Consider the following 56,093-nt stretch of genomic DNA (forward strand, 5'->3'; position numbering starts at 1 on the left):
CTTGTTCCAGCTTTCAGAAAAAAACCCCCGCAAATCCCCATGCCGCTGCGGGCGAATAACCAACACACCCGACAACCCCGTCCGCTCAATCTCCATAACACCTAACCTCAAACGTCTGTTGCCTACGTTTTGGATTTGCCGCACGTATCTGTAATGTGACTTCGATTCGAAATTTTCAGAGCGTAGTTAACTGACCGCGCGAACAAGTTGAATGGGCAAGCTATTTTGTCGAGTTTTACGTCTGATGGCTTTGGCGACCTTCTTGACGGGGCTCTTTGCTGAACTTCTGGTTGTCCATTCCTTGCCGGTGGCCACAAATGCAATCACGTGAAGAGTAAAACGCTTTGTTTGGAACGAAAGAGCGGAGGAAAGAAACGGGAAAAGCGGCGGTATCGGATTCGAGCTGCTACAAAACGTAACGGCTCAAATCCGCCGACTTGGTCAATTCGCCCAGATTGTCGTTCACGAATTGCGCATCGACCGTTATTTCCGTTCCGGCCCTGTCTGGTGCGGTGAATGACAGCTCTTCAAAGACCCGTTCCATGACGGTGTAAAGCCTCCGCGCACCAATGTTTTCAACGCTTTGATTCACGTCGGCTGCGATCCGCGCCAGGGCGGCAATACCATCCTCGGTAAACCCAACCGTAACCTCTTCGGTGGCCATGAGGGCCGTGTACTGACGGGTCAATGCGTTGTCGGTTTCGGTCAGGATACGAACGAAGTCTTCCTCGGTCAGCGCGCGCAGCTCTACCCGGATGGGCAGACGGCCCTGCAATTCGGGCAGAAGGTCTGATGGTTTGGCGATATGGAACGCACCGGATGCGATGAACAGGATGTGGTCGGTTTTCACCGGACCGTGCTTTGTAGAAACGGTTGTGCCTTCGATCAGGGGCAGCAGGTCGCGCTGTACACCTTCGCGACTTACATCACTACCACGCGCTTCTGTGCGGGCGCAGACCTTGTCAATCTCGTCCAGAAAAACGATGCCATTCTGTTCCACCGATTCCAATGCGGTGCGGGTGACCGTCTCATCGTCCAGCAGCTTGTCGGCCTCTTCCCCGATCAGCACCTCATAGCTTTCGGCGACAGTCAGACGTTTTCTAACCGTGCGCCCGGCAAACGCCTTACCGAAGATATCGCCCAGATTCATCATCCCCATCTGACTGCCAGGCTGTCCCGGAATATCGAACATCGGCATTGGGCTTGAACTGTCCGCGACGTCAAGTTCAATGACCGTCTCATCCAGCTCACCCGACTTGAGCTTTTTGCGGAACATCTCTCGTGTGCCTTCACGGGCATCCGTACCAGCGATGGCGTCAATCACGCGGTCTTCGGCGGCCTGATAGGCTTTGGCCTTGACGTCTTCGCGCATGAATTCCCGGGTTTGCAGAATGGCGGCATCGGCCAGATCGCGGATGATCTGTTCCACGTCGCGACCGACATAGCCAACCTCGGTGAACTTCGTGGCTTCGACCTTGATAAAGGGTGCGCGCGCCAGCTTGGCCAGACGGCGGCTGATCTCGGTTTTGCCGACACCGGTGGGGCCGATCATCAGGATGTTCTTTGGATACACCTCTTCGCGAATATCGTCCGGCAACTGCTTGCGGCGCCAGCGGTTGCGCAGGGCAACGGCCACGGCGCGCTTGGCATCCTTTTGGCCGATAATGAAACGATCCAGTTCCGAGACAATCTCGCGCGGGGTCAGGTCGGTCATATGTGTTCTATCCGTTTGTTTCGCACCGGAACCTAATCATAAGCTGCGAAAACACAAGCTGATCACAAAAAACTCACGCCAACACACGAACCGAACACGGAAATTCGAGGTGATGTGAATCGCCACACAGATATTTGCTGCGCATAGTCTCCGTCAACGGGCAAAGTCGCCCGCACGTATCTAATGGAGAACATAAAATGATGACTCGTCGTTCACTTTTTCTGAACGCGGCTGCCACTGGCGCGGCTCTGACTCTGGTCGGCACCAATGCGGCTTTGGCCGGGGGTGACAAGAAAAAGGGTCATTTCGAGGGGCGCTCGAAGCACGAAACAAGCGGCTCGGTCAAAGTAAAAAAGGATGGCGATCGTTATATCGTTGAATTAGGCAACGACTTTTCGTTGGACGGTGGCCCCGACCCGCGTGTGGCATTCGGTAAGGATGGCGAATACGACCCGTCATCTAAGCTGGGTGCACTGCTGAATTTGAAAGGCAAGCAATCTTATGCGGTGCCTCCAACTATGGACATCTCGGGCTACAACGAAGTTTACATCTGGTGTGAGGTCGCTGGCGTCCCGCTGGGTGTTGCGTCGCTTAAATAATCTGAACGACAGAGGCCGGATCATCCGGCCTCTAATCCGCCGTTAGCTGACACGGCGCATATCTGCTACACTCGCCCCAAAGCATTTGAGCACGGGGCGAATTGTATGACGAAAATTGCCAAGATCACCCTGCTGTTCGTGGTGTTCGTGGACCTGATCGGACAAGGTCTGGTCTTTCCCATCATCAATTCGCTGATCATGGAAACGAGCTCCGGTTTCCTGCCGGAAAGCACGCCTGTCGGCCGCAGGCATTTTTATTATGGTCTGGTGATCGGATGCTTTTTCCTGTCGTGGTTTCTGGGCGTTGTTTATGTCTCGAAAGTGTCTGACTCGATTGGGCGAAAGAATGCATTGCTGGTCTGCCTTGGGGGGGCGCTGGCCGGATATGCGTTGACCATTGTGGCGCTTTATCTCAATAACCTGCTTCTGCTGATCGTTGGCCGTTCGATTACCGGGTTCACTGCGGGTAATCAGCCCATCGCGCAGGCGGCGATGATCGATGGCAGCACCGACGCGTCTGACCGGGACCGAAACATGGGCTACATCGTGACAGGTGTTAGCTTTGGCCTTGTCGGCGGGCCGATCATAGGCGCGGTTTTGTCGGATTCGGCGTTATTCGGCGGCTTTGCCACGTTGAAAACCCCGTTCTATGGCGCGTTCGTGTTGGTTCTTGTGGCGATATTTCTGGTGCTGCTCTTTTTCAAGGACACCCGAACCAAGCGCGAGCCTTTTGTGTTTCGCCCCCGTGATATTACCGACAGCCTGATCGCAGTTGGCGAACACCCGCTGGTTCTGAAAATCCTGCCGGTTTATTCGTTTTTCATGATCGCCAATGTCACATTCTACGTGTTTGTCGACAATTTCCTAACCAGCGCATTCGGGTATGGGATCATCGGGGGCAGCGTGGCGATGGTGGTCATCGGTGTGGCGTTGGCCTTTTCCAGCACGTTCCTGGTGAAGCCTGCCCAGGAAAGGTTCAGCAAACACGCGATCATTTACACGTCGCTTGTGGTGATGGTCATTTGCGGGTTTGCCTTTGCCTTCAGCCCAAGCGGTGTATTCAGCTATGTCCCGGTGTTTTTCTTCTATTTCCTGTTCGGCATCGCTTATCCAACACTGTTGGGCCTGTTCTCCTCAAGCGTCAGCGAGGCGGATCAGGGCTGGGCCATGGGCGTGGCCACCGCCGTGTTCTGCCTTGCGGGGGGGATCATGTCACTGATCGGTGGCGGATTGATGAGCATCGATATCCGCGTGCCCTATTACATCGTGATCGTAGCGGCGGTTCTGGGGTTGATCGGCATGCACCGTCGATGGAAAGGCAAAGAGATCAAGGCGCTTTTAGCCTGAGATAGTCTCAACCGTCAGGTTGCCATTGGTGTAGACGCAAATATCTGCTGCGATGGCCATGGATTGCCGGGCGATGTCCTCTGCGGATCTGTCGCTGTCCATCATGGCACGCGCGGCGGCCAGAGCGAAGTTGCCTCCCGACCCGATGGCAGCCACATTGTGTTCGGGTTCCAGAACATCCCCTGCCCCGGTGATGACAAGCAGATCCTTGCCGTCTGTCACGATCAGCATCGCCTCAAGTTTTTGCAGATACTTGTCTGTGCGCCAGTCCTTGGCGAGTTCAACCGAGGCGCGGGCCAGTTGGCCGGGCGTAGCTTCAAGCTTGGCTTCCAGCCGTTCCAGCAACGTGAAGGCATCCGCTGTCGATCCGGCAAAACCTGCCACGATCTCGAACCCTCCGGGAGACAGGCGGCGCACCTTGCGCGCGGTGCCCTTGATCACGGTCTGACCCAGACTCACCTGACCGTCGCCGGCAATGACGACATGACCGTCCTTCTTGACGCCGATAATCGTTGTGCCGTGCCAACCGGGAAAGTCGTTATCTGCCATGATCGTCTCCGCTTTTGCTGGCGGTATATATGGGCCGGACCGGTTGTTGGCGCAACCCATTGCCAAACTGCCCAAAAGATATGCAAAAAATGCAATTCGGGGTTACCGGACCAGCAATTGTGAGTCCGGCCAAGCGGTACTAGATGAGGCTCACAACCGACGACGGGTCGGCTGTTTCTTCAATAAGGACTGCGCACATGGCAACCACAGCTAATATTCATGCGCCGCTCGGAGCAGCTACCATCCTGCACGTGGCGGACGTTTTCATCAATGCATTCGACAGTGTTGTCGCATGGAATGAAGCACGTAAAACACGTAACCTTCTGTCGGAACTCAGCGACACGCAGCTGGACGATATCGGTCTGAGCCGCGCGGATATCGCAAAAATCTAATCCAACCGACGGATCATCAAACCGAACCAGCCGCCCGGATTTCCGAGCGGCTTTTTCGTTGCTCAACTCTGGATGTATTTCCCGGCAAGATCGGGTAAAAAAGCTTCGACCGCGGCAGTTGCAATGACGTGCAGAGTGCCAGCTTCTTCATCAGCTACATCCAGACCACCTTTGACCGCGCGAACCTCGGCTCGGCCGCGCGGCATGTCGGCAGCAACCAATTCACAATTCACCTGTTCCGGATTCTGAACGCCGATTGTCACAAGCACGCGCATTTCGTTGTGATCGATCCCCAGCTTTGAAAACAGCGTGATGGATGAATGATGCAGCGCGTCCTGTACCGCGCGGCGGGCTGCTTTGGTATAATCCTGACCATAAAGGTCATTACCAGTGCCCATTTCCAGGATGATCCGCTTTTCACTCATTGCGCCGGGTCCATGTTGAAAGAAACGATCAGTGCAGCGTTGGCTATCACCGTGTGGCCGTCACCATTCGGTTTTTCGATGTCCAACCCACCTTTTGCGACGGTAATGTTGGGCTGACCATAAGGGAAAACGGCTTTGAGGGCGTCGGTATCCACTTGATCCGGCTGCTGCACGCCGATCTCGGCATCAATGATCATCGCCTCTTTCGGGAAACCAAAAAGTTCGGCCATATTGACCGAGTTGTGCCACAGCGCGTCCCTGATCGCCCGCAGCGACGACTCGGTATAGTCCATCCGGCGCAGGGATGTGCCCATCCCGAATTCTACAAGAACGCGCGTTTTTGCCATTGGTTTCCCCGCCGTTTCAACAAAAAAGGCGCCCCAATCTGAGACGCCTTTCGAACAATCCGTTATCGCCAGATCAGATGGATTCGTCGATCCAGCTTTGCAGCGCGGCTTTGGGGGCAGCGCCTGCGCGGTTCGATACAACCTGACCGTCCTTAAAGATGAACAGCGCCGGGATGCCGCGCACGCCCATGGCGGCGGCAGAGTTCGGGTTGTTGTCCACGTCCACCTTGGCGATCTTGACCTTGCCGCCATATTCGGCGGCCAGCTCTTCCAGTGCCGGACCAATCTGCTTACAGGGTCCGCACCATTCGGCCCAGAAATCCACTACAACTGGAACGTCCGAGTTCTTGACTTCGGCGTCAAAGGTTTCGTCGGTGACGGCTACGGTCGACATATTATGTCTCCTGAATGAAATGCGCTTGGGCTGTGAAGGTAGGGGTGGCAGTAGGCAAGGTCAAGATATCTGGGTGCAGGCCACGGCATCCGTCACAAGATCGTGTGGCAACCACATAAGATTTGCCGTTCTTGTCCAAAGGATTGCGGTGCGTATCTTATGGTCCGGATAGATCTGCGACAGGGCCTGCGCATACGCGCCCATTTGGCGAAGCAACCCTTCGGGGCAATCTTCGACCCGGTTCGGAACGGTGGCATTTGATTTGAAATCAATTACATGGACTTCGGTGTCCGTCACGATCAGGCGGTCGACAATCCCATACATTCGCTGCCCGCGCAGGTCGGCAGTTACAGGTACTTCGGCCAATGTGTCCGGCGTGAAAATGTGTCGCAGGCTTTCGGATGTCAGCACGCCTGTGACTTCGGTCAGCAATGCGTTCTGATCCTCTTGCCCCATGCCGGGCAGCAGGCGGGCGCAAAGCTCTGGCCAGTGGTCCTGCGTGACTTTGGGCAGATGCTCAAGCAGCAGGTGCACGCGGGTTCCGCGCAGTTTGGCAGCGTCTTCATCCAGACCAGCGTCACCTGGCAACGCCTTGGCCCCACCCAGATCCGAAGGGCTGATGGTGGCCGCAGGTACAACCGGTTCAGGTGCAGGGTGCAGGAACATATCAGGTAGATCTGAATGTTTAGCCGATGCGCGTGACAGCTCAACCAGTGGAAACCCATCCCAGTCGCCATGGGACAGCCGACGTGTATCTGAACCAGGCAGTTGCGTTGCCCCGGCCCTTTCCATCGCTGCTTCTACCATCTGGTACCAGCTGTTGCCATCTTTACCCAAATCACCTGCCGCTGCCACGATCAGCCACTTTTCAGCCCTTGTTAGAGCCACATAAAGCAAGCGAAGCCGTTCATTTTCCTCGCGGGTGCGCGCCTCTGTCCGGGCGCGAGTGATCAGGTTCGGCGATTGGTCTGCCGAAACCTTCCACAGGGGAGTCCCGTCTGCCACCATGATTTCGGCGTCGCGTGGCGGCTGGCGTTTGCCGGTATCAGGCAGAATGACGATCGGAGCCTCCAACCCCTTCGAGCCGTGCACCGTCATCACCCGGATCATATTTCCGACCCCGCTCATCTGTCGTTTGATCTCCAGATCGTCGGTCTGCATCCAGACCAGAAATCCAGTCAGGCTGGGGATATCCGTCCGCTCGTAGGCCAACGCCTGCGATAGCAGGGCATTGATACCGTCCTCAGCCTCGGGTCCCAGTCGGCCCAACAGGTTTCGTCGCCCGTCGTGTCGGGTCAGAATGCGTTCAATCAGGTCATAGGGGCGCAGAAAGTCGATCTGACTGCGCAGATCGTTCAGAACGGCCAGAGTTTTGGGGAAATCGTCGGCGCGTCTGCGCAAAGCAGCCCACAGGAATTGCTCCTCCCGCCGATGGGCAAGATCGAAAAGCTGCTGCTCGGACCATCCGAACAGTGGGGATTTCAGAACTGTCGCCAGCGACAGGCTGTCTTCGGGCGTCGCCAGAAAGCTAAGCAGCGCAGCCAGATCCTTGACCGCAAGTTCGGCACCCACTTTCAGCCGGTCCGCCCCGGCGATGGGAAGCCCGGCAACCTTGCAGGCGCGGATGATCTCGGCGAACAGGTCAGACCGGCGTTGCACAAGGATCAGAAAATCACCGGGCTGAACTTTGCGTCGAACAAACTGGCCCTGTGTGTCCCCGTCTTCAGGTATAGTTTCGCCGTCATCGATCATTTTTTTGATCGACGCAGCCACCCGTTCGGCCAGAATAACGGTATGGTGCCGTGATCCGGGCCGGTCCACCGGATCGGTCCAATCCCCCTCCTCCGCGTCCTCGACTTTCTCGACGACGGGCCAAAGATCAACCCGACCGGGCAAATCGGATTTGAAGGCGCGGTGCTGACTTTCCTTCTGAAATCCTGCATCGGCGCGGTTTTCAAAAAGCGTGTCGACCAGAGACAAGATCGCGCTGGAGGATCGGAATGAATATTCCAGCGTCGAATCCCACAGTTTAGAGCCTGAATCAGAGAGTTTCCGGTCAAACTCTTCCTGCATACGGTCAAAGGCTTGCGGGTCGGCGCCCTGAAAGGAATAGATCGATTGTTTTTTATCGCCGACAACAAAGATAGTGCGCTCGACCCCTGATCGGGCCCCTTCCCCGCTAGTGAATTCCTGAGCCAGTTTTTCCACCACATCCCATTGATCGGGGCTGGTGTCCTGCGCTTCGTCGACAAGAATGTGGTCGATACCCCCGTCCAGACGGTACAGCACCCATTCAGCCACCGTCGGGTCATTCAGAACCTGACGTGCGCGCAGGATTAGATCGTCGAATTCCAGCCACCCCCGCAACTGCTTGCAGCGCTCATATTCCGGTAGGAATGCAGCGGCAAAGCGGTGCAAAACGGCGGTTTTCTGGGCAGCAATCAGCGCCAGTCGGCGTTCACGCGCAGCTTCGACCCGCAGCATGAGAGCTTCGAGTTGAGGCATCCGGTCCGCCAGCGCACCTTCGCGAAGGGGCTTGGTGGGAAAGCCGTTGATCTTGGCGGTGAACGGTTCTTTTGCGCCTTTTCCGGTCAGCAGCACGTCTTCCAGCATGGGCAAGTGAGCCAATCGTGCTTCGGTAAACCCTGCCAGCCTTGCCGCTGCCTTGGCATTATTGCCGCCACTTTCGAGCAATAGGGGCAACATTGACTGGATCAGCTCAACCTCACCACCCAAAAAAACGCTTTGGAACAACGCATTATCGCTAAAATGCGAGGGCAGCTCGAAGCGTTGCAACAGATCAGACCAATCCAGTTGTTGCGCGAACAGGTTGCGCTTTTGGGCGATCGCCGCAGTCAGCTTGTCAAAGCCTGAATCGGTGACAAACCGGGCCACGTCTTCGATCAGCCGTGCCTGCGGGCCTTCCGCGAAATCTTCAACAATTTCTTCCCTCAGCAAAGCTGCCGCACGGTCTTCCATTTCCGAAAACTGCGGGCTGACTCCGGCCTCGAGCGGGAAACGACGCAGCAACGAGGCGCAGAAAGAGTGAATTGTCTGGATTTTCAAGCCGCCCGGCGTCTCAATGGCGCGGGCAAACAGGGTGCGCGCTTGTGCCAACCGGTCTGAATCGATGGCGCCGGTCACGCCCAGTTCGGCCAGGTCCTTTTGCAGCCTGGCATCTTCAAGCATTGCCCATTTGCCAAGACGGTCAAACAATCGGTTCTGCATCTCGCTGGCAGCAGCTTTGGTATAGGTCAGGCAAAGAATGTGTTGTGGCTGGACGCCACCCAGCAGCAGGCGCGCCACCCGATCGGTCAAAACCCGTGTCTTCCCTGACCCTGCATTGGCGGCCAGCCAGGTCGAGGCATCGGGTCGCGAGGCCTGCACCTGCCGTTCGGTTGCTTCGTTGCGCGCGCTCATGTCAGATCCTCGGGGCGCGTTTCGGCTGTCCGGTCCCACTCGCCGAACCGGGCAAGATGATCATAGTCACCGATATCCGTATCTTTGTGCAGCATTCGGCGGGACGAATACCCCTGATCAGACTCTAAATAGGCTGATATCAACTCTTTCAGCTCGGTCAAAACCTTGTCGGCGGGTTCTTTCAGCAGCGGCGCGGGCACCTCATTATAGGCACCACCCATACCGATGAAGATGGCCTCTGCCACCGCCATCGGGTCAAGCCCCTCGATACCGCCCTGCTCGGCCATTGCGGCCTCGATCAGCAATTGCTTGTCGAATTTGGATTGCTGGCTTTCTGTTGGAGGCGCGCCGGTTTTATAGTCGATGATCCGCAAGGCCCCCCGGCTGTTGTGATCGATCCGGTCAGCGCGCCCTGTGATGGTGAAGTCCAACGGGTTCAGCACCAGCTTCATCGCCGCTTCAAAGGCCACTGGCCCACCGTCACCCCGGCGCGAAAGTTCAGCGCTGATAAAGTCGTCTGCGATCCGTTCCAGCCGCGCCAGCCACAGATGTCGCGCCGTGGGCCAGGCGACATGCTGCTCCAGTAATGTGTGCGCGCGTTTCAGAAAATTCTCACGCGTCAGCAAGGCGTTGTCGAGCACGCTATCCTTGACGAAATGTTCGAGGATTTCGTGGATCACGATCCCCCGCAGCAACGCGTCGGGTGCCTGGACAAGCGGATCGAGAGGTTTCAACCGCAGCACATGCTTGGCGTAAATGGCATAGGGATCGCGGATCAGTCGCTTGATTTCCGTTACTGACAGGTGACGCGGACGCGCGACAACTGGCGGGCGCGGGGATGGGCGTGGCGCGGGGTCAATGCGCGGCGTGTCTTCCAGAGCCTCGGACCAGTTCAGCCAGTTTTGGCCACGGGCGCGCATTTCGGCCAGCGCTTGGGGGCCACCCTGCTCAGGCAGACCCTGCAACAGGTTTGTCAGCCGGTTCACCCAACGAGACGGCACCATTTCCGCATCATCCGAGCGGGTTGCGCGGGTTAGCCAGACCTCGGGCGCGCCGATGGCCTGTTGAAAGTCATGCGCCGACAGGCCGATCCGGCGTTCAGGCAATAACAGGCCCGCCCTGTCGCGCATCTGTCGGTTCAGCCAGGGGTCGGGCGCCGGCGCCCCTGGCCAACTGCCTTCATTCAATCCGCCAAGGATCAACAGGTCTGCACCTTGTACCCTCGCTTCGAGTGTGCCCCAGATCATGATATGCGGATGCGGCGCATCGCGGTCGCGGACCTCTTCCCCGGCAAGCAGCGCGCCCAGAAGATTGGCAAAATCATGGGCTGTCATCGGCCCGCCATGTTGCGCCTCATCCCTGAGAGAATTCAGCACTGCCAGCGCCTTTTGACCCGCGTTCTTGTCCCACAGCGTGCCGGTTTCACCTGCGCTGCCAGCCGAGATCGCCTCGGCCAGTGTTGTGAGCCGATCTACCCAGTCGGAAAGCGCCAACTCGCCACTGATCTGCTGATCGCAGAAGTGGTGAACAACCCAATGGACCCAGCTTTCGGGGGCTTCTTTGCGTACTGCAAATGCGGTGAGGCTGGTGCCATCCGGAAATGGTGGGCCATTGCGGCGCAGATCCAGTTCCAGATCACGCGTGTGCAGCAAATGTTTACCGCGTTCACTGCCGTCATGGCACAAAGGGTGCTTTAGCAAGGTAAGCAGCGCCTCGCCCTCCAGACGGCGCGTGAACAGACCAGCCACATGTCGCAGAAACCGGCCCGGGGGCGAGAGTTGCAGCGGCAGACCGGCGCTGTCATCTGCCAGAATGTTCCACCGATCCAGCGCGGCGCTTACCTGACGGGTCAACATGCGATCCGGCGTAATCAGGGCGGCGGTCTGACCGGTTTCGGCAGCTTGTCGCAGGCGCAGGGCAATGGCCAAAGCCTCGTCCCGCGGTGATTGCGCCTCGATCAGTGTCAGGTCTTTGGTTGCGCCGAGTAGATCAGCCAGTTTCGGGCCTTCGCTCATCCAGGCATCGGTGATCGGGGCTGGGCGCAAAGCCAGGGAAACCAGACGGTTACGGGCAGGCGAGGGGGCGTTCAGGTCTGTCCATGGAGTAATCTGACCGGGTGACAGGCCCAGCCCGCGCATCAGCTTGCGAAACCGGTATTGCGGATGATCTTCCGAAGTCAACGCATCATCCAACCCTTCCCAAACGTGATCCGGCTGGTCGAAATCGTAACCGGGCAGTACCAGCGCCCCTTGCGGCAAGCGCGCGACGGCATCCATCAGCATCAGCGTGGTGCCGCGCGAACCGGTCGACCCGGCCAGAATAACCGGATGCAGGGGGGGATCGGTTTGCCAGCGGGTGATCAGGTTTTCGACCACGCGACGTTGGCGGGCCTGCGCGTCCATCACCTGCGAGCCCGTGTCAATGAAATGATCTGCGATACCGATAAAGGTCTGAGCCCGCGCCCAATGGCCGGACATGTCGCTGACATCCAGCCCCCGGATCGTGTCCGGTGACACACCTTCGCCCTGCATTTCGTCGATCAGCGCCGCCAGACTGTCGGACAGGTCAAAAACCGATGACCGCGCGGCCAAATCCGGTTGTTGTTCCAACAATTTGGCCACCAGCTGAGACAATTCCAAACGCCGCCGAAGGGGCGGGATGGCAGGTGGAATATGCGCCAGATCAGCGCTGTCCCCCAGATCGGTTAACAGCGTGATGCGGGGCAGCAGGCATGGTGGCCCCTGATTGAACAGATCACGTACGCGCCGTTCCATACGCCGCGTGTTCAACACCAGCCCCACCCGCGCCAAAGCCTCGGGCGGGCCTGAACAACGCCGCCTCAGGCCGTCGACCAACGCCTTGGGGAAATCCGTACCGGGCGGGACGGCGAAGACTCGGGGCAGGGGTCCGGGGTCAAACATCTGCCAGCAAATCCTCGGCCAGAGCGATCCCATCGGGGTGGCCCACATCACACCAGCGACCGGGATACTCGATGCCGAACAAACGCCCCTGATCGTGCATCTGGTTCCAAAGCAGGTTCAACGAAAACGCCGGTTGCGAAATGGCGTGCAACCCTTGTGTCTTGAGGATCTGCGCGCCCCCGTAAACCAAGCCGGGCCCACGCGTGATCCGCCCCACCTGATCGGCGGTAAAATCACCCGGCCTGTCGTGACCAATGGCCTGCGCAGTCGGAACACACATCAAAAGCGCATCCATGCGGGACGGGTCCCATGCGTTTTGCAGCAGCATCAATGGATTTGGGCCGGACCAGATTGCGTCGGTATTCAGTGTGAACACAGGGTCGGTGCCCAGCAATGGCAGGGCTGCGCGCAACCCGCCGCCGGTTTCCAAAATCTCCGGCTCTTCCAGCGATATCAGAATGCCTTTGGGCCTGAGATGCGCGTCGAGCTGATCGGCGTGGTAATGCACGTTTGCCACTGTGCGAACAGGGCCAAGGTTGTCGACAAGATCCAGCGCGTGGTCGATCAGGGCGCGCCCGGACACTTCGATCAGCGGTTTGGGTCGGTCCTTGGTCAACGCGCCCATACGGGTGCCAAACCCGGCGGCAAACAACATTACGGCAAAGGGTGATCCGGTCATTGGGGCCTCAGCCTGGCCAAATTCTGAGGTGTTGGTCGGGGCAGAGCGTCGTGCAGCAGCGAGGCCACCGAAACAAGGGCAGGGTGTTCCAGATCCCTCATGAGGTGCGACCAGACCGCCGGGATCATGTCCAGATATTGCGGCTTGCCGTAGTCGGTTGCCAGCCGCGAAAAACCGCCAAGGATGCGAAGATTTCGCTGCGCGCCCAATACGCTGTACGCGGTACGAAATTCGTGATCGTCCATACCTGACCCTGCAATATAGCGGTTGATCATCTGCATTTCTGTTCCGACCGAAACATCGCGGCGAATGTCCTGAAGCAAGGACACCAGATCATAGGCGGGGTGCCCCAGCATGGCCAATTGGAAATCCAGCAATCCGACGCGCCTTATGCCGTCGCGCTTGGGCAGCCACAGAAGGTTTTCTGCGTGATAGTCCCTTTGAATGACAACTTTGTCCCCAGAGGTTTCGCGGTGCAAAATATCTGCAAACCGAAGTTCGAACCGGTCCAGAACGCCCTGATCAACATTGCCCTGAATGCCAGCGGCGTATTTCGTAAGCGCCAGTGCCGCCAGGTCCGTCATCAGGGCTGGATCGTAAGACGGTAGTGATAATATTGGCGCCTGATGCAGGTGCAGCAGCACGTCTGTCGCGGCCTCGTACAAAAGGCGTTCTTTGGACGGGTCTTTTTTAAGGACGCGTGCAAACAGATCATCACCCAGATCTTCCAGCAGCAGAAATCCATATTCAGCGTCTTCTGCGTAAATCTCGGGCGCACTCAGGCCAATCGAACGCAGATACTCGGCAACACGCACAAACGATTCGACGCTTTCGCCCTTGTCAGGTGGTGCATCCATCAGGACAGCCGTTCGCCCACTGACCGGATCGGTCACGCGTTCGTACCGGCGGTTCGATGCGTCGCCGGCCAGTGGTGCACGCGTTGCCCCGACCCAAGGAGTTTGTGCAATAAGGGCCTCTGCCAGGACTGTCCTGTTTGTCATCCGGCATTCTCCAACTTGTCTACCCATTTCGGATCGGTCCATGACAAGGACATGTGGCGGGTTTCTTCTGTGTCATGGTCTGTTTCGAAGGCCAGTTTTAACGCAGCGACAGGGGCTAGTGCGCCCAGTTTTTCCGGCCATTCCACAAGGCAGATTGCTGTGTCAAAGGCTTCAACCAAACCCAGTTCATCCACTTCCTCTAACGCGTTCAGCCGATAAAGATCGCAGTGCCAGATCTCACCGGCAGGGGTGTCATAGGTCTGAACCAAAGTGAATGTGGGTGATGGCACGTCTTCCGGTTCAGGCATAAGTGATTGAATGAGGTTGCGCGCGAAATGCGTCTTGCCGCTGCCGATTGCGCCGCTAAGCAACAGGACATCCCCGGAACCAAGCGAAGACCCGACACGGGCCGCGAAATCTGCGGTTTCATCGGGCGATTTAAACGTCAGGGTTTGGGAGGTCGTCGTCATGGCGTCACAATGACGTTCTGCCCAATCGGCTGCAACCCCGGTTCAGGCGCTGATCTGTTCCAACGGGGCGGTTTTTGTCAGAAGATCCACGGGTGCAAACCGCACGATCGTCGCACCGTTATGAACTGGTGAAACCGTGCAGTCCAAAGTGATGCCTGACCGCATCCGGATTTCAGCCGTCCATTCCGCCCGGTTATCCCGCATTTCGACAAAATCCCGGATCTCTCCGAGGATCGGCGTAGCAACACAATGGTCCTGCCACCGCCGCGTAACATCGGTGACCGTGTCGGTCTGAAAGCCGATTTCCTGTGCGTCGCCCCAAAGCTTTTCGTAGGCGTAGTTGGTAAGGGCCAGGGTGCCATCATCGGCAAATACAGCGATTGCATCGGCCAGCTTGTCCAATATGGATTGCATCAGATCCATCTCGGACCGGAAGCGTCGCGTCAACGTGATTTCGGCAGTAATATCTTCGAACAGAAACGCAACGGCCCCATCGGGATGCGGCCTGCCGCTTACAGAATAAACTGAGCCAGAGGGCAGCGACCATGTTTCGTGATAATTACCGCCCTCGGCTGCTTCGAGCAGGTCGTTCATCTGACGCCGCCATGTACGGTAGTTCTTGGGCTCTGGCATCATGTGCTGATCCCTAAGCCGGTCGAAAAAACTGCTGATGTTCGGGCGGCAGCTGAGGAAATCCGGCGGCAGCGTGGTCAGATCGATCAGGGCCGGGTTGAACAGCGCCAGTTGCCGCTTGCGATCGAAAATGGCCAGGCCGATCGAAAGTTGAGCAAAGGTCTTGGTCATGGTCTGCACGAACTTGCGTTGCGCGGTTTCCGCTTCGACAATAGCGTTGATGTCTGTGGCGTAACATAACCGCCCGTCGTCCTGCACGATCTGCGTCAGGTCGAACCACAACTTGCTGTTGGTTCCTGTCACTTCCACCGCCACTCTTGATTTTCCGAGCGACGGAGCATCAGAGGTGTCCGGGAGCAGAGGGGCAGTCAGATCGGCATCCTGACCACGTGCCCGGCGAACAAGCGTGACATAAGCTGCATTGCACCACTGCACCTGGCTGTTGTGATCCAGCAACCATACCGGATAGGGGGCCTGTTCCATGGCCAGACGGCTCGGTTCACTCAGCGCGCTTGACCTGGTCGGAGAGATTCGGGCCGGTTCGTGCAGACGCACGCGGACAATCCCGTCGATCCATTCACACACCACTTCGCGTTCGACTGTGCAATCAATGGCCGAGATTACCAGTACGTTTTGGTCGCGAACTTTTTCGGGTGTTTCGGGGAAGGTGGGGAAATCTCTTTTCAGCAGGCGGTGCAAATCCTGCCAGCTTCCAACATGCTCGAACCCGGCAAGCGCGATATCGGAGTGGCTGATCAGGTGATCACCATCAAACAGGAATACCGCATCAAACAGGGATGTTGTTGAAAACAAGCCAAAGACATCGTCGCGTCGCGTCTGGCGTGGCAATAACCACTGTACGGCAAAGCATCCCGATACCAGGCTGATCGCGGCCAGAATGATCCAATCGGCCATTAATTTCCCCAAGGTATAACCAAACCCCGGCTGACTATGGGCAGGATAGGTTAACGGCTCCTTAACTCATACTTGAATGCGTTTGTTGGAACCGGATGGAACCGGAGTGTCACCTTTTTGCGCGTCAATCAGGTTGCGCGGCCACGAGACCTTGACGATTGCACCTGTCCTGTCTTTTTGATCGGTCAGACGCTGATACGGATCCGTGCCATTAGCGAATTTCAGCTCGGCGCCGCTGCGTTCCAGCAACGTTTTTGCGATGAACAGCCCCAGTCCCATGCCTTCGTATTCCGGACGGGTTCGCAGGTCGGCTTCGGCCCGTCTGCGGCGCATGAAGGGATCACCGATGCGGCCAATCATGTGCGACGGGTAGCCGCGCCCGTCATCCATGATGCTGACGGTGATTTTGCTGTCCGTCCATTCGGCTTCGACCCAGACATTGGCGCGGGCGAAATCTACGGCATTCTGTATCAGGTTGCGGAGTCCGTGAATGATCTCGGGCTTTCGCAGAATCGAGGGTTGCAGCACATCTCCGTCCTGCGCCGGGCCTTCCGAAAAATGAACGACCTTGCCCCGGTCAACATGCGGTTCGGCGGCTTCGTTCACCACTGTTGAAAGTGGAGCCTGCCGCAAATGCAGGTCATCTTTTCCGGCACGACCCATATCGCGCAAAATGTCGCGGCATCGATCGGCCTGTTCGCGGATCAAGGCCGCGTCTTCCTTGAGGTCGGGACGGTCGTCCAGCTCTTCGATCAGTTCCGCACTCGTCAGTTTGATTGTTGCCAGAGGGGTGCCCAGCTCGTGCGCGGCGGCGGCGACCACGCCGCCCAGATCGGTCAGTTTTTGCTCGCGCGCCAGCGCCATATGGGTGGCAGCCAGCGCTTCGGACATGGACTGAACCTCGGAACTGACGCGGTGAGAATAGGCACCGATAAAGACGATGGCGATAATAATAGCCGCCCAGTTGCCAAACAGCAGGATTTCCGGAATGTCCAAAACCACCCCGATGTTGGTCCGCAGCGGCAGGTGGAATTCCGCCAGCAGAGTGGTCAGAACAATTGCAACAGCCCCGACAATCAAGGTCGACCGTGTGCTCATCACATTGGCGGAAATCGTGACCGGCCCCAGAAGCAGAAGGGCAAAGGGGTTGTTCAGCCCGCCTGTCAGATACAGCAAGATCGACAGTTGCAACAGATCGAACAGAACCATCAGGAAGTTTTCGAACTCGGACATCCGCTTATTCTGTGGAAACAACAGAATGGCGGTCAGGTTACCCATGACCGAGATCCCGATGGCCAGATAGCAAAGGCCCAGTTCCAGCTGCACATGATAGTATTGCTGGGCCACGGTGATGGCGGTGATCTGACCAAAGATGGCAACCCATCGCAACAGGATCAGAGTGCGCAGGCGGATCCAGCTGCTGCGTTCCTGGCCGCGCCAAAAAGTCTGATTGGAATCTGCCATCGGTCGCTTATGTCCTGTTGCAAAGGCTGGTCATCTTGTTAGGTGTCCCGGCCGAAACGATCAACAACTCCTTGCGACCGGAAAACCGAAATGACCCGCCTATACGCAATTCTTGCAACTCTCGTTCTGGCTATTGGCCTAGGTGCGATGTGGCTTTTGACGCGTGGGGGCGGATCCGACGACCAGTTTGCACAGTGCCGGTCCGGGCAGATCGCCGGGGGGACCGCTGCTATCGGCGGGCCGTTTGAACTGGTGAATGGCAAAGGTGAGACGGTGACCGACAAAGACGTTATCACCGAACCCACACTTGTCTATTTCGGCTATACATTCTGCCCCGATGTCTGCCCGTTTGACATGTCCCGCAATGTTGAGGCCGTGGATATCCTGAACCAGCGCGGGCAGTCGGCAACGGCGCTGTTCATCTCGATCGATCCCGAACGGGACACGCCCGAGGTTGTGGATGATTATGCCTTCAATCTTGGCGGTAAGACGATTGCGCTGACCGGTTCACCCGAACAGGTCAGGGCGGCGAGCAAGGCTTACAAGACCTTTTACAAGGCACAGGATAAAAGCGACGAATTCTATCTTGTTGACCATTCCACCTTCACCTATCTGGTGACGCCCGAACATGGTTTCCTTGAATTCTTCAAGCGCGATGACACGGCCGAACAGATGGCGGACAAGGTCGGGTGCTTTCTGGACCAGGCTGCGCATTAACAAGGTTGTTTGACCTTTGTTTCTGCGCTGCTATTACTCATGTTTAAGCCAAAGGCATGAAATAGCGGAAAGACCTAACATATGGCAGACAGTTCTCAGCTTGATATCGGCCCTGACAAATCCCTGCTTTTGGTGGATGATGACGAGCCGTTCCTGAGACGTTTGGCCAAGGCCATGGAAAAGCGTGGGTTCGAGGTTGAAACCGCAGGATCCGTCGCCGCAGGTCGTGCAATTTCCACCGCCCGCCCACCGGCTTACGCAGTTGTTGACCTGCGACTGGAGGATGGCAATGGTCTGGATGTGGTTGAGGTTCTGCGCGAAAAGCGCCCCGACAGCCGGGTCGTGGTTCTGACCGGGTACGGGGCGATTGCGACCGCAGTCGCCGCGGTAAAAATCGGCGCAACCGATTATCTGTCGAAACCCGCCGACGCCACCGACATCACGAATGCGCTGCTGGCTAAAGGTGACGAACTGCCCCCGCCGCCGGAAAACCCCATGAGCGCGGACCGTGTGCGCTGGGAACATATCCAACGTGTTTATGAGCTGTGCGACCGCAATGTCAGCGAAACGGCGCGGCGGCTGAACATGCACCGCCGGACCTTGCAGCGGATTTTGGCGAAGCGTAGCCCTCGGTAGAAGTCTGCCATCCTACTGGTTTGCTGAAAAGGTTCGTAGATGGGATTTAGCTTCCAATGCAGAACTTGTGGTGAGCGTCACGAGGGCCTTCCCAGTTTCGGACCTGATGCTCCTTTAAACTATGCAGTTCTTTGTGAAGAAGATCAAAATGCCCGTGCTGAATTGGGGACGGATGACTGCATAATTGACAACGAGTACTTTTTCGTAAGAGGCAGGCTTGAAGTGCCCATCATAGATCAGTCCGAACCGTTTGTATGGTTGGTATGGTGTTCACTGAGCAGAGATAGCTATGAGCAATGGCGGGATGTGTTTAATCTGGAGCAACGGTCAAACATTGGTCCATTCTTTGGGTGGCTAAATGTGCGACTCCCATTCTACGAAGATACGGTAAACCTCGCGACGTCAGTTCATCTGAGAGACAATGGTCTCAGGCCGCTAGTTGAGGTCCACGAGGCGACGAATAAGCTTTACCTTGATCAACACAACGGAATTTCAGCGGCAGAGGTGGAAGCAATGGTTCACGACCTCTTGCATCCACCAAACTAGTAAGCTGCTTTACTGATCTCGTTGAGCAATGCTTCATGCTGCTCCAAATACGCCCGCCGTACTTCAACCGGCGGGCGTAACGTGATCTCCAATCCCTCCATAACCGCTTTATCCGGGCGACCAAAGAATTTCGTCGCCTCGGCCTCGGAAAAGCCTGCGATCTGGGTTGCCTCCATCCAGGCACTGATTTTGTCGGCCTTTTTGATCTGCCGTTTCACCGTTTTCGGCACTGCAGCGGGCAGGCCAAAGCGGATGTGGATTGCCGCCGCCAACCGGTCATCCAGCGCGCCGTAACCGGGGCCCACGGCGGATTTGACCGGCGAAATCATGTCGCCGATCACGTATTCCGGCGCATCATGTAACAGGGCTGCCAGCCGCCATTTGACGGGTGTCTTGGGCGCAATTCTTCCGAAGAGTTCCTCAACCAATAGGGAATGCTCGGCCACGGAATAGGCGAAATCGCCGCGTGTCTGCCCGTTCCAACGTGCCACAAAAGCAAGCCCATGCGCGATATCTTCGATCTCGATATCCACCGGGGTCGGGTCCAGCAGATCCAGCCGACGCCCCGATAACATGCGCTGCCATGCCCTGGGTTGTGTTGCCATTTTGCTATACCTCGCCTGACCGGACGCGATTGCGCCATATTTTTGTGCTATGATGTACCTGTCTGGATCACTTGCTGCCAACAGTTTCTTGAGCATTTGTGCTTTGCAACGGCGTGCCATGATCCCGACATCAAAACCGAGGGGGGCACATGCTTCTCCCGGTGTGCTCCTCTCGACCGTGAAACGCGAAACGATAGGAGTTTGTCATGTTCAAGCGTTTATTCGCCATTGCCCTGACCTTTGGAATGGCCGCGACCGCCCCACCAGCCTTTGCCCGGAGTTGTGCAGAGCGCGGCGACATCGTCACCAAATTGCAGGAAAACTATACCGAGGAATTGGCCTTTGGCGGCTTGCAAAAGACGCGCGACGCGCAGTCTGTGATGGAGGTTTGGGCCTCGAAAGAAACGGGCAGCTATACCGTTTTGGTAACCAATGCGAACGGAATCAGTTGTATTGTTGCCGTTGGCACCGATTTTTTTGAAGCGATACCAAAGATAAAAATCGAAGGCACGCCAAGCTGAAAGCGGCCACCAGGCTTCCGGTAACAGTCTTCAAAGTTGCCACCTGCCCCAAGGAGTGCTAGGGGCAGCCGGGACTGTGATTTACCGAAAATGGAGCGCCAGACGGCCGTGGACTATATCGTTAAAGACATTTCGCTGGCCGGGTTCGGCCGCAAGGAATTGGACATTGCCGAAACCGAGATGCCGGGCTTGATGTCCCTGCGTGCGGAATATGGGGAAAGCAAACCTCTGACAGGTGCGCGTATCGTTGGATCGCTGCACATGACTATCCAGACAGCTGTTCTGATTGAAACGCTGGTTGCGCTGGGCGCGGATGTGCGCTGGGCGTCGTGCAACATCTTCTCGACCCAGGACCATGCAGCAGCCGCGATTGCCGAGGCAGGCATTCCCGTCTTCGCCATCAAGGGTCAAACGCTGGAAGAGCATTGGGATTATCTGGATAAATCCTTCTTGTTCGAAGACGGCCCGAACATGATCCTCGACGATGGTGGCGACGCGACCCTGTACATCCTGCTGGGTGCACGTGCGGAAGCGGGCGAAGACATCATCCCAGTTCCGGGTTCGGAAGAGGAAGAGGTGATCAAGAAGCAGATCGCCAAGCGCATGGCGGCAAGCCCCGGCTGGTTCACCAAGATGCGTGACCAGATCCAAGGCGTTTCCGAGGAAACCACCACCGGCGTGAACCGCCTGTATCAACTGGTGAAAGACGGCCACCTGCCCTTCCCGGCGATCAACGTGAATGACTCGGTCACAAAGTCGAAATTCGACAATAAATACGGCTGTAAGGAATCGCTGGTTGACGGTATTCGCCGCGCCACCGACACAATGATGGCCGGTAAGGTTGCCGTGGTTTGCGGCTATGGCGACGTCGGCAAGGGCTCAGCCGCCAGCTTGCGTGGCGCGGGTGCGCGCGTGAAGGTGACCGAAGTTGACCCGATCTGCGCGCTGCAGGCTGCGATGGATGGGTTCGAAGTAACCCTGCTGGAAGACGAAGTTGCCAGCGCGGATATCTTCATCACCACCACCGGCAACAAGGACGTGATCCGCATCGAGCATATGCGCGAGATGAAGGACATGGCCATCGTCGGCAATATCGGGCACTTCGACAACGAGATTCAGGTGGCCAGCCTGAAGAACCACAAGTGGACCAATATCAAGGAGCAGGTGGACATGATCGAGATGCCTTCGGGCAACCGTCTGATCCTGCTGTCTGAAGGCCGCCTTCTCAATCTTGGCAACGCCACAGGTCACCCGTCTTTTGTGATGTCGGCCTCGTTCACCAACCAGGTTCTGGCACAGATCGAGCTGTTCACCAAAGGTGATCAGTACGAGAACAAGGTCTACATCCTGCCCAAGCATCTGGACGAGAAGGTCGCCCGCCTGCATCTGGATCGCATCGGCGTGAAGCTGACGAAGCTGGATGCGGATCAGGCCGCGTACATCGGTGTCAAACCAGAAGGTCCATACAAGCCGGAACACTACCGCTACTGATTGTCGTCTGACGATGACACAGAATAACGGACGCCGCCGGTTTCTTTACTCGGCGGCGTTCTTTGTTTTCAGGGTTCTGGTTGTGGTGATCGTGCTGGGTGGCGGCGGCTGGGTGCTGTTGGCGCATCCAAAGACACCGGTGCCATCTCACTGGAACCCATTGCACGACCTTAAAGTCAGCGCGCCGGTCACGCCGGTCACCAGGTATCAACTGAACCGGGCCTTGGCGGATGAAACCCAGTGTCGGGCTACATTGACCGAAGCGGGCGTTCATTTCGAGGCGATGGAGGATCTGGCCATTGATCAGAGCTGTGGCATTGCCTCACGGGGCCTTCTGACCCGGCTGGCCACTTCGCACATCGAAGCCGTTGAAACCAGTTGCGCCACAACATTGCGGCTGACGATGTGGGAACACCATGTCGTTCAGCCGGCCGCGTACGAACTGCTTGGAACCGGCATTGCCCGATTGCGCCATGTCGGAAGCTACAATTGCAGGCGCATGCGCACCCTACGAGGTGAAAACAACGGATGGAGCAGCCATGCCCGTGCGGACTCGATCGATATCATCGGTGTGGAGACGACCGATGGCCGCGTGCTGACCCTGTTAAATGATTGGCAGGGTACCGGACCCGAACCCGCATTTCTGCGGCAAACCTGGCGAGGCGCGTGCGGCTGGTTTCGAGTGGTTCTAGGCCCGGACTTCAATCACTTGCACGCGGATCATTTTCACCTGCAAGGTTCTGGTTGGGGGTATTGCAGATAGGTCTTGCATCCCGTGCATTCCAGCCTTCGTTAAGGGGGAGGAAACGCAATATTTTATCCTTTTGGGCTGACCTGTGACACGTCTAGTCTCGGCTATCGGTGATTGGTGCCGGATTAACGGATAAAGGAGATTGGGACATGGGCAAGCGCGACGAGTTGATAGCCAAATACGCTGAAGATCTGAAAAACAAATGCGGAATAAGCCCCGATATGGATCTGCTGACCAAGGTCACAATCGGTTGCGGCCCGGCGATTTATGACGCAGATGCGGCAACTGTTGCAGCCAGCCAGGCGCCCGAGTTGGAAACCGTCAAGAACAACTTCCTGATCAAGAAACTGGGCCTGTCAGATGGTCCCGAGCTGATGGCAGCGATCAACAAAGCCATGGAAACTTATGGCATGTCCGAGCGCAACAAATACCGCGCCGTGGTCTATTACATGCTGACCAAGCATTTCGGGAAAGAAGCTGTTTACGGCTGATCTAACCGCGCAATCCTGAAACGCCTGTCGTCTTTCCGGCAGGCGTTTCGTATTTGAGTTGTTTTTTAAGGACTTGGCGTTTGAAACGCTGCGCGCGGTTGGGCTAAGGTCAATCCGTGACCAGGACGGTCAGAACCAGATATTTCCATACGCGTGTGGTGAGTAGGGAGCACGCGGGGGTAGGGAAGGTTCTGTATCGTCAGAGCCTTCCCTCATTACTCATCTGAACTCTTTAAGAATACGCGCGATGAGGTTTTCTGCTCTGTCAGGTTGAACGGTTGAATTGTCGTCCGCATTTCCGCCGCTGCCTTCCAGATAAACCTCGATCCGCCCCGGGCGCGTCTTGCTGCCCGAGCTTGTGAAGTCCCGTGAAATACCCCCCAGTGCATCGGCGGCCATCGCGGCGTTTTCGGCGTCATCGGGGTGATAAAACCGGACCTGGGTTTCTCTGACCCGGTATCCCACCCGAGCTGTTGCCACCACTGTTGCCTGACCTCGGACAAGCAGTTCCAACGCCCGGTTGCTGGTCTCTTGCGAAACTCTCGACGGTACAAAAAGCGAGACCTCAAGATCAATGATCGGCGTCACAAGAAGCGGTTTCACCTCGGCGTAGGGCGGGTTGGCGGGTGTGTCGATCTCTTGCGGAATGGGATCATTGGTTATCTGTGATATCTGCGATAATCCGCCCTTGTTCAGCGGATTGGGATTGCGAAGTCGTGGTTCATACCAGGCAGGAATCGCGGCTTGAATGTCTGAGGCGGTCGCGGCGGCCAACGTGGGTTCCATCCGGGCAGGAATGAAAATCTTGGGCGGTGTTAAGGAAATCTCCGGCTTCTCCGTTACCGCTTCGGGATTCGGGCCGGTTGCAAACTCGCTTTCCGGCATGACAGTGTTTTCCAGTTCCTGGGAAAGGGTTGCACTGGATTGATCCAAAACAACCGGATCGACTGACTCGCTATTTGGCTTGTCCAAGGGTTCGCTGACGTCAGCGGGTATTGAGAGAGGCTCAGGCTCAGGGGGCCCTGAAACCAACAGATCCTCTGGTATAGGGGCGTCTTTCGGGTCCGGCAGGCTGGTGGCTGCGGCCTCAGGCGGTTCTTCGGGGGCCAGAAAGGTTTCAGAAAGCGCATTCAGAACGGCCTGATCTTCTGCGTCTGCGGTTGGCCAGTCATCTAAAAGATTTGCAATGACCCATTGCAAGGCGGCCCCGCACAAAAGGGCAACCAGTACTAGCGCGACCCGAGTTTTCCGTTTTTTTCTGACGCGTGGCTTGTCCAGATTTAGCGAGCGGACCCGTTCGGAAACGATCTGCTCAGTATCTGTATCGTCCGGTGGGGGCAGAACGTCCGATTGCGCAGAGGTCGAAGCAGGTTCTTTCAGCGCCTCTTCTTGCGCCCCCGCAAGCACCGACGCGCGCTTCTCCCGCGCCTCTTTCAGGCGCGCTTCCCAGGTTCTCGTGCTTTTCGCAGCAACGGTGTTATCGAGTGTCCCGTTGCCGTTTTCAGTGTCAGACACGGGGTTCAAACTTTCAAAACATATCGAATTTATCCGAACAACACCAAGCGGTTACGATCAGAGCAATCATAACCTTCAGGTCCCTACCCGGCGTAGCCCTTGGAAACATAACACCTTGCCGGGCGTTTGAGAAGTTTTGCACCTTGTACAGGACGGCAGGTCAATCCGGCTGCGTTTCACCCAAGGCGCAGATCGCCTTCCATTGATCGTCAGTTACCGGCTGCACCGATAAACGAGAGTTTTTCACCAACACCATTTCGGCAAGCCGTTCGTCGGCCTTGATCTGGTCCAGTGTCACGGGTTTGGAAAAGGACCGGACGGCCTTGATATCCACGCATTCCCAGCGCTCATCATCGGTGGAATTGTCGGGATGTACCTCGGCGCATACCTCGACAATACCAACAACTGACTTGTCCTTTTGAGAGTGGTAGAAGAACCCCCAATCCCCAATGGCCATCTGACGCATGAAATTGCGCGCCTGATAGTTGCGCACACCGTCCCATTCCTCGCCCGTGTCCCCCTTGGCCATTTGCTGTTCCCAGCTCCAGGTCGAAGGTTCGGACTTGAAAAGCCAATATGCCATCAGCCGATCACCTTTTTCCAGGGAATCAGTTCAACCGACTGGAACAATCCAGCCTTCGCATAGGGGTCATTATCTGCCCAGTTTTGCGCAGCAGCCAGATCTTCGACGTCGAGCACAACCAGCGAACCGATCATGGCGTCGCCATCCAACAGCGGCCCTGCCTGCGATACAACACCCGTTTCTTCGATATAGGCCAGATGGGCCGCGCGATTGTCCAACCGGGTTTGCAGTGCCCCGGCTTTGTCACGGGCGATGAGTGCGATCAGCATGTTATTCCTCCTTGAGTGGGCGATTGAGCAGGTTTTGGATGGCCTCGGTCACACTGTAGGCACCATGGCTCAGATCCGCCACCGTTGTACTGATGGGCATGTCCAGCCCTTCCTTGACGGCAATCTCTGACATGGCGCGCGCGGTGGCGACGCCTTCGACGGTAGTATGTTGGTCAAATGGTTGGTTCAGACCCAAACTAAGGCCAAAACGGTAGTTTCGGGACAGCTCTGAGGAACAGGTCAACACCAGATCTCCAAGCCCGGACAAGCCCATCAGAGTGTCAGGACGCGCGCCACGCAGGGCGGCAAAGCGCTGCATTTCCGCAAAACCGCGAGTCATCAACGCGGCCCGGGCGCTGTCCCCCAGCCCCGCGCCGATTGCTGCGCCGCAACCGATGGCTATGATGTTCTTCAGCGCCCCGCCAAGTTCAGCACCTATGGTGTCAGTGGTCCGATAGAGGCGCAGGTTCGCAGTGGCCAGCTCGGTCTGCAATGTTTTGCCAAGATTCGTATCACCGCAAGCCAGCGTTAACGCAGTGGGCAAACCGCGCGCTATGTCATCAGCAAAACTGGGTCCTGTCAGCAAAGCGATCGGGGCGTCAGGGACAACATCCCTGATGACCGCAACGGGCCCGAGGCCAGAATCCAACTCTATCCCCTTACAGCAAGCGACCAGTATCTTGCCGTGCAGCACCGGGGCGCGATCTTGCAAGGCGCTGCGCAATTGCTGCATAGGAACGGCCAAAAGCAGAATGTCAGCCTTCGACGCCTCAGCGATATTTGCGGTTACGGCGATGTTCGTGCGTAAGGAAACACCAGGCAGCCTGGTGGAGTTTTCGCGCGTCTCATGCATCTGCCGCGCCTGATCGGCGTTTCTGGACCACAGCGTTACTGGCCCGTTGCCTGATAGCGAGATTGCCAAAGCGGTACCAAACGCGCCGGATCCCAGGACAGATACGTTCATGCCTTGGCCCCTTTCTTACCGCTGCCCAGCATTGCCGGGCTGCGTTGATCGAGCGGCCAGCGGGGGCGGGCAGTCAGGTCCAGACCGTCGCGCGCGCCGGTGCGAAAGCGTTCAAGGCCCGCATAGGCAATCATCGCGGCATTGTCTGTGCACAAAGCCAGCGGAGGTGCCGTAAACCGGGCACTTTGCTGCGCGCAAACAGACTCTAACGCTGCCCGAATGGCCGAGTTTGCAGCCACCCCACCTGCAACCGCGACAACGGGATCAGCAGGGTTGTGATCAAGATACAGATCAATCGCGCGGCGGGTTTTCTCGGCCAATGTGTCCACTATGGCCTGCTGGAATCCTGCGCACAGATCAGCTCGGTCCTGACGGGTCAGCCCACCCTTGTCGGCCACGATTTGGTCGCGCATCCGCATAAGCGCCGTCTTAAGGCCCGAAAAAGACAAGTCACAGCCGGGCCGGTCCAGCAGTGGCCTGGGAAAACGGAACCGCTGGGGATTGCCATCACGGGCCTCAGCCTCGACAGACGGGCCGCCGGGTTGCGGCAGGCCCAGCAGGCGAGCGGTCTTGTCAAAGGCTTCCCCAGGTGCGTCGTCGATTGTACCGCCCAGGCGAGTAAACTGCTCGGGGTTATTGGCGATCAGGTATTGGCAATGGCCGCCCGACACCAGAAGCATGAGGTAAGGGAAGGCGATGCCGTCCGTCAGGCGGGGTGTCAGGGCGTGACCGGCAAGATGATTGACGCCAATCAGCGGCAAGCCCGTGGCGGCGCTCAACCCTTTGGCGCACATGACACCGGACATGACCCCTCCGATCAGACCGGGCCCGGCGGTGACGGCAATAGCGTCCATGTCGCGCAGCGACAGACCGGCGGCCTCCAGTGCCTGCATGACACAGACATCCAGCTTTTCGGCATGCGCACGGGCCGCAATCTCGGGCACGACACCGCCAAAGGCGCTGTGCAGATCGGTTTGACCGCGCACCACAGAAGACAGGATCTCGGCTTTGGCACCTTCGGTCTGGCGCACGACAGCTGCGGCTGTGTCGTCACAGCTGCTTTCCAAACCCAATACGGTAAGTGTTTGCACCATCACCCTGATCCGTTGCATCATGTATATACGGCGGGGTATCACCCTGCGCGGATGCAAACAATCCTGAAGGGTCAAGGCGCCACACGTTGTTTTTGTTGATGACCCGCCCTCGCTCCGCCTCGGAAAGGTTTGTCGAGCAGTTGCCAACCCGCGTCAGATCTCGGGTACAGGCCCTCTATTCGCCGATAATGGAAATCCGGCCACTGCCAGTTGCGGTGGATACCAAAGGTGTAAAAGGATTGATCTTTACATCGGCCAATGCGGTAAATGCGGCGGTTTCGAAAGGTGTTGACCGCACTCTGCCGGCCTATTGCGTGGGGCCCGCAACAACCGGTACCGCGAAAGGGTATGGGTGGCAGGCCAACATGGTCGGAACCACGGCAGAAGAATTGGTTGGGCATCTGCTCAAGCATCGGCCCAAAAGCCCGCTTTTGCACCTGCGGGGTGAACATACACGGGGTAATATCGCTGGCCGCCTGACCGAATCTGGTCTGACCGTTCGGGAACAGCCAGTCTATCAGCAGCGGTTGTTGCCGCTAACACCCGAGGCCACCGAGGCCGCCCAAGGAAATCTGCCGATAATTGCTCCGCTTTTCTCGCCGCGCACGGCGCGACATTTTGCCGATATTTGGGCCGGATCAGCCCCCCTTTGGCTGGTTGCGATCAGCCAGGCTACGGCTGATCCCCTTTATTCTTTGGACTATGAGCACCTGAAGATTGCAAAACATCCGACACCGAAGAAAATGCGTAAAGCTGTTAAAAAGCTTGTGAAACATGTGTTGCGGGTTGAGGGTGGCGAGGTCCCCGATTAACTTAACTTGGGCTGTTATTAATCTGAATTTGGATTCGATAAGGGGAATATTGCGGTGGCTGGTAAGAAGAAATCCGATCAAAAGCCGGTGGAACCCCTCCTAGCAGATGATGCAGTTGAAACTGATCTGCGGCAGGAAGATACGCCTGTTGACCCGGCTGAACCTGTAGAAGAAGACCCGTCCGAAGCCGAAGCCGAAGCCGAAGCCGAAGCCGAAGCCGAAGCCGAAGCCGAAGCCGAAGCCGAAGCCGAAGCCGAAGCCGAAGCCGAAGCCGAAGCCGAAGCCCCGGTCGCTGAAAAGACCGTCGAACGCGTAGTTGAAAAACGCGGCGGTTTCGTTCCGGCCCTGTTGGGTGGGGCGCTGGCCGCCGTTGCAGGTTTCGCGCTGGGCAATGGAGGGCTGTTGCCAACCGGCCCGGACAACTCGGGAGCGCTGGCAGAGCTCGAAGCAAAGCTAACAGAACAGTCGGACCAGATCGCCAAGCTGTCACAGGCGCTTGCAAACAGCCCTGATGTGTCTGGACTGGCAGATCAGGTCAAAACGTTGTCGGACAAGCTGACACCGGTTGAGAGCGACCTCGGCACGGTAAAATCCTCGGTTGATGCGCTGTCCGGTCAGGTCGCGCCATTGACGGACCGGGTCGCTGCGCTGGAAAAAGCCCCGATCGCCTCCACTGCCTCGCCCGAGGCAACCGCCGCGTTTGAGGCGGAACTGAAGAAACTTCAGGACTCGCTGGCGGCGCAACGGGCTGAAGTCGAAAAAATGGTTTCGGACGCTCAGGCTCTCGAAGCGAAAGCCTCGGCAGATGCACAAGCTGCAATGAATGCTGCCATTCTGGCGCGTCTGCGTGGACAGCTGGACACCGGCCAGCCTTTTTCGGAACTGGTTGCTGAACTGAAGGCAGGCGGTGTGAATGTACCGGACGCCCTGTCCGGCCCGTCGGAAAAAGGCGTGGAAACTCTGACCGCGCTACGGGCGTCGTTCGAGCCTGCGGCGCGAAATGCATTGGCCGAGGCGCGCGAGGCCGACAAAGGAACGGGTTTGGTCGCCTTCCTGCAACGTCAAACGGGTGCCCGTTCCGTCACGCCTCAGCAAGGTGATGGTCCAGACGCTGTTCTGTCGCGTGCGCAGGCTGAGCTTGCGAATGGCGACCTGACCAGAGCGTTGAATGAACTGAAATCACTTCCCGAAGTGGCGCAGGCTGCGATGGCCGATTGGGAGCAGGCGGCCGGGACACGAGCCTCCGCCATTGACGCCGTGAATACGCTGGCTTCCAGCCTGAACTCGAACTGAAGGACCTGCCATGCTGTGGTCATTGTCTAAGATCCTCGTTTTTGTTGCGATTATCGGCCTGCTGGCGCTGGGCGGTCACTTCCTGATGCAAACCAGCGGTGGGGTGCAGATCACCGTCGCGGGCACGGAATTCACCCTTGGGCCGCTTCAGTCGGTGATTGCGCTGGGTGTTCTGGTATTTGCGGTCTGGCTGTTCTTCAAACTGCTTAGTCTGTTGGTTGCGACGCTCAAATTCCTCAACGGCGACGAAACCGCCCTGTCGCGGTATTTCGACCGCAGCCGGGAACAGCGCGGCTATCAGGCGCTGGCCGATGGGTTGATGGCTTTGGCCTCGGGCGAGGGGCGCATTGCCATGACCAAGGCCAGTAAAGCCGAAAAGCTGTTGAACAAGCCGGAACTGACGGATCTTCTGGTGGCCCAAGCTGCCGAGATGACGGGTGACACCAAGAAAGCTTCGGACACCTACAAGAAACTGGTGACAAACAGTGCGACCCGGTTTGTCGGTGTGCGCGGTATCATGAAACAAAAGCTGGCCGAGGGAGATGATGAAACCGCCCGCAAGCTGGCCGAAAAGGCGCTGGCCATCAAACCGCGCCACGAAGAGACACAGGACGTACTGCTGAAATTGCAGACCAAGGCGCAGGATTGGGCTGGTGCCCGGTCGACGCTGACTTCCAAGTTGAAAGCCGGGTATCTGCCGCGCGACGTATTCAAACGCCGCGATGCGGTTCTGGCGCTGTCCGAAGCCAAGGGAATCCTGGATGAAGGCGCGACTGTCGAGCAACAGGAGCGCGCGATCGAAGCCAATCGCCTGTCGCCCGACCTGGTGCCTGCCGCCGCCATGGCGGCCCGAGCGTATATCGCCAAGGGCAAGTCCCGGGCAGCGACCAAAATCCTGAAAAAAGCGTGGGAAGTTCGTCCACATCCGGATCTGGCCCATGCCTTTGCCGAGATCGCGCCGGATGAAACCCCGGAACAACGGGTCAGGCGTTTTACGGCGCTGACACGCACCCATCCCGAAAATCTGGAAACCCGTCTAATCCTGGCCGAACTGAACATTGTGGCCGAAGACTTCCCCGAAGCCCGCCGTGCCCTGGGTGATGTCGTGGAAAAACGGGGTGACGCGCGCGCCTATACATTGATGGCCGCCATTGAACGCGGCGAGGGTGCCACCGACGCCGTTGTCCAAGGTTGGCTTGCCAAGGCACTGAACGCGCCGCGCGGCCCGCAATGGGTGTGCGACAACTGTCATGACATTCAACCCGAATGGGGACCTGTTTGTCAGAACTGCCACAGCTTCGATACGCTCAGTTGGCAAACGCCACAGACACCCGAGATTGCAACAGCGACCGGGGTTCACATGCTGCCCCTGATCGTCGGTGCACTTGAGAGCCAGACCGAAGAACCCGAAACAGTCGAGCCTGCGGAAGACGATGATGTGGTTGAAGTCTCAGTGGATGCTGTAGAGGTGGCGGACGACGCAGAGGCTCAGAAACAGGTCTGAGCCCTGCTGTTGCTAACTGTGAATTGTCGCAATCAATTCGGTTTGCTAACGTCATCCTCGCGTCGGGGAGGGCGTTCAAATCCAAATGCTGGACTACTCTCACAACACTTGGTTGGTGGTGGCTTCGCTTGCCGTGGCGCTCATGGCCGGGTTCACGGGTCTGTACCTGACGCACGGCGCGTCAAGGCTGGATAGCCAGCGGCGCAAGTTCGTGGTGGCATTGGCCGCTGTCATTCTGGGCGGCGGCATCTGGTCGATGCATTTCGTGGCGATGCTGGGGCTGCAACTGCCAATTCTGTTTTACTATGATGCCCTGATCACTCTGATGTCGGCACTGGTCGCGATCCTGATGGTCGGGCTGGCGTTGCTGCTGCTGCATTTCCGGCCTCGCTCGGTTCAGACGATGATCGGATCTGGTGTGATTGTCGGGCTGGGCATCGTCGCGATGCACTTTGTCGGGATGGCTGGTATGCAGCTTTGCCGCCCTGTCTATGACATTTTCGATGTTGCTCTGTCAGCACTGGCATCAGTAATCTTGTCGGTGGCTGCAATTTGGGTGGCTTATGGCAACCGGACACAACGGAACATCCTGCTTGGCACGGTTTGTTTCGGACTGGCGGTGTTCACAATGCATTTTGTTGCCACGGGCCTGACTGATTTCGTCGCGAGCGACAGCCTCGGCGGGGCGGGTCCAGCGCTGGATAATCAGGTTTTGGCAATGGGGGTGACGGTATCCGTTTTCCTGATCTGTGGCGCTTTCCTATTGACCGGTATCACGTTCATAGAACCAAAGCCCGTGGCTGCACCTGCCTCGGGACCTGTGTCGGAACCCGCCCCAATGCGCGCTGGTGTTCCGTATGAGCGCGAAGGCCAGACTTTTTTTGCGCATCCCGCGCGGATCGCCGCCATTCGGGCCGAGGGGCATTATACGGTTCTCTATATGGATGCAGAGAAACTGTTCTGCCCCTGGTCGATCACGGATGCGGAAACGCGACTTTTGCCCGAAGGCTTCCTGCGGGCGCATCGTAGCTATCTGGTGAACCCGAAACACGTCTCGCGCTTTGAACGTCACAAGGACAATGGCACCTGCTATTTCGATGGCGTTGACGCGCTGAGCAAGGTGCCGGTCAGCCGGTCCCGCCTGACGGATATTCGCGAAGCACTGGGATTGTAGGCGCAACTCGTGCAGTTCTTTCGCATTTCGTGAAACAAGCCGCGCGCTCCGTTTTCCTTAACTGGATCAGTTAAATCCGCCGTTCTTTCCTTACCTCAGGTCCCCCAAGGCATATCGCCCGGACCCAGGGAGGAAAAACATGATACCAGCCGGCTTTGAGTATCACCGGCCAGGCGACATTGCCTCGGCCATCGGCATTCTACAGGAATACGGGGACGAGGCGCGCGTGATCGCGGGCGGGCATAGCCTGATCCCGATGATGAAGCTTCGCATGGCCGAGATGGGTCATCTGGTCGATCTTCAGGCCATCGAAGAGCTTAAGGGGATTGAGGTCGGGCCTGACACCGTTACTTTGGGTGCGATGGTCACGCAGCACGAGCTGATCACCCATGGGGATCTGGCCGGTGCCATTCCGCTGATCCGCGAGGCGGCTCTTCAGATTGCGGATCCGCAAGTGCGGTACATGGGTACTGTCGGTGGCAATGTGGCCAATGGTGACCCGGGCAATGACATGCCGGGGCTGATGCAGTGCTTGAACGCCTCGTTCGAGTTGTCCGGCCCGGACGGGAAGCGGACAGTTGCCGCGCGTGATTTTTATGAGGCCGCGTATTTTACCACCCGCGAAGATGAAGAAATCCTGACCCGGATTTCGATCCCTGTACCGGGTACGGGCGTGGGGCAGGCCTATCAAAAGCAAAAGCGCAAGATAGGGGATTATGCGACCGCCGCCGCGGCTGTGATGGTTGGCAACGGTCATGCCTCTGTTGCGATGACCAATCTGGCCGACACGCCCATCTGGTCGGATGAGGCCAGCACGGCGCTGGCCGGTGGCGATGTCGAAGGGTGCGTTGCCGCAATGCTAGACGCGATCGATCCGGTCGCTGACAACCGCGGCCCCGTCGAATTCAAGAAACACGTGGCCGCCGTGGTGCTGCGCCGCGCCATCGACCATGCTCAAAGCCGCGCGGGCTGAGGGGGAGGGAACCAATGTCTAAAATGCATGTCAAACTGACCGTAAACGGCAAGCAGGTAGAAGGTCTGGCCGAGCCACGTACGCTGCTGATCCACTTCCTGCGGGAAGACCTGAAAATCACCGGTCCACATATCGGTTGTGAAACCAGCCATTGCGGTGCCTGCACCGTGGATATCGACGGCAAGTCGGTCAAATCCTGCACCGCCTTTGTAGCGCAGGTAAACGGTGCTGAGATCACAACCGTTGAAGGCCTGACCAATGATGATGGCAGCCTTGGAGTGTTGCAGGAAATGTTTCGTGAACATCACGGGCTGCAATGTGGGTTCTGCACGCCGGGCATGATCACCCGGGCGCATCGTCTGTTGCTGGAGAATCCGAACCCGACCGAGGAGGAAATCCGTTTCGGTATGGCCGGAAACCTATGCCGCTGCACAGGATACCAGAATATCGTCAAGGCGATCTCGGCTTCGGCTGACTTGCTCCATGCACAGAAGGAGGCCGCGGAATGAACGACCAGACTCTGACCCCCGAAGAACGCGCAGCCAACCTCAAAGGTATGGGCTGCGCCCGAAAGCGCGTCGAGGACGTGCGTTTCACCCAGGGCAAGGGTAATTACGTCGATGACATCAAGCTGGACGGGATGCTGTTTGGTGATTTTGTGCGATCTCCTTACGCTCATGCCCGCGTCGTCAGCGTGAACAAAGAGGCGGCCTTGGCACTGCCCGGCGTGATCGCCGTTTTGACCGCCGAAGACCTGTCGCCTTTGGGTTTGCATTGGATGCCGACACTGGCCGGTGACAAGCAGATGGTGCTTGCCGATGGCAAGGTGCTGTTCCAGGGCCAGGAAGTTGCCTATGTCGTGGCCGAAGACCGCTATGTCGCGGCGGATGCCGTTGAACTGGTCGAGGTCGAATACGAAGAGCTTCCAGTTATCACGGACCCGTTCGAATCGTTGAAGTCGGACGTGGTGCTCCGCGAAGATCTGGAAGGTCAGACCGAAGGCGCACATGGGCCGCGTAAGCATCACAACCACATCTTCACGTGGGAACAGGGCGACAAGGACGCGACCGAAGCTGTGCTGGCCGAGGCAGACGTGGTCGCCGAAGAGATGATCTATTACCACCGCACTCATCCGTGCCCGCTTGAGACCTGCGGTTGCGTGGCGTCGATGGACAAGGTGACCGGCAAGCTGACGCTCTACGGAACGTTCCAGGCCCCCCATGCAATCCGGACAGTAGTGTCGTTGATCTCTGGGCTGGCCGAGCACAATATCCGCGTGATCAGCCCCGATATCGGTGGTGGGTTTGGCAACAAGGTGGGGGCCTACGCAGGCTATGTGTGCTCGGTGGTGGCCTCGATAGTTACCGGCAAACCGGTGAAATGGGTCGAGGACCGGATGGAAAACCTGATGTCCACTGCCTTTGCCCGTGACTACTGGATGCAGGGGAAGATTGCCGCCACCAAAGATGGAAAGATCACTGGATTGTGGTGTCATACCACGGCGGATCACGGCGGTTTCGACGCGTGTGCCGACCCGACCAAATTCCCTGCCGGGTTCATGAATATCTGCACCGGGTCTTATGACATCCCGACTGCCTATCTGGCAGTGGATGGTGTCTATACCAACAAGGCGCCGGGCGGTGTGGCCTATCGCTGTTCCTTCCGCGTGACCGAAGCTGCCTATTTCATCGAACGGATGATCGAGGTTCTGGCCATCAAGCTGAACATGGACGCGGCCGAGTTGCGTCGGATCAACTTCATCAAGGCAGATCAGTTCCCCTATCAATCCGCGCTGGGCTGGGAATATGACTCGGGCGATTATCACACGGCCTGGGACAAAGCGCTGAAGGCTGTGAACTATGAGGGTCTGCGGGCGGAACAGGCACAGCGGATTGCGGATTTCAAGGAAGGAAAAACGCGCAAGCTGCTGGGCATTGGTCTGACACATTTCACGGAAATCGTCGGGGCCGGACCGGTGAAGAACTGCGATATCCTCGGGCTGGGGATGTTCGACAGCTGCGAGATTCGCATTCATCCGACCGGATCAGCGATTGCGCGGCTTGGAACGATCAGCCAAGGCCAGGGCCATGCCACAACCTTTGCCCAGATCATCGCCAGTGAAATCGGCCTGCCCGCCGATGACATCACGCTGGAAGAGGGTGACACGGATACCGCACCTTACGGGCTTGGGACTTATGGGTCCCGGTCTACTCCGGTCGCTGGCGCGGCCACAGCAATGGCGGCCCGCAAAATTCGGGCAAAAGCCCAGATGATCGCGGCCTATCTGCTGGAGGTGCACGACAACGATGTCGAATGGGACGTGGATCGCTTCGCTGTCAAAGGCGCGCCTGAGCGGTTCAAGACCATGAAGGAAATCGCATTCGCCGCCTATAATCAGGCCATTCCCGGGTTGGAGCCGGGTCTGGAGGCCGTCAGTTACTATGACCCGCCCAATATGACTTATCCGTTCGGGGCCTATATCTGTGTCATGGAGATTGACGTGGATACTGGTGAATGGGAAGTCCGGCAGTTTTATGCGCTGGATGACTGCGGCACCCGGATCAACCCGATGATCATCGAGGGTCAGGTCCATGGCGGTGTGACCGAGGCGTTGGCCATCGCGATGGGTCAGGAGATTGCCTATGATGACATGGGCAATGTGAAAACCGGTACGCTGATGGACTTCTTCCTGCCGACCGCGTGGGAGACGCCGAACTATACTACCGACCATACGGTGACCCCGTCCCCGCACCATCCGATTGGCGCAAAGGGTGTGGGGGAAAGCCCAAATGTCGGCGGTGTGCCCGCGTTCTCGAACGCAGTGCATGACGCGTTCCGACCCTTTGGACTGGTGCAGAGCCATATGCCGCACGACCACTGGCGGATTTGGAAGATTGCCAATGGTCTGGGGATGCATCGGTGAATGGGATCGGACCGGCTGTTGCCGGTCCGACCGACGGAGGGGGCTCTGCCCCCTCCGAACCTCCCCCGGGATATTTGGGGCCAGATGAAGATAGGATCCTGGTTTTGACCTTGAAAGATGTGCAGAACGGGTTGGTTGCGCAGGGCTATGTTGCCGATGATCGGTTGGCCATGGCGTTGCATCTCGCGCAACAACTTGGGCGCCCGTTGTTGCTGGAGGGGCCGGCGGGTGTGGGGAAAACCGAAGTTGCGAAAGCGGTGGCAACCTGGCGCGATACGCGATTGATACGTCTGCAGTGCTACGAAGGTCTGGATGCCAGCCATGCCATCTATGAATGGAATTATCAAAGACAGCTATTGGCGATCCGGGCGAGCGAAGCGCAGGGTGGCGTCGCGGAGGCGCAGCTGTTTTCGGATGAATATTTGCTGAAAAGGCCTTTGTTAGAGGCTATCTCGGAAACAAAACCTCCGGTTCTGTTGATTGATGAGATTGATCGGGCGGATGAGGAGTTTGAAGCCTACCTTCTGGAAATCCTGTCAGACTTTCAGATCACGATACCCGAGCTGGGAACTGTGCAGGCACAAGTTCGGCCTGTCGTCATTCTGACGGCCAACGGGACGCGGGATTTGTCGGATGCGCTGCGCAGAAGATGTTTGTACAGCTTTCTTGACTATCCTTCGAGAGAGACCGAATTGGCGATCCTGCGGGCACGACTGCCTGAAATTGAAGGGATTCTAGCGCGTCAGATCATTGGGGTTGTGCAGGCGCTGCGTCAGGAAGACCTTGAGAAGAAACCGGGCATCGCCGAGATGCTGGATTGGGCAGCGGCCCTGTCCGGGTTGGGTGTCAATGATCTGGCCAAATCCCGCGAAGACGTGCAGGCGACGCTAGTGTGTTTGCTGAAAACTGCCGCAGATTACAATGCGGCACCGCCCGAAGTGATGGATCGCCTGATCGGAAAGGTCGCGTGATGCAGGCCACGCGCTTTCCCGCCCGGGCCTTGGGGCTTGCTGACCGCATGTCGGGTTTCATAGCGCATTTGCGCATGAATGGCATGCAATTGGGCGCCTTGTATGCGGGGGACGCGCTTGCCGCCCTATCCGAAGTGGATGCAACGGATGCCAATCAAGCCCGGCAAGCCATGTGCGCGGTCTTGACCGGAGACGCGGACGATTGGCGCAGGTTTGATGAACTGTACGATGCTTATTGGTTCAACGCTGGTGCGCAGCGTTCGGGAAAAGCGAAAAACAAGCATGTGCGGGTGCAGTCCGCCAAGCCAATGATCTGGCAGACCAGAACTCAAGCTGAAGACGAACCACGATCCGGGTCGGCACAAGAGGCCACTATGCCTGACTGCGGTGAAGGGGAAGCCGAAGGGGTGGACGGCAAGTTGATCGCCACGCGAACGGCCAACCTGTCACGCCGGGATTTGCGAGAGTTAATGGACGACGAGGCCCTAAAGCAGGCTGAAACAGCCGCGCTGGCCTTGGCGCGGGCTTTTCGGGACAGGCGATCGCGCCGCCGGAAACGGGCGTTGCGCGGGGCTGTTCTGGACATGCGCCGAATACAGCGCGCCAGTCTGGCGCGAGGCGGTGAGCCGCTGGACCTGTATCGCCGAGCGCGGCCGCCGCGCCCGATGCAGATTGTGGCATTGTGCGACGTGAGCGGCTCGATGACCGTGTACTCACGTGTGTTTCTGGCTTTCCTGAAAGGGTTGATCGGCAGCGGGATCAAAGCAGATGCGTATTTGTTTCACACGCGATTGATGCGGGTTACAGATGCGTTACGCGACCATGATACTCTCCGGGCCGCGGGTCGGTTGTCGCTGATGGCCGAAGGCTTCGGCGGCGGCACCGATATTTCCGGCAGTCTTGAGCGATTTCTGTCGGGATACGGCGCGCGGGCACTGAACGGGCGTACTGTCGTTCTGATCCTGTCGGACGGATATTGCAGTTCTGATCCGCAGGCTCTGGGGGATATGCTTGCGCGTATCAGGCGCAAGGCACGCCGTATCGTCTGGCTGAACCCCTTGAAGGGCTGGAAGGACTATCAACCAATTGCGGCAGCGATGCAGGCGGCTGAACCCTATCTGGATGCGCATTTACCGGCCAATACGCTGGATGCATTGGCGGCGCTTGAGCTGCAGTTCCAAAAGCTGTGAAAGGAGTCTGACCTTGGCGAATTTCGACATTTTTGACACCATCGATCAGCTGCGCGGAACCGGAGAGGCCTTTTGTGTGGCGACGGTTTTGCGCACGGCGGATGCGACCTCGGCCAAAGCTGGGGGGAAGGCGGCGGTTACCCAGGCGGGTGAAATTCTGGGTCATCTTGGTGGGGCTTGTGTGCAACGCGCGGTCCGGGCAGCGGCGCAACAGGCTTGGGCGTCCGGAATGCCGCAGATAATCCGTGTCAAACCTTCGGAAAAGGTGGTGAACATGACGGATCCCGATGGTGTACAAACATTCAGAAGTGGGTGCCCGTCCGGCGGTACCGTTGATCTATTGGTCGAGCCCTATCAACACGCGCCCCGGCTGGTGATTTTCGGCGAGGGGTTGATTGCCAAAGCTCTGGCGGCGCATGGATCTTTGGCGGGGTTTCGTACGGTTGTCGAGGATGGGCTTGATATTGCTGGAAACCATGTGCGGTTCGCCTTGGAACAGGTCGATGTGTTGGGCGTGGAGCCGCGGGACTATGTCGTGGTGGCTGCGCAGGGGCGCAGCGATGCGTCCGCCTTGAAGGCTGCATTGGAAACCGATGCGGCACGCGTGTCGATGGTGGCCAGTCGCCGCAAGGCAGCTGCCCTGACTGCAAAGCTTATCGCCCAGGGATTGGACCCTTTGAAGGTTGAGCGCCTGAAATCTCCGGCGGGCTTGGACTTATATGCCATAGACCCGCATGAGATCGCCCTGTCGATTTTGGCTGAGATCGTGATGTGGCGGAACGGTGAAAAGGCAGCAAAGGTGTCGCATGATGAAAAGCTTGCTTGAACGCCTTTACCGCATGTGGCCTGCGTGGCTGGAACAAAGGATAGCCAAGGTTGCAACGTGCGTATTCCGAAGATGTTGTTGAACAAAGGAAAGACCTGAATGGAACTGACTGATGAAATCCGTATCGCAGCGCCACGGGACGTCGTTTACCGCGCGCTTAACGATCCCGACATATTGATGGAATGCATCCCGGGATGTGAGGAACTGACGCAGAAATCACCAACCGAGCTTGAGGCGAAAGTTGTTCTGAAAATAGGCCCGGTCAAAGCGCGCTTTGCAGGTGAGGTCACATTGGACACGGCCAATGCACCAAATGGGTTTTCCTTGATGGGTGAAGGCAAGGGCGGGGCGGCTGGATTTGCCAAGGGCGGCGCAGACGTATCGTTGACCGAAGAAGGGGACGAAACCGTGCTGAAATACACGGCGAAGGTTGATGTTGGTGGCAAGATTGCTCAGCTCGGCAGTCGGTTGATTGCGGGAACCGCCAAGAAGTTGTCGGCAAAGTTTTTTACGCGGTTCGGAGAGATCGTGTCAGAGCAGTCGGCTGCATGATCCGGAGCGTTCCATAGCCTAGAGGTTATCAAAGCAGGGACCACTGTCGACAAGGCGGGGAAACCCGCCGTCAACCGAAGGAGTGGCAATCGGCGGTATCTGCAAATTCTCAGTCAAGACAACGCTCTTCAGAGAGAGCTGCGAACACGCCCGTCAACGGAGGGTTGAAAATTGGGTTCTGCCCATAAAAATTTGGCTTTTCCCGAAATAACCGGTAGATTTTCTGTAAAAGGTGGAAAACACCGGAGGCAGTAAGAGAGCAGATGTCACAGGCAAAAACTCGTGTTTTGCGGACCACGATACCTGCCGGTCTTGTAGGCAAACGGGACGGTCTTTTTTTCTTGTGGGGCGAGATTGAGCGCGCCCGTTTGAAAATTGAAGACGGAGGCCGTCAGGACGCTGCAACGCCGGACGGGCCAAGTGTAAACATGGCGGGCGCAACCAGAAGGTTGGTGCAGATACCGGTGGACGAGTTCATTTTCTTCTGATGGCAAGGTCTGGACGGGATTGGCTGTTTACAAACGGCAATGCCGCTCGCCGGATCTGTAGATTTACTGAGGGAAATAGACCCTAACCAAACTGCCCGTGACAGAACCAGCCTGCAGACATGGTTCCGCCATGGCCGTAAAACAGCCACAACCGCTCGCCCTGCTGTGTCACCACAACCCAGTAGTCCCGCACGCCGCTGCGCCAGTTCGGGTCATCCAGCCACCATTCCGGTGCGATCCGTTCCGGGCCGGTGGCCTGCGCCAGCTGCCAGTTACGTCCGCGCCAGCGAAAGGCGCTGGGCACGTCGGGGGTTTCCGGGGCCATTACCGGCTCAGGCTGCCACATCAGCAGGGGGCGCGGGCGTGGCGGCACAGGCCAGTCGCGCGCAGGTTCCGACCATGCCGCCGCCAGCGTTTGCGCCGTTTTCTCAGGGATGTGCGAGGCCGCCGGATGGCGCCGGGTGATCGCCTCAAGCCCCACCCGCGCGCCCAGCTTGCCGATCAGGTCATCCACGGCGGTATTGCCCGCCAGCCGGTTGCGGGCCACACGGCGGGCTTCGGCATGGCCGGCCACGGTACGGGCGTGGATGGGTTCCGTCTGCACCGCCTCAAGCCGCAGCATGTCGATGCCGTAGCCTGCGTCGATCTTGTCGATTTTCATCTCTAACAAAGGGCGAATGCGGTGTTTATCGTAAGTTGGGCGGGCCAGACCGACCTCGATAACCTCAGCCGCCTGATCGGCACGGTGAGCCTCCAGCCGCAGGGTGCGGGCACCGCGCCCCTTTTCTTCCAGCTTGGTGCAAAGCGTTGGCAGAACCCGATCAACCGCAGCCATGACATCCTCAACCAGACCAATCGGGTTGGGCAGGGTCATCCGCACCGCGAAGTGATGCGGCGGGCGGGCGGGTGAGACAGGCTCGGGCGCGCTGCCCATGGCCTGATCCAACCGCAGAACCAGCCCGCGCCCAAACCTCCGCGCAAGGCTGGCGCGGGGTTGGCCCAGCAGATCGCCGATGCGGCGCAGGCCCAGACGGTTCAGCTGCACGACAACCTGATCTTCCAACCGCAGCGCGGCGATGGGCAGGGGGCTGAGTGCGCCATAAGATTGCCCCGCCGGTGCGACCCGCGCGCCTCCACCCAGGGCCCTCACTTGCGGCGCAGTGCCGCCTTTGGTCCAGTGCCGCCGTTTGCCCGCCCGGGCGCGGGTGGCACGGGCCTCCTGACTGATGGCGTCGCCATTGCGGTCGGATGTGGCCGCTTGCCCCGCATAGCGCGCCAAAGCCCAGGCTGCGCCCAGCGTGTCGGCGATGCCCATCTGTACGCTGAGGCCCATATCCGCACAGTCGGTTTCAAGAACGTTCAGCAACGCCTCCTCTCCGCCAAACAGATGGGCGCAACCTGACAGATCGACGATCAGCCCGTCCGGGGCCTCTTCGGCCACCCATGGGCTGAACTTTCCCGCCCAGCGACGCAATGCGGCCAGGAACGCGGCTTCGGCTGGGGCGTTACGGTGGCGCGTGATCAGGTTGGCACACATGGCATGAGCATCCCGCACCGGCTGGCCTACGCGCAGCCCGGCAGCCTGCGCATCGGCATTCACTGAGGTAATAACCTGCATGTTCGACTGCTCGGCCACGATGGCCAAAGGTCCGGTATGCAGCCCCCGCGCAGCGCGGATCAGCCGTTCAGCCCCCAGGCGAGGGAACCATAGCGAAAGTATTCGGCGTTTGGGCATTTTCAAGCATCATAATGTTCTTACTTTGTTCTTAAGTTAGAATCGATGCCTGAGTCGAGTCCGCCCTTATCCGCAGGTCAGCCGCTGGATGATCCCGTCACCATTCACGTATACGTTTAGCCGGTCGATGCGGTAATCCTGCGTGGCGATGTCATCCGGCCCCAGCACGCGCGACCGCGCGGGCAGGTTTGCCTGAATGGTTGAAACCGGCTGGCCAACGGTATCCGAAAAATCTTCGCCCTGACAAAAGGCCAGATCGACCGGGGCAGGTTCCGGCGGCAGCAAAGCGTCTTCGGGCGCAGGCGGAGTCTCAGCGCAGGCCGCCAGAAAGATCAGGATCGGGAAAAATCGGTGCATTGGCGTTCCTCATTCTGGCAATGTCGTTTCTGCAATATCAATTAATTAGCCAATCTGCCATGAAAGCACGGTTGAAAACACCCTGCAATTGACGCAGGGTCGGGGCAAAAGTGACAGGGAGATAAGTACCATGCGTACCCGTGCCGCCGTCGCCATTCAGGCAGGCAAACCTTTGGAAGTGATGGATGTAAACCTCGAAGGCCCCAAGGCGGGCGAGGTTCTGGTCGAGATCAAGGCCACCGGCATCTGTCATACCGACGAATTCACCCTGTCGGGTGCCGACCCCGAAGGCTTGTTTCCGGCCATTCTGGGCCATGAAGGCGCAGGCGTGGTGGTCGAGGTCGGCCCAGGAGTGACCAGCCTGAAGCCGGGCGATCATGTGATCCCGCTTTACACGCCGGAATGTCGCGAGTGTGAATACTGTCTGCACCCCAAGACCAACCTGTGTCAGGCGATCCGGGAAACCCAGGGCAAGGGTCTGATGCCCGATGGCACCTCTCGTTTCTCGACCTTGGATGGCGATCCGATCCTGCATTACATGGGCTGCTCGACCTTCTCGAACCACACGGTTCTGCCTGAAATCGCGCTGGCCAAGGTGCGCGAGGATGCGCCGTTCGACAAGATCTGCTATATCGGCTGTGGTGTCACAACCGGTATCGGCGCGGTCATCAACACGGCCAAGGTGGAAATCGGCAGCCGTGCAATCGTGTTTGGTCTGGGCGGTATCGGCCTGAACGTCATTCAGGGCCTGCGTCTGGCCGGAGCAGACCAGATCGTTGGCGTCGACCTGAATCCCTCCAAGGTGGAAATGGCCACCAGGTTCGGCATGACCGACTTCGTGAACCCGTCAGAGGTTGAAGGCGATCTGGTGCCGTATCTCGTCAACCTGACCAAGGGCGGTGCGGATTATACGTTTGACGCCACAGGCAATGTCGGCGTGATGCGTGCAGCACTTGAATCGGCGCATAAGGGCTGGGGTGAGTCGATCATCATTGGCGTGGCACCTGCAGGGGCCGAAATTTCGACCCGGCCATTCCAGCTGGTCACCGGCCGGTCGTGGCGCGGTACCGCATTTGGTGGTGCGCGTGGGCGCACGGACGTGCCCAAGATCGTCGACTGGTACATGGAGGGCAAGATCGAGATCGACCCGATGATCACCCACACCATGGGTCTGGACGACATCAACCACGGCTTCGACCTGATGCATAAGGGCGAAAGCATCCGGTCGGTGGTTATCTACTAAGGGTAAACACCAAAGTTCTCGAAAACGGCGCGCTGATCGGTGCGCCGTTTTTGTTGAACCTACTTTCCAGGTCGTGTTGCCCCTGTGTCTGCCCGGGGTGAACGAACCCGCAGAACCGGGGTATTGGCCGAGGTGGTGTTGGCCCGGCTTTCTCGCCACACAACATAGACGCCGGACGCGATGATGATGCTGGCCCCGACGGCGACCCAGATGTCAGGGCGCTCGTCGAAGAAGATCATGCCAAACAGCGTTGCCCAGATGATCTGGCTGTACTGGCTGGGGGCGACGACACCGGCGGGCGCGGCGCGGTAGGCCAGAATGATCAGGTGTTGCGCGATGACCGAGAACACCCCGACCAGCGCCATCATCGCCAGATGCAGCAGGGAAGGCGGCTGATATACAGCCGGTTGGGCAAGGCTCATCACAACGATGGCCAATAGCATCGGATAGAGGATCAGCACGGCCGAGCGTTCCTCATTCCCGATCTTGCGCACCAGAACCGAGGCGAAGGCGCTGCAGAAGGCGGCCATCAGGGCGGCCATATGGCCCAATGTGATATCCGTTGCACCGGGGCGCAGAACGATCAGGACGCCAATCAGGCCGACGCCAACCGCAGCCCAGCGCTGGGCGCGGACCACTTCCCCCAAAATCGGGATTGACAGCACCGTGACGATCAGCGGGAATGAAAACAGCAGGGAATAGACCTCGGCCAGTGGCAGAACCGAAAACGCGTAAAATGCGCAGGACATGGCCGTAACCATCAGGCCCGAGCGCAGCAATACCAGCCATGGGTGATGCGGCAGAAAGTTCCCCGTCGTTCGGTCGGTCAGGATCGTGACCGCCATTGGAACGAAAGAAAACAGCGTGGCAAAAAAGATGATCTGCATCACTGAATAGGTGCCGCCCAGCACCTTGATCAGCGCATCGTGGCTGGCAAAGACGGCAAATCCCAGAAATGCATAGCCAAGCCCCCCAAGGGTGTTGTTTTGAGCGCTCATCGATCCGGCCTCGGCCTATGTTGGTGTGGTGACGATACATCGTGGCAGCGCAGGCAGGGTTCCCGGCTGTCTTTATTGCTGCTTAACCCTATTCTGAGGGCACGAATAGCCCTTATTTTACCGCTAACATGTCAAAACCACCATGATCTGGGATCATCGCAGGATCGGCGGCGCATCTTTGGGCTGTCGTGCGGATTGAACACCTGCCTTCATACCGACACCGATGCGGCGGGCCAAGGCGACCCATGGGGTGGCCGTTTCCGCGGGCAGGGTCCGGGTGGCGACCTCTTCGAACAGATCCAGCCAATGGGCAAAGAATTCCGGTTTCACATCGGGCCGTTCGATATGGACCCGTTGCGGATTACCGTCATAACAGCGCTCATACAGGATGGCATTGCGCCAGAAGGCGGCGATCTTGTCCTCATGCGCGGGCCAGTCGGTGACGTGGTTTGCGAATACGGGCCCAAGAACCGCGTCTTGCCGGACACGGGCATAAAAGGCGCGAACTTGCGCGTTGATCTGCTCGGGCGTCGCGGGAAAGCGCGGGGGAAGGATGGGTCTGGTCATGACAGCCTGAATTTCGACTCTGTTTTCGGCAGATAGGGTGTTCCGGCGTTACGGAACAGAGGTGGTTTTGTCGCGCCCATCCGGCGTCAGCAGATGCCGCAGCAGGGCCACCGGGTGCGCCCGCAGGCTGAGGCGGGTGGCGACGTAATCTTCGACCACCTGCTCGCCCAGCGTCATCTGTGGCAGGTAAGCCTTGGGTTCATCCAGCGCCTCGCCCTCCAAGTCCTGCGAGAACAGTGGCAGAGGTTTGGCGGTGGCAATTGCCTTGGCCTGCCAGAGCGCCTCGCGCCGGGTCAGGTCGCAGGCGGCGAAGGCATCAGCCTCGGCCAGCCGTTCGATCACCGACGGCCCAAGGCCTGCGCGGCGCCAGACATCGTCGACCTGGGTGTAGCCATTGCCGCGTGCGGCGGTCAGCCAGCTGGCGTCTTCCTCGCTCAGGCCCTTGATCTGGCGAAAGCCCAGCCGCAGCGCCAGACCGCCATGGCCATCAGGCTCCATCACATTGTCCCAAAAGCTGGCATTGATGCAGACCGGGCGCACCTGCACCCCATGTTCGCGCGCATCCCGCACAATCTGGGCCGGCGCGTAGAACCCCATCGGCTGCGAGTTCAGCAGGGCGCAGGCGAAGATGCCCGGATGGTGGCATTTGATCCAGGCAGAGGCATAGACCAGCAGCGCAAAACTGGCCGCGTGGCTTTCCGGGAAACCGTACGAGCCGAAGCCTTCGATCTGGGAAAAGCAACGTTCCGCGAAATCCTGTTCATACCCGTTGCGTTTCATCCCGCGCAAAAAGAGCGCGCGGAATTCGCTGACATTGCCATGTTTCTTGAAGGTTGCCAGCGACCGCCGCAGCCGATCGGCCTGTTCCGGGGTGAAGCCCGCGCCGACAATGGCGATCTGCATCGCCTGTTCCTGAAACAACGGCACACCCAGCGTTTTGCCCAATACCTCGCCCAGCGCGTCCGAGGGGAAGCAGACCTCCTCCTCGCCATTACGGCGGCGGATATAGGGGTGGACCATGTCGCCCTGAATGGGGCCGGGGCGGATGATGGCAACCTCGATCACCAGATCATAGAAATTACGCGGCCGCATTCGCGGTAGGAAGTTCATCTGTGCACGTGATTCCACCTGAAACACGCCGATGCTGTCCGCCTTGCAGAGCATGTCATAGACCACCGGATCCTCGGGCGGCAGGGTGGCAAGGGTGTAGCTGGTCTGGTGATGCTGGCCGATCAGGTCAAACGCCTTGCGGATGCAGGTGAGCATCCCGAGGCTGAGGACATCGACCTTGAGGATGCCAAGACTGTCGATATCGTCCTTGTCCCAGCAGATGACAGTGCGGCCCTCCATCGTGGCGTTTTCGATGGGGACAAGCTCATCCAGCCGACCCTCGGTGATGATGAACCCGCCGACATGCTGCGAGAGGTGGCGAGGAAAGCCGTCGATCTCATAAACCAGCATTAAAGTCTGTTTCAGGCGCCGATCTTCGGGGTCGAGGCCAATTTCGCGCATCCGTTGTGCCTCAAGCCCCGAGGCCGAGAAAAACCCCCAAAGCTGTGAGGAAAGTGCCGAGATCGTGTCTTCGGTCAGGCCCATGGCGCGGCCAACCTCGCGGATTGCGCGTTTGCCGCGATAATGCACGACAGTGGCGCAAAGGCCTGCGCGTTCGCGGCCATAGCGGTCATAGATGTGCTGGATCACCTCTTCGCGGCGTTCATGTTCGAAATCGACGTCTATGTCTGGCGGTTCATCGCGCGCCTCGGAGACGAAGCGTTCAAACACCATGGTGCCCATCTCGGGGCTGACCTCGGTGATGCCGAGGCAAAAGCAGACGACCGAATTGGCCGCTGACCCGCGCCCCTGGCACAGGATGCTGCGCGAACGGGCGAAATGGACGATATCGCGGACGGTCAGGAAGTAGGGTTCGTATTTCAGCTTGCCGATCAGCGTCAGCTCATGCACCAGCATTTTTTTCGCCTTTTCGGACGCCCCGGCGGGATAGCGCCATTTCAGCCCCTCATGCGCCAGACGGTGCAGGCGCTGGGTCGGGGTTTCCTGTTCGCTGCCCTCGCTGGGGTATTCATAACGCAGCTCACCCAGCGAGAACTTCAACTCTTCGCTGAGCACATGGGCGCGGGCAACGGCACCTTCATGACCCTTGAAGATGCGTAGCATCTCGGCCTCGGAGCGCAGGCGCTGTTCACCATTGGCCAAAGCGTCCCGGCCCAATGCGTCCACTTTGCGGCGCAGGCGGATGGCGGTCAGCACATCGCCCAGTTTGCGGCGGGTGCCGTGGTGCATCAGCGGTGTCGCGCTGGCGAGCGTGAGGATGCCAAGCTGTTTTGCCTCAATCTCTAATAAAGAGAAATACGAACCATCGGCGCCATCATACCGAGGGTGCATCAACAGATGCATCCGCCCGGCAAAGCGGCGCGTCAGCTGCTGCGCCTGTGTCCGCCACGCGCCCGCGCCGCCTGGAGAGCCCGCTGTCTGTGGCCACAGCAGCAGGTGGAGGCCATCGGAAAATTCGAGCAGGTCAGACAGGTGCAGGATGCAATCGCCTTTCTCGGCGCGCAGGCGACCCCTGGACAGGATGCGGCACAGGTTGGCCCAGCCCTGTCGGTTCAGGGGTAAGGCGGTGACAGTGGGCGCATCGGTGAAGATCAGCCGCGCCGCCGGGATCAGGCGGGGAACCGCGTGGATGGGATAGGAGGGCGGCTTGGGGATGTGATCGGGGCAGGGTGGACCGATGGATGTGTTCTGCGCCTCCCACGCCAGCCGTTCGCGGACCTTGCGGGTGATCTCGCGTGCTTGAGTATGGGCGCGGACGATCCCGGCGACCGAGTTGTCATCGGCAATCGCAATGGCAGGCAGACCCAGGGTGACGGCACGCTCCATATACTCCTCGGGGTGCGAGGCCCCGGTGAGGAAGGTAAAATTCGACGTGATCGACAGCTCGGCATACATGGCGATTCCATATTATATTCACGTTTTGTTCTTTTTCGAGTCCTTTGCGCAGGAAACGGGTCGATTGGGTCCGGTCACACGGGCATGGTCAGCAAAAAAGGAGATCCGAGATGTTCAAAATCACCGCTTTGCCCACAAACGATGTACGCGCTCTTCAGGCGGGTGGCCCGGATGCATATGGTTCAACGCCGGAGCGCGCTGTGTCGACGGGTACAGGTAACCCGTGCCGCCACTGCCTGCGACATATTCCAGAGGGCGATGAGATGCTGATATTGGCGCATCGGCCCTTTTCAGAGACACATCCCTATGCGGAAACCGGCCCGATCTTTCTGTGTGCAACACCGTGTGAACGGTACGAGGAAGACGCGCTGCCCGAAATTCTGACCAACTCGCCCGACTATCTGATCAAGGGCTACGGTGCGGATGACAGGATCGTCTATGGCACCGGGGCGGTCACGCCGACGGACCAGATCGGCGCAAAAGTCAGGGAAATCTTTTCCCGATCCGACGTCGCCTATATTCACGTGCGGTCTGCGCGGAATAACTGCTATCAGGCGCGAATAGACCGCGCCTAAAGCTTGACCCGGTGGATGCCCCGGCGTGGCTGATCCTGATCATCCGCCGGATGATCCTCGGTACGGGACGAGGTCAGGGCAAGGAATACATCCTCAAGATCGGCCTCTTCGGTGCGGACGTCGCGGATGCGGATATTCGCGGCGCGCACCGATTCCAGAACCTGCTCGGCGCTGGTCTGGATGTTGCGGTATTGCAGGACAAGGCTGCCATCATCGCGGAGAGCTGCCTCGACGCCTTCCGACGCAGGCAGATCAATGATCGGGCTGTCGGGCACAATCACCATAGTGCGGCTATCCATGCGGCCCAAAAGGTTGGCGGTGCTGTCCTGCGCGACCTTTTCACCGTGGTTGATAATGGCGATCTCGTCGCACATCTCCTGCGCTTCTTCCAGGTAGTGGGTGGTCAGGATGATGGTCATGCCCTGTTCGTTCAGCTTGCGAACATTGGCCCAGAGCATTTGGCGCAGTTCGATATCCACACCTGCTGTCGGCTCATCAAGCACAAGGATTTTCGGGTGATGCACCAGTGCCTTGGCCAACAGTAACCGCCGCCGCATTCCACCCGAGAGAGTGCGGGCATAGGCCTCGGCCTTGTCGCTGAGACCGACCAGTTCCAGAATCCGATCACTGCGCCGTTCGGATTTCGGAACACCATAGAGACCAGCCTGAACCTCAAGCGCGCCGCGCGGGGTGAAAAACGGGTCGAGGTTCAGCTCTTGCGGCATCACACCAATGGCCGATCGTGACTGGCGTGGATTCTGATCCTGATCGAAGCCCCAGATCGCTACGCGGCCCGCCGATTTCACCACCAGACCAGCCAGGATGTTAATCAGGGTCGATTTTCCTGCACCGTTCGGACCCAGCAGACCAAAAACCGAGCCGCGCGGGACGGTCAGGTCAATGCCATTCAGCGCATGTTTCTCGGGCTGACCCTTGCCACCGCGATAGGTTTTGCGCAGCCCTTCGATCCTGATTGCCGCGTCATACATGTGGCACTTGCCCCCGGTTTGATCATCGCTCATAAACGCACCTAATACATGCCCGCGAGGCCGACAACCGAAGAAGGATCGCCAGCCGTGACCATCGAAGCGCCGGAAACCAAGATCGTCGAAACCGCCCGTGTTGCCTGTGATGGCGGCGAAGGTGCGTTGGGTCATCCGCGCGTGTGGCTGCAGATCCCCGAAGACACTGGCTGGGTCGAGTGCCCCTATTGCGACTGCAAATATGTTCTGGCCGGGCATCAGACTGACGCCTGAGCCCGTGTTGCCCGGTGCGGGCATTGAGTATTTATGAAAAGATGAAGATTGCGGCCGCGGTGCGGGTGGCTCTATCGTTGCGCCCGTGGCATTAGTGTTTTCGCAAATGATCAGAGAGGGCGCGAAATGACCACGAATTTCGGAAATGGGTGTCACCTGCATCTGATCGATGGATCGGCCTTTATTTTCCGGGCCTATCATGCGCTGCCGCCACTGACCCGCAAGTCGGATGGGTTGCCAATTGGGGCTGTTTCGGGCTTTTGCAACATGCTGCAGAAATATGTCGAGGGAAATACGGGGCCAGATGCGCCGACCCATGTGGCGGTGATCTTTGATAAGGGCTCCCATACCTTCCGGAACGATCTTTACGACCTCTACAAAGCCAACCGCGAGGCGATGCCCGAGGACCTGCGCCCACAGATGCCACTGACCCGTGAGGCGACGAAAGCGTTCAACATCGCCTGCAAGGAGATGGAGGGCTATGAGGCTGACGACATCATCGCGACCCTCGCTGTTCAGGCACGGGATGCCGGTGGCCGCGTGACCATCGTGAGTTCCGACAAGGACTTGATGCAGTTGGTCGGTGACGGCGTCGAAATGCTGGATGCGATGAAGAACAAACGCATTGACCGGGATGGCGTGGTCGAGAAGTTCGGGGTCGGACCGGAACGTGTGGTCGATGTTCAGGCGTTGGCTGGTGATAGCGTCGACAATGTTCCTGGCGCGCCGGGGATCGGGGTCAAGACGGCGGCCTTGCTGATCAATGAATTCGGCGACCTGGAAACCCTGCTGGACCGGGCAGATGAGATCAAGCAGCCCAAACGCCGCCAGACCCTGATCGAAATGCGAGACCAGATCGAGCTTTCGAAGAAACTGGTTCAACTGGATGAGAATACTCCGCTGGATTTCACCTTGGATGACCTTGAGGTGAGGGACCCCGATGCAGACACGCTGTTGGCGTTTCTGGCCGAGATGGAGTTCCGCACCCTCACCAAGCGTATCGCTGACAAGCTGGGGGTTGAGGCTCCGGTGATTGCCGACGCCCCTGCGCCAGCGGTGGAAGAGGTCGAGGCCGAGGTGATCCCGTTTGACAGTTCGAAATACGAATGCGTGCGTGATGCAGCGGCCCTGCAAAAGTGGATTGACCAGGCCTATGAGCGTGGTTGGGTTGCTGTAGACACAGAGACCACGGGCCTGAACGAGATGATTGCCGGTCTGGTGGGTATTTCGCTGTGTGTCGAGGCCGGAGAAGCCTGTTACATCCCGTTGACCCACCGCGATGGATCAGCGGATGATCTGTTTGGGTCGGATGCTTTGGCCGAGGGGCAGATGCCATTGGAAGAAGCCCTGAGGCTTTTGAAACCGATGCTCGAGGATCCGTCGGTCCTCAAGATCGGGCAGAACATGAAGTATGATGCCAAGATCTTCAGGCGGCATTGCATCGACGTGGCACCCCTCGACGATACGATGCTGATGTCCTACGCCATGCATGGCGGTGAGCATGGGCATGGGATGGACACTCTGTCCGAACGTTATCTGATCCACACACCGATCCCGATCAAACCGCTGCTGGGGTCGGGGAAGTCGGCAATCACCTTCGACAAGGTCGCGATTGACGGGGCCACGGCCTATGCCGCCGAAGATGCGGACATCACCCTGCGTTTGTGGCAGCTGTTCAAACCGCAATTGCATCGGGCGCAGGTGACAACGGTCTATGAGACGCTGGAACGGCCGCTTGTGCCGGTGCTGGCCGAGATGGAGATGCATGGCATCAAGGTCGACCGAGATGTCCTGAGCCGGATGTCCAACGCATTTGCCCAGAAAATGGCCGGGTTAGAGGCTGAAATTCACGAGTTGGCCGGGGGAAGCTTTAATGTCGGATCACCCGCTCAGTTGGGCGAAATCCTGTTCGACAAGATGGGTCTGGAAGGCGGGAAGAAAGGCAAGACCGGGAAATACTCGACCGGGGCAGATATTCTGGAAGACCTCGCAACCGAACACGAGTTGCCGCGCCGTGTTCTGGACTGGCGGCAGCTGAGCAAGCTGAAATCGACCTATACCGACGCGCTACAGACCCATATCAACCCCGACACAGGCCGGGTGCATACGTCTTATTCGATCACCGGAGCGAACACGGGGCGTCTGGCCTCGACCGATCCGAACCTGCAAAACATTCCGGTGCGGACAGAAGAAGGGCGGCGTATTCGTGAGGCATTCATCGCCGAGCCGGGCAATGTGATGGTCAGCCTCGACTACAGCCAGATCGAGTTGCGGATTCTGGCCCATATCGCTGATATTTCGGCTCTGAAACAGGCGTTTTCGGACGGGCTGGATATTCACGCCATGACTGCGTCCGAAATGTTTGATGTGCCGTTGGGTGAGATGACGCCTGATATCCGCCGTCAGGCAAAGGCAATCAACTTCGGTGTGATCTACGGCATTTCGGGTTTTGGACTGGCCCGGAACCTGCGTATTCCACGGGCCGAGGCGCAGGGCTTTATTGATCGTTATTTCGAACGTTTCCCAGGCATTCGCAGCTATATGGACGACACAGTCGAATTCGCGAAAGAGCACGGCTATGTGCAAACCCTGTTCGGGCGCAAGATCCACACGCCCGAGATCAATGCCAAGGGGCCACATGCCGGGTTCTCGCGCCGCGCGGCGATCAATGCACCAATTCAAGGTACTGCGGCGGATGTGATCCGGCGCGCGATGGTGCGAATGCCGGACGCGATCGCCGGATTGCCTGCCAGGATGCTGTTGCAGGTTCACGACGAGTTGTTGTTCGAGGTGGCCGAAGATGCGGTGGATCAGGTGATCGACGTGGCCCGTGACGTGATGGAGGGCGCCTCGGACCCTGCGGTCAAGCTGGATGTGAAGCTGGTCGTGGATGCCGGGAAGGGGGCGAACTGGGCCGAGGCGCACTAGCGGCGTTGTTCATCAGGTCTCGGCGGGCTGTGCATGCATCGGGTCAGCCCTGCGGCCTGACCATGCGGTTCACCATTCGTTGCACAGACGGGCCAAACAGCAGGATTACGGTGAAGGCGATAGGCCAGCAAAAAGCCCAGGACGCCATCCAGTCGCCAACTGTTCCAGGGTTAAACCCAATCGCTTTGACCGTCGCGATCCCTGTTACAATCAAGGACATGAGGCCGGACATGATCAGGCTGAAAACGGCACGGGCATAGCGGGCTGGTATCATGGCAGGCATCCTAATGGTCACAATGCCGCTGATGTGCGGTATTTGAATGAAAATTACCAGTGTCAGTCCCGCATCCAGTCAAGTGTGTCGCAGGTGCGTTGTGTTGTGGGTGTGTATTCCGCGCTGACCCAGCCGCTATAACCTACAGCGTCCATGGTCGAGAACAAGGCCTTGAAATCCGTTGGTCCACGACCCGGTTCCGTGCGATCCGGGGCTGCGCCAACTTGGGCATGGACCACCTGCGGATGAAAGCGGTCCCAGACAGCCAGCGCGTCGCCATGAATCATATGAGCGTGAAAGCTGTCAAATTGCAGGCCGACATTCGGGCGATCCACCTGGTTGAGCACATCTGCTGCCAGATCGTAGTCGTTCAAAAAATATCCGGGCTGTGAAACCGGGTTGAGCGGTTCGATGGTGAATTTTTGCTGGGGGGCGAAATCGGCGGCCCATTGCAGGTTTTGCACAAAACAATTCAATGCATCCGTTCCGGTGGCGTATCCGGACATGACGTGGATCAGGCCGGGGCGCAGCACCCCGGCATATCGCAGGACACGGCGGATATCCGACTGGAACCGCGATTGACCGTCGGGGATCGCGGCGTAACCCGGCGCACCGCCGGTGTAGTTGGGCGGTGGCGCGTTGATCAGCACAAGCTCCAACCCGCTGGCAAGCAAGGCGCGGCAGGTTTCCGTCGCGGCGATGTCGTAGGGAAACAAAACCTCGACCGCGGTGAACCCGGCATCTGCCGCCGCCTGAAACCGCTCCAGGTAAGGCATTTCGGTAAACAGAAGCGAAAGGTTGGCGGCAAATCTGGGCATAGGCGGTCAGCGGTTGTGGTTATCCGACCATAACCAAGAGATGATTTTCGGGGAAGGGATCGAAAACGACAGATTGTCGAAAATCGACCAGATCGCCTGCACCGAATCAGCAAGGGTCCGCTCAGCGCGGCGCGTCATTACGGGCGCCGCCTTAACAAAAGGTTCGAATCCAATGGCGATGAGCCCGGAACCCGTACGCGGGGCAACTACCGCTCTGCCCGGCGGTCAAAACTCTGCGTTGTCAGGGAATGGGTTGGCGGTTGCCTCCATGATTACCTGGGCAGCGGGTTTCCCGGCGGCCGAAGTTCTGCTGCAAACCTGGCCCCCTGTTGCATTGCTGACCGCGCGTCTGGTGCTGGCGGTTGCCGTTCTGATTCCGGTCTGGATTCTGCTGGACGGTCCAAGCAGAGTGTTACGCGCCAGATGGGGTCGGGCGATGGTTGTCGGCGGCTTTGGTTTTGGCTTTGCCATGTTTTTGCTGATCGTCGCGCAGAAAATGACGGATCCGGTGACGGTCGCGATCATTGCATCCTGTGCGCCCTTGCTTGCAACAGTACTGGAACTGATGGCAGGAACTCGAAGGCTGAAATGGACCTTTGCGTTGGGTGTTCTGGTGTCGGTTCTGGGTGGATTGATTGCAACCAGCACCGCCGCGCCCGAACAGCTGGGGCTGGGTGCGGTTCTAGCGATCCTTGCAACGGGCCTGTTTTGTTGGGGTAGCATGGCCACCGCGCGCGACTTCCCGGAGCTTAGTCAGATCGGGCGCTGTACGATTACCTTCGTCGGTGGGTTGCTCATGGCCGCGGTGCTGAGTTTTGGAGCGACCCAGCTGGGCATGGATGTGCTGCCAACCGCGGCCATTGATGGACAGCAATGGGGGATGCTTGGGATCTATGCCTTGATATCACTGGGGCTCAGCCAGGTGTTGTTCATCTCGGCTGTGGGAAAGCTGGGCGTGGCGCTGGCTTCGTTTCACATCAATATTGCCCCGTTTTACGTGATGCTGATCATGCTGATGCTGGGGGAGGACTGGAACTGGACCCGTGCGCTGGGCGCGGGCGTTGTCGCTTTGGCCGTCGTGCTGGCTCAGGACCGCGCACCGCGGTCAACCAAGATCGGCTGAAGGGATCAGCGGGAAGAACTGCCCGCCTGACCAGACACCAAACCAGCCCTCATGGTGGCTACCAATCTCGACGAGGCGATAGAAGCTTTTGCGATCTATGCGCGCTTCGAGGTTCGTGCGGATCAGTATGTAGGGTGACGGTTCTTCTGTCTCAGGATCGATAACAATCCGGATCGGATGCGCGGGCCCTGCAACAGCGACGTCGTCCACTTGTGTGCGAAAGGTCAGGTTCTGCGTCTGACCTTCGCCGGTTTGCTCGAAATCCACGGCGATAAACGGCGCGTCTTCGACAGTGATTCCCACCTTTTCAACCGGCGTGACCAGATAGTATTTCCTGTCTTCTTTCTTAAGAATTGAGGAAAAAAGCTTCACAAGCTCGAACCGATTGATGGGCGAGCCTAAATAACTCCATGTACCATCTTTTGCGACACGGATGTCCAGATCGCCACAAAACGGGGGATTCCACAGGTGAACGGGCGGTAAACCCCGGGTTTTGGCGGCTTTTACCGATGCGGCTAATCCGTCGGGCGAGGGTTTCACAGGTTTTTGTCCGCTCATTGCTTTTGCCATTTCCTCTCAGCGCGATACACTTCAATCATATTCGTCCACGGAAGGGAAAGTCATGAACGAACCTGCCGACCTCGTAGCCGAGATCGAAGCGCTGGAAAACAAGCTGCAAGAGGCCAAGGCCTCGATCACCCGCCGCTTCATCGGGCAGGAAAGGGTCGTGGACCTGACTCTGGCTGCGCTTTTGTGCGGTGGTCACGCGCTTCTGATCGGTCTGCCGGGCTTGGGTAAGACACGGTTGGTCGAGACACTGTCGACCGTGATGGGCCTGCATGGCAATCGCATTCAGTTTACGCCCGACCTGATGCCCGCTGACATTCTCGGGTCCGAGGTGTTGGATACGGCCGACGATGGAAGCCGCCATTTCCGTTTCATTCCCGGCCCGATCTTCTGTCAGCTGCTGATGGCGGACGAGATCAACCGGGCAAGCCCGCGAACGCAATCCGCGCTGCTGCAAGCGATGCAGGAGCGTACGGTGACAGTAGCCGGTGAGGACCGTTCCCTTGGTGTGCCATTCCATGTTCTG

55 protein-coding genes and 1 pseudogene (1 of these 56 running past the window's edge) are annotated in these 56,093 nt (G+C 58.3%); 28 read left to right on the top strand and 28 right to left on the bottom strand.

From position 1 onward, the window contains the following. Positions 1 to 96, bottom strand: a pseudogene (locus AC2FNC_RS02990) (dTDP-4-dehydrorhamnose 3,5-epimerase); the annotation flags it as partial. Between the two features lie 310 nt (positions 97 to 406). After that, on the bottom strand, positions 407 to 1,714 hold the full coding sequence (hslU, locus tag AC2FNC_RS02995) for an ATP-dependent protease ATPase subunit HslU (RefSeq protein WP_496714584.1): 1,308 nt from the start codon (positions 1,712 to 1,714) through the stop codon (positions 407 to 409). Positions 1,715 to 1,911: 197 nt separating this feature from the next. Between hslU and AC2FNC_RS03000 the strand changes: the two genes are divergently transcribed. Beyond that, entirely contained in the window at positions 1,912 to 2,313 is a 402-nt protein-coding gene (locus tag AC2FNC_RS03000) for a DM13 domain-containing protein (RefSeq protein WP_480482580.1), read from the top strand. Positions 2,314 to 2,418: 105 nt separating this feature from the next. After that, a complete protein-coding gene (locus AC2FNC_RS03005) occupies positions 2,419 to 3,660 on the top strand; it encodes an MFS transporter (RefSeq protein WP_496714585.1) in 1,242 nt (413 codons plus the stop codon). Here AC2FNC_RS03005 and hslV read toward each other — a convergent pair. After that, on the bottom strand, positions 3,652 to 4,209 hold the full coding sequence (hslV, locus tag AC2FNC_RS03010) for an ATP-dependent protease subunit HslV (RefSeq protein ID WP_480496391.1): 558 nt from the start codon (positions 4,207 to 4,209) through the stop codon (positions 3,652 to 3,654). The genes AC2FNC_RS03005 and hslV overlap by 9 nt on opposite strands. A 197-nt stretch (positions 4,210 to 4,406) precedes the next feature. On the opposite strand from hslV, the gene AC2FNC_RS03015 reads away from it, so the two are divergent. Next, a complete protein-coding gene (locus AC2FNC_RS03015; RefSeq protein WP_480521310.1) occupies positions 4,407 to 4,601 on the top strand; it encodes a DUF1127 domain-containing protein in 195 nt (64 codons plus the stop codon). A gap of 62 nt (positions 4,602 to 4,663) precedes the next feature. Here AC2FNC_RS03015 and AC2FNC_RS03020 read toward each other — a convergent pair whose 3' ends face one another. The 10 genes from AC2FNC_RS03020 to regB all read right to left on the bottom strand — a co-directional run bounded on the left by AC2FNC_RS03020 (position 4,664) and on the right by regB (position 17,270). Further along, positions 4,664 to 5,026: a Lin0512 family protein gene (locus tag AC2FNC_RS03020; RefSeq protein WP_480624775.1), complete on the bottom strand. Its 363-nt coding sequence runs from the start codon at positions 5,024 to 5,026 to the stop codon at positions 4,664 to 4,666. Then, on the bottom strand, positions 5,023 to 5,373 hold the full coding sequence (locus AC2FNC_RS03025) for a Lin0512 family protein (protein WP_496714586.1): 351 nt from the start codon (positions 5,371 to 5,373) through the stop codon (positions 5,023 to 5,025). Before AC2FNC_RS03025 ends, AC2FNC_RS03020 begins: the two co-directional genes overlap by 4 nt. A gap of 73 nt (positions 5,374 to 5,446) precedes the next feature. Then, entirely contained in the window at positions 5,447 to 5,767 is a 321-nt protein-coding gene (gene trxA / locus AC2FNC_RS03030; protein WP_209505247.1) for a thioredoxin, read from the bottom strand. A gap of 60 nt (positions 5,768 to 5,827) precedes the next feature. Then, complete coding sequence (gene addA / locus AC2FNC_RS03035; protein ID WP_496714587.1) at positions 5,828 to 9,187, bottom strand: double-strand break repair helicase AddA; 3,360 nt, start codon at positions 9,185 to 9,187, stop codon at positions 5,828 to 5,830. Then, positions 9,184 to 12,108: a double-strand break repair protein AddB gene (addB, locus tag AC2FNC_RS03040; protein ID WP_496714588.1), complete on the bottom strand. Its 2,925-nt coding sequence runs from the start codon at positions 12,106 to 12,108 to the stop codon at positions 9,184 to 9,186. Before addB ends, addA begins: the two co-directional genes overlap by 4 nt. Continuing rightward, on the bottom strand, positions 12,101 to 12,787 hold the full coding sequence (locus AC2FNC_RS03045; protein WP_496714589.1) for a nucleotidyltransferase family protein: 687 nt from the start codon (positions 12,785 to 12,787) through the stop codon (positions 12,101 to 12,103). Before AC2FNC_RS03045 ends, addB begins: the two co-directional genes overlap by 8 nt. After that, positions 12,784 to 13,788 carry an aminoglycoside phosphotransferase family protein gene (locus AC2FNC_RS03050; RefSeq protein WP_480555981.1) on the bottom strand — a complete coding sequence of 335 codons (1,005 nt, stop codon included), beginning with the start codon at positions 13,786 to 13,788 and terminating at the stop codon, positions 12,784 to 12,786. The genes AC2FNC_RS03045 and AC2FNC_RS03050 overlap by 4 nt, the downstream gene beginning before the upstream one ends. Continuing rightward, positions 13,785 to 14,258 carry a tRNA (adenosine(37)-N6)-threonylcarbamoyltransferase complex ATPase subunit type 1 TsaE gene (gene tsaE, locus AC2FNC_RS03055; protein ID WP_480521324.1) on the bottom strand — a complete coding sequence of 158 codons (474 nt, stop codon included), beginning with the start codon at positions 14,256 to 14,258 and terminating at the stop codon, positions 13,785 to 13,787. The genes AC2FNC_RS03050 and tsaE overlap by 4 nt, the downstream gene beginning before the upstream one ends. 42 nt (positions 14,259 to 14,300) lie before the next feature. After that, complete coding sequence (locus AC2FNC_RS03060) at positions 14,301 to 15,806, bottom strand: PAS-domain containing protein (RefSeq protein WP_496714590.1); 1,506 nt, start codon at positions 15,804 to 15,806, stop codon at positions 14,301 to 14,303. A gap of 66 nt (positions 15,807 to 15,872) precedes the next feature. Then, on the bottom strand, positions 15,873 to 17,270 hold the full coding sequence (regB, locus tag AC2FNC_RS03065) for a sensor histidine kinase RegB (protein ID WP_480474439.1): 1,398 nt from the start codon (positions 17,268 to 17,270) through the stop codon (positions 15,873 to 15,875). A gap of 90 nt (positions 17,271 to 17,360) precedes the next feature. On the opposite strand from regB, the gene AC2FNC_RS03070 reads away from it, so the two are divergent. The 3 genes from AC2FNC_RS03070 to AC2FNC_RS03080 all read left to right on the top strand — a co-directional run bounded on the left by AC2FNC_RS03070 (position 17,361) and on the right by AC2FNC_RS03080 (position 19,169). Continuing rightward, entirely contained in the window at positions 17,361 to 17,987 is a 627-nt protein-coding gene (locus AC2FNC_RS03070; RefSeq protein ID WP_480607698.1) for an SCO family protein, read from the top strand. A gap of 81 nt (positions 17,988 to 18,068) precedes the next feature. Further along, a complete protein-coding gene (locus AC2FNC_RS03075; protein WP_050604676.1) occupies positions 18,069 to 18,623 on the top strand; it encodes an ActR/PrrA/RegA family redox response regulator transcription factor in 555 nt (184 codons plus the stop codon). 39 nt (positions 18,624 to 18,662) lie between these two features. Continuing rightward, the gene (locus AC2FNC_RS03080) at positions 18,663 to 19,169 is read left to right on the top strand and encodes a DUF2199 domain-containing protein (protein ID WP_496714591.1); all 507 of its coding nucleotides are present in this window, start codon (positions 18,663 to 18,665) and stop codon (positions 19,167 to 19,169) included. On the opposite strand, the gene AC2FNC_RS03085 is transcribed toward AC2FNC_RS03080, so the two are convergent. Continuing rightward, positions 19,166 to 19,774 (bottom strand): HD domain-containing protein, encoded by a 609-nt coding sequence (locus AC2FNC_RS03085; RefSeq protein ID WP_496714592.1) that lies wholly within the window; start codon positions 19,772 to 19,774, stop codon positions 19,166 to 19,168. The two genes, AC2FNC_RS03080 and AC2FNC_RS03085, sit on opposite strands and share 4 nt — an antisense overlap. A 206-nt stretch (positions 19,775 to 19,980) precedes the next feature. Here AC2FNC_RS03085 and AC2FNC_RS03090 point away from each other — a divergent pair, with 206 nt between their 5' ends. The 4 genes from AC2FNC_RS03090 (at position 19,981) to AC2FNC_RS03105 (ending at position 23,028) form a co-directional block, all read left to right on the top strand. After that, positions 19,981 to 20,295, top strand: coding sequence for a hypothetical protein (locus tag AC2FNC_RS03090; protein WP_496714593.1), 315 nt, complete (start codon positions 19,981 to 19,983; stop codon positions 20,293 to 20,295). Positions 20,296 to 20,385: 90 nt separating this feature from the next. Further along, positions 20,386 to 21,786, top strand: a complete 1,401-nt coding sequence (gene ahcY / locus AC2FNC_RS03095; RefSeq protein WP_496714594.1) for an adenosylhomocysteinase — start codon at positions 20,386 to 20,388, stop codon at positions 21,784 to 21,786. Positions 21,787 to 21,799: 13 nt separating this feature from the next. Then, positions 21,800 to 22,549 (top strand): extensin-like domain-containing protein, encoded by a 750-nt coding sequence (locus tag AC2FNC_RS03100; protein ID WP_496714595.1) that lies wholly within the window; start codon positions 21,800 to 21,802, stop codon positions 22,547 to 22,549. Between the two features lie 137 nt (positions 22,550 to 22,686). Next, complete coding sequence (locus AC2FNC_RS03105; protein WP_480521340.1) at positions 22,687 to 23,028, top strand: DUF2853 family protein; 342 nt, start codon at positions 22,687 to 22,689, stop codon at positions 23,026 to 23,028. Positions 23,029 to 23,247: 219 nt separating this feature from the next. On the opposite strand, the gene AC2FNC_RS03110 is transcribed toward AC2FNC_RS03105, so the two are convergent. The 5 genes from AC2FNC_RS03110 to tsaD form a co-directional block, all read right to left on the bottom strand. Beyond that, the gene (locus tag AC2FNC_RS03110; RefSeq protein ID WP_480521342.1) at positions 23,248 to 24,543 is read right to left on the bottom strand and encodes a hypothetical protein; all 1,296 of its coding nucleotides are present in this window, start codon (positions 24,541 to 24,543) and stop codon (positions 23,248 to 23,250) included. Positions 24,544 to 24,703: 160 nt separating this feature from the next. Beyond that, complete coding sequence (locus AC2FNC_RS03115; RefSeq protein WP_496714596.1) at positions 24,704 to 25,126, bottom strand: EVE domain-containing protein; 423 nt, start codon at positions 25,124 to 25,126, stop codon at positions 24,704 to 24,706. Beyond that, positions 25,126 to 25,395, bottom strand: a complete 270-nt coding sequence (locus AC2FNC_RS03120) for a YciI family protein (protein ID WP_480482615.1) — start codon at positions 25,393 to 25,395, stop codon at positions 25,126 to 25,128. The genes AC2FNC_RS03115 and AC2FNC_RS03120 overlap by 1 nt, the downstream gene beginning before the upstream one ends. 1 nt (position 25,396) lies before the next feature. Then, the gene (locus AC2FNC_RS03125; protein ID WP_496714597.1) at positions 25,397 to 26,359 is read right to left on the bottom strand and encodes an NAD(P)H-dependent glycerol-3-phosphate dehydrogenase; all 963 of its coding nucleotides are present in this window, start codon (positions 26,357 to 26,359) and stop codon (positions 25,397 to 25,399) included. Then, positions 26,356 to 27,453, bottom strand: coding sequence for a tRNA (adenosine(37)-N6)-threonylcarbamoyltransferase complex transferase subunit TsaD (tsaD, locus tag AC2FNC_RS03130; RefSeq protein ID WP_496714598.1), 1,098 nt, complete (start codon positions 27,451 to 27,453; stop codon positions 26,356 to 26,358). The genes AC2FNC_RS03125 and tsaD overlap by 4 nt, the downstream gene beginning before the upstream one ends. Before the next feature lie 98 nt (positions 27,454 to 27,551). Here tsaD and AC2FNC_RS03135 point away from each other — a divergent pair, with 98 nt between their 5' ends. The 12 genes from AC2FNC_RS03135 (at position 27,552) to AC2FNC_RS03190 (ending at position 40,159) form a co-directional block, all read left to right on the top strand. Then, positions 27,552 to 28,265 (top strand): uroporphyrinogen-III synthase, encoded by a 714-nt coding sequence (locus AC2FNC_RS03135; RefSeq protein WP_496714599.1) that lies wholly within the window; start codon positions 27,552 to 27,554, stop codon positions 28,263 to 28,265. Between the two features lie 54 nt (positions 28,266 to 28,319). Further along, positions 28,320 to 29,558, top strand: a complete 1,239-nt coding sequence (locus AC2FNC_RS03140) for a COG4223 family protein (RefSeq protein WP_496714600.1) — start codon at positions 28,320 to 28,322, stop codon at positions 29,556 to 29,558. A 10-nt stretch (positions 29,559 to 29,568) separates the two neighbouring features. Further along, positions 29,569 to 31,062, top strand: coding sequence for a heme biosynthesis protein HemY (locus tag AC2FNC_RS03145; protein WP_496714601.1), 1,494 nt, complete (start codon positions 29,569 to 29,571; stop codon positions 31,060 to 31,062). A gap of 85 nt (positions 31,063 to 31,147) precedes the next feature. Continuing rightward, positions 31,148 to 32,236, top strand: coding sequence for an MHYT domain-containing protein (locus AC2FNC_RS03150; RefSeq protein ID WP_480519522.1), 1,089 nt, complete (start codon positions 31,148 to 31,150; stop codon positions 32,234 to 32,236). A 139-nt stretch (positions 32,237 to 32,375) separates the two neighbouring features. Continuing rightward, positions 32,376 to 33,209 carry an FAD binding domain-containing protein gene (locus tag AC2FNC_RS03155; protein WP_496714602.1) on the top strand — a complete coding sequence of 278 codons (834 nt, stop codon included), beginning with the start codon at positions 32,376 to 32,378 and terminating at the stop codon, positions 33,207 to 33,209. A 14-nt stretch (positions 33,210 to 33,223) separates the two neighbouring features. After that, on the top strand, positions 33,224 to 33,718 hold the full coding sequence (locus tag AC2FNC_RS03160) for a (2Fe-2S)-binding protein (RefSeq protein WP_496714603.1): 495 nt from the start codon (positions 33,224 to 33,226) through the stop codon (positions 33,716 to 33,718). Beyond that, a complete protein-coding gene (locus AC2FNC_RS03165; protein WP_496714604.1) occupies positions 33,715 to 36,132 on the top strand; it encodes an aerobic carbon-monoxide dehydrogenase large subunit in 2,418 nt (805 codons plus the stop codon). Before AC2FNC_RS03160 ends, AC2FNC_RS03165 begins: the two co-directional genes overlap by 4 nt. Positions 36,133 to 36,236: 104 nt before the next feature. Then, complete coding sequence (locus tag AC2FNC_RS03170; protein ID WP_496714605.1) at positions 36,237 to 37,103, top strand: AAA family ATPase; 867 nt, start codon at positions 36,237 to 36,239, stop codon at positions 37,101 to 37,103. Further along, on the top strand, positions 37,103 to 38,293 hold the full coding sequence (locus AC2FNC_RS03175; protein WP_496714661.1) for a vWA domain-containing protein: 1,191 nt from the start codon (positions 37,103 to 37,105) through the stop codon (positions 38,291 to 38,293). Before AC2FNC_RS03170 ends, AC2FNC_RS03175 begins: the two co-directional genes overlap by 1 nt. 13 nt (positions 38,294 to 38,306) lie before the next feature. Beyond that, the gene (locus AC2FNC_RS03180; RefSeq protein ID WP_496714606.1) at positions 38,307 to 39,119 is read left to right on the top strand and encodes an XdhC family protein; all 813 of its coding nucleotides are present in this window, start codon (positions 38,307 to 38,309) and stop codon (positions 39,117 to 39,119) included. 99 nt (positions 39,120 to 39,218) lie between these two features. After that, positions 39,219 to 39,671 carry an SRPBCC family protein gene (locus tag AC2FNC_RS03185; RefSeq protein ID WP_480474467.1) on the top strand — a complete coding sequence of 151 codons (453 nt, stop codon included), beginning with the start codon at positions 39,219 to 39,221 and terminating at the stop codon, positions 39,669 to 39,671. 263 nt (positions 39,672 to 39,934) lie between these two features. Then, positions 39,935 to 40,159 carry a hypothetical protein gene (locus AC2FNC_RS03190; RefSeq protein ID WP_480519534.1) on the top strand — a complete coding sequence of 75 codons (225 nt, stop codon included), beginning with the start codon at positions 39,935 to 39,937 and terminating at the stop codon, positions 40,157 to 40,159. A gap of 82 nt (positions 40,160 to 40,241) precedes the next feature. On the opposite strand, the gene AC2FNC_RS03195 is transcribed toward AC2FNC_RS03190, so the two are convergent. After that, positions 40,242 to 41,894, bottom strand: a complete 1,653-nt coding sequence (locus AC2FNC_RS03195) for a DUF6504 family protein (protein WP_480555152.1) — start codon at positions 41,892 to 41,894, stop codon at positions 40,242 to 40,244. Positions 41,895 to 41,960: 66 nt separating this feature from the next. Further along, the gene (locus tag AC2FNC_RS03200) at positions 41,961 to 42,251 is read right to left on the bottom strand and encodes an I78 family peptidase inhibitor (RefSeq protein ID WP_480474470.1); all 291 of its coding nucleotides are present in this window, start codon (positions 42,249 to 42,251) and stop codon (positions 41,961 to 41,963) included. Between the two features lie 130 nt (positions 42,252 to 42,381). On the opposite strand from AC2FNC_RS03200, the gene AC2FNC_RS03205 reads away from it, so the two are divergent. Next, the gene (locus AC2FNC_RS03205; RefSeq protein ID WP_267364409.1) at positions 42,382 to 43,494 is read left to right on the top strand and encodes an S-(hydroxymethyl)glutathione dehydrogenase/class III alcohol dehydrogenase; all 1,113 of its coding nucleotides are present in this window, start codon (positions 42,382 to 42,384) and stop codon (positions 43,492 to 43,494) included. Between the two features lie 59 nt (positions 43,495 to 43,553). On the opposite strand, the gene AC2FNC_RS03210 is transcribed toward AC2FNC_RS03205, so the two are convergent. The 3 genes from AC2FNC_RS03210 to AC2FNC_RS03220 form a co-directional block, all read right to left on the bottom strand. Then, positions 43,554 to 44,492: a DMT family transporter gene (locus AC2FNC_RS03210; RefSeq protein WP_480555150.1), complete on the bottom strand. Its 939-nt coding sequence runs from the start codon at positions 44,490 to 44,492 to the stop codon at positions 43,554 to 43,556. Between the two features lie 153 nt (positions 44,493 to 44,645). Continuing rightward, positions 44,646 to 45,059 carry a group III truncated hemoglobin gene (locus AC2FNC_RS03215; RefSeq protein WP_480474472.1) on the bottom strand — a complete coding sequence of 138 codons (414 nt, stop codon included), beginning with the start codon at positions 45,057 to 45,059 and terminating at the stop codon, positions 44,646 to 44,648. Between the two features lie 48 nt (positions 45,060 to 45,107). Beyond that, positions 45,108 to 48,026 carry an error-prone DNA polymerase gene (locus tag AC2FNC_RS03220; RefSeq protein ID WP_496714607.1) on the bottom strand — a complete coding sequence of 973 codons (2,919 nt, stop codon included), beginning with the start codon at positions 48,024 to 48,026 and terminating at the stop codon, positions 45,108 to 45,110. Between the two features lie 110 nt (positions 48,027 to 48,136). Between AC2FNC_RS03220 and AC2FNC_RS03225 the strand changes: the two genes are divergently transcribed. After that, positions 48,137 to 48,601 carry a DUF1203 domain-containing protein gene (locus AC2FNC_RS03225; protein WP_480519548.1) on the top strand — a complete coding sequence of 155 codons (465 nt, stop codon included), beginning with the start codon at positions 48,137 to 48,139 and terminating at the stop codon, positions 48,599 to 48,601. Here AC2FNC_RS03225 and AC2FNC_RS03230 read toward each other — a convergent pair. Continuing rightward, positions 48,598 to 49,590: an ABC transporter ATP-binding protein gene (locus tag AC2FNC_RS03230; protein WP_480555160.1), complete on the bottom strand. Its 993-nt coding sequence runs from the start codon at positions 49,588 to 49,590 to the stop codon at positions 48,598 to 48,600. The two genes, AC2FNC_RS03225 and AC2FNC_RS03230, sit on opposite strands and share 4 nt — an antisense overlap. A gap of 87 nt (positions 49,591 to 49,677) precedes the next feature. Between AC2FNC_RS03230 and AC2FNC_RS03235 the strand changes: the two genes are divergently transcribed. Beyond that, positions 49,678 to 49,857 (top strand): zinc-finger domain-containing protein, encoded by a 180-nt coding sequence (locus AC2FNC_RS03235; protein WP_480476870.1) that lies wholly within the window; start codon positions 49,678 to 49,680, stop codon positions 49,855 to 49,857. 126 nt (positions 49,858 to 49,983) lie between these two features. Beyond that, a complete protein-coding gene (polA, locus tag AC2FNC_RS03240; protein ID WP_496714608.1) occupies positions 49,984 to 52,785 on the top strand; it encodes a DNA polymerase I in 2,802 nt (933 codons plus the stop codon). A 43-nt stretch (positions 52,786 to 52,828) separates the two neighbouring features. Here the strand turns inward: polA and AC2FNC_RS03245 are convergent, their stop codons facing one another. Beyond that, positions 52,829 to 53,059, bottom strand: coding sequence for a DUF2798 domain-containing protein (locus tag AC2FNC_RS03245; protein WP_480474477.1), 231 nt, complete (start codon positions 53,057 to 53,059; stop codon positions 52,829 to 52,831). A 62-nt stretch (positions 53,060 to 53,121) separates the two neighbouring features. Further along, complete coding sequence (locus tag AC2FNC_RS03250) at positions 53,122 to 53,877, bottom strand: hydroxypyruvate isomerase family protein (protein ID WP_496714609.1); 756 nt, start codon at positions 53,875 to 53,877, stop codon at positions 53,122 to 53,124. A 268-nt stretch (positions 53,878 to 54,145) separates the two neighbouring features. On the opposite strand from AC2FNC_RS03250, the gene AC2FNC_RS03255 reads away from it, so the two are divergent. Further along, positions 54,146 to 55,000: a DMT family transporter gene (locus AC2FNC_RS03255; RefSeq protein ID WP_480625105.1), complete on the top strand. Its 855-nt coding sequence runs from the start codon at positions 54,146 to 54,148 to the stop codon at positions 54,998 to 55,000. Here AC2FNC_RS03255 and AC2FNC_RS03260 read toward each other — a convergent pair. Continuing rightward, positions 54,983 to 55,558: a DUF1285 domain-containing protein gene (locus AC2FNC_RS03260; protein ID WP_480625104.1), complete on the bottom strand. Its 576-nt coding sequence runs from the start codon at positions 55,556 to 55,558 to the stop codon at positions 54,983 to 54,985. The genes AC2FNC_RS03255 and AC2FNC_RS03260 overlap by 18 nt on opposite strands. A gap of 64 nt (positions 55,559 to 55,622) precedes the next feature. On the opposite strand from AC2FNC_RS03260, the gene AC2FNC_RS03265 reads away from it, so the two are divergent. Next, positions 55,623 to 56,093 carry the beginning of an AAA family ATPase gene (locus tag AC2FNC_RS03265; protein WP_480519558.1) on the top strand. It continues 537 nt past the right edge of the window, so only the first 471 of its 1,008 coding nucleotides appear in the window; it begins with the start codon at positions 55,623 to 55,625; the stop codon falls past the right edge of the window.

It is taken from the genome of Ruegeria sp. BHSA123 (assembly GCF_059613425.1).

Excerpts from the sequence above, each read along its gene's own strand:
- hslU (WP_496714584.1), bottom strand. The coding sequence starts at position 1,714 with ATGACCGACCTGACCCCGCGCGAGATTGTCTCGGAACTGGATCGTTTC.
- AC2FNC_RS03000 (WP_480482580.1), top strand. The coding sequence starts at position 1,912 with ATGATGACTCGTCGTTCACTTTTTCTGAACGCGGCTGCCACTGGCGCG.
- AC2FNC_RS03005 (WP_496714585.1), top strand. The coding sequence starts at position 2,419 with ATGACGAAAATTGCCAAGATCACCCTGCTGTTCGTGGTGTTCGTGGAC.
- hslV (WP_480496391.1), bottom strand. The coding sequence starts at position 4,209 with ATGGCAGATAACGACTTTCCCGGTTGGCACGGCACAACGATTATCGGC.
- AC2FNC_RS03015 (WP_480521310.1), top strand. The coding sequence starts at position 4,407 with ATGGCAACCACAGCTAATATTCATGCGCCGCTCGGAGCAGCTACCATC.
- AC2FNC_RS03020 (WP_480624775.1), bottom strand. The coding sequence starts at position 5,026 with ATGAGTGAAAAGCGGATCATCCTGGAAATGGGCACTGGTAATGACCTT.
- AC2FNC_RS03025 (WP_496714586.1), bottom strand. The coding sequence starts at position 5,373 with ATGGCAAAAACGCGCGTTCTTGTAGAATTCGGGATGGGCACATCCCTG.
- trxA (WP_209505247.1), bottom strand. The coding sequence starts at position 5,767 with ATGTCGACCGTAGCCGTCACCGACGAAACCTTTGACGCCGAAGTCAAG.
- addA (WP_496714587.1), bottom strand. The coding sequence starts at position 9,187 with ATGAGCGCGCGCAACGAAGCAACCGAACGGCAGGTGCAGGCCTCGCGA.
- addB (WP_496714588.1), bottom strand. The coding sequence starts at position 12,108 with ATGTTTGACCCCGGACCCCTGCCCCGAGTCTTCGCCGTCCCGCCCGGT.
- AC2FNC_RS03045 (WP_496714589.1), bottom strand. The coding sequence starts at position 12,787 with ATGACCGGATCACCCTTTGCCGTAATGTTGTTTGCCGCCGGGTTTGGC.
- AC2FNC_RS03050 (WP_480555981.1), bottom strand. The coding sequence starts at position 13,788 with ATGACAAACAGGACAGTCCTGGCAGAGGCCCTTATTGCACAAACTCCT.
- tsaE (WP_480521324.1), bottom strand. The coding sequence starts at position 14,258 with ATGACGACGACCTCCCAAACCCTGACGTTTAAATCGCCCGATGAAACC.
- AC2FNC_RS03060 (WP_496714590.1), bottom strand. The coding sequence starts at position 15,806 with ATGGCCGATTGGATCATTCTGGCCGCGATCAGCCTGGTATCGGGATGC.
- regB (WP_480474439.1), bottom strand. The coding sequence starts at position 17,270 with ATGGCAGATTCCAATCAGACTTTTTGGCGCGGCCAGGAACGCAGCAGC.
- AC2FNC_RS03070 (WP_480607698.1), top strand. The coding sequence starts at position 17,361 with ATGACCCGCCTATACGCAATTCTTGCAACTCTCGTTCTGGCTATTGGC.
- AC2FNC_RS03075 (WP_050604676.1), top strand. The coding sequence starts at position 18,069 with ATGGCAGACAGTTCTCAGCTTGATATCGGCCCTGACAAATCCCTGCTT.
- AC2FNC_RS03080 (WP_496714591.1), top strand. The coding sequence starts at position 18,663 with ATGGGATTTAGCTTCCAATGCAGAACTTGTGGTGAGCGTCACGAGGGC.
- AC2FNC_RS03085 (WP_496714592.1), bottom strand. The coding sequence starts at position 19,774 with ATGGCAACACAACCCAGGGCATGGCAGCGCATGTTATCGGGGCGTCGG.
- AC2FNC_RS03090 (WP_496714593.1), top strand. The coding sequence starts at position 19,981 with ATGTTCAAGCGTTTATTCGCCATTGCCCTGACCTTTGGAATGGCCGCG.
- ahcY (WP_496714594.1), top strand. The coding sequence starts at position 20,386 with ATGGAGCGCCAGACGGCCGTGGACTATATCGTTAAAGACATTTCGCTG.
- AC2FNC_RS03100 (WP_496714595.1), top strand. The coding sequence starts at position 21,800 with ATGACACAGAATAACGGACGCCGCCGGTTTCTTTACTCGGCGGCGTTC.
- AC2FNC_RS03105 (WP_480521340.1), top strand. The coding sequence starts at position 22,687 with ATGGGCAAGCGCGACGAGTTGATAGCCAAATACGCTGAAGATCTGAAA.
- AC2FNC_RS03115 (WP_496714596.1), bottom strand. The coding sequence starts at position 25,126 with ATGGCATATTGGCTTTTCAAGTCCGAACCTTCGACCTGGAGCTGGGAA.
- AC2FNC_RS03120 (WP_480482615.1), bottom strand. The coding sequence starts at position 25,395 with ATGCTGATCGCACTCATCGCCCGTGACAAAGCCGGGGCACTGCAAACC.
- AC2FNC_RS03125 (WP_496714597.1), bottom strand. The coding sequence starts at position 26,359 with ATGAACGTATCTGTCCTGGGATCCGGCGCGTTTGGTACCGCTTTGGCA.
- tsaD (WP_496714598.1), bottom strand. The coding sequence starts at position 27,453 with ATGGTGCAAACACTTACCGTATTGGGTTTGGAAAGCAGCTGTGACGAC.
- AC2FNC_RS03135 (WP_496714599.1), top strand. The coding sequence starts at position 27,552 with ATGACCCGCCCTCGCTCCGCCTCGGAAAGGTTTGTCGAGCAGTTGCCA.
- AC2FNC_RS03145 (WP_496714601.1), top strand. The coding sequence starts at position 29,569 with ATGCTGTGGTCATTGTCTAAGATCCTCGTTTTTGTTGCGATTATCGGC.
- AC2FNC_RS03150 (WP_480519522.1), top strand. The coding sequence starts at position 31,148 with ATGCTGGACTACTCTCACAACACTTGGTTGGTGGTGGCTTCGCTTGCC.
- AC2FNC_RS03155 (WP_496714602.1), top strand. The coding sequence starts at position 32,376 with ATGATACCAGCCGGCTTTGAGTATCACCGGCCAGGCGACATTGCCTCG.
- AC2FNC_RS03160 (WP_496714603.1), top strand. The coding sequence starts at position 33,224 with ATGTCTAAAATGCATGTCAAACTGACCGTAAACGGCAAGCAGGTAGAA.
- AC2FNC_RS03165 (WP_496714604.1), top strand. The coding sequence starts at position 33,715 with ATGAACGACCAGACTCTGACCCCCGAAGAACGCGCAGCCAACCTCAAA.
- AC2FNC_RS03175 (WP_496714661.1), top strand. The coding sequence starts at position 37,103 with ATGCAGGCCACGCGCTTTCCCGCCCGGGCCTTGGGGCTTGCTGACCGC.
- AC2FNC_RS03185 (WP_480474467.1), top strand. The coding sequence starts at position 39,219 with ATGGAACTGACTGATGAAATCCGTATCGCAGCGCCACGGGACGTCGTT.
- AC2FNC_RS03190 (WP_480519534.1), top strand. The coding sequence starts at position 39,935 with ATGTCACAGGCAAAAACTCGTGTTTTGCGGACCACGATACCTGCCGGT.
- AC2FNC_RS03195 (WP_480555152.1), bottom strand. The coding sequence starts at position 41,894 with ATGCCCAAACGCCGAATACTTTCGCTATGGTTCCCTCGCCTGGGGGCT.
- AC2FNC_RS03200 (WP_480474470.1), bottom strand. The coding sequence starts at position 42,251 with ATGCACCGATTTTTCCCGATCCTGATCTTTCTGGCGGCCTGCGCTGAG.
- AC2FNC_RS03205 (WP_267364409.1), top strand. The coding sequence starts at position 42,382 with ATGCGTACCCGTGCCGCCGTCGCCATTCAGGCAGGCAAACCTTTGGAA.
- AC2FNC_RS03210 (WP_480555150.1), bottom strand. The coding sequence starts at position 44,492 with ATGAGCGCTCAAAACAACACCCTTGGGGGGCTTGGCTATGCATTTCTG.
- AC2FNC_RS03215 (WP_480474472.1), bottom strand. The coding sequence starts at position 45,059 with ATGACCAGACCCATCCTTCCCCCGCGCTTTCCCGCGACGCCCGAGCAG.
- AC2FNC_RS03220 (WP_496714607.1), bottom strand. The coding sequence starts at position 48,026 with ATGTATGCCGAGCTGTCGATCACGTCGAATTTTACCTTCCTCACCGGG.
- AC2FNC_RS03225 (WP_480519548.1), top strand. The coding sequence starts at position 48,137 with ATGTTCAAAATCACCGCTTTGCCCACAAACGATGTACGCGCTCTTCAG.
- AC2FNC_RS03230 (WP_480555160.1), bottom strand. The coding sequence starts at position 49,590 with ATGTATGACGCGGCAATCAGGATCGAAGGGCTGCGCAAAACCTATCGC.
- polA (WP_496714608.1), top strand. The coding sequence starts at position 49,984 with ATGACCACGAATTTCGGAAATGGGTGTCACCTGCATCTGATCGATGGA.
- AC2FNC_RS03245 (WP_480474477.1), bottom strand. The coding sequence starts at position 53,059 with ATGATACCAGCCCGCTATGCCCGTGCCGTTTTCAGCCTGATCATGTCC.
- AC2FNC_RS03250 (WP_496714609.1), bottom strand. The coding sequence starts at position 53,877 with ATGCCCAGATTTGCCGCCAACCTTTCGCTTCTGTTTACCGAAATGCCT.
- AC2FNC_RS03255 (WP_480625105.1), top strand. The coding sequence starts at position 54,146 with ATGATTACCTGGGCAGCGGGTTTCCCGGCGGCCGAAGTTCTGCTGCAA.
- AC2FNC_RS03260 (WP_480625104.1), bottom strand. The coding sequence starts at position 55,558 with ATGAGCGGACAAAAACCTGTGAAACCCTCGCCCGACGGATTAGCCGCA.